At 64.0% G+C, this 55,552-nt stretch carries 49 protein-coding genes (1 of these 49 only partly in view); 31 read left to right on the top strand and 18 right to left on the bottom strand.

Translation table 11 applies throughout. The features are described 5' to 3' along the window. A partial coding sequence (locus tag HMPREF9710_RS15075) for a hypothetical protein (RefSeq protein ID WP_005667679.1) occupies positions 1–638 on the top strand: 638 nt, incomplete at its 5' end. A 9-nt stretch (positions 639–647) separates the two neighbouring features. Next, the gene (locus HMPREF9710_RS15070) at positions 648–1,274 is read left to right on the top strand and encodes an ABC transporter ATP-binding protein (RefSeq protein ID WP_005667677.1); all 627 of its coding nucleotides are present in this window, start codon (positions 648–650) and stop codon (positions 1,272–1,274) included. Here HMPREF9710_RS15070 and smpB read toward each other — a convergent pair whose 3' ends face one another. Further along, the gene (gene smpB, locus HMPREF9710_RS15065; RefSeq protein ID WP_005667675.1) at positions 1,275–1,724 is read right to left on the bottom strand and encodes an SsrA-binding protein SmpB; all 450 of its coding nucleotides are present in this window, start codon (positions 1,722–1,724) and stop codon (positions 1,275–1,277) included. It abuts the gene before it with no gap. A gap of 94 nt (positions 1,725–1,818) precedes the next feature. On the opposite strand from smpB, the gene HMPREF9710_RS15060 reads away from it, so the two are divergent. Beyond that, a complete protein-coding gene (locus HMPREF9710_RS15060; RefSeq protein WP_005667673.1) occupies positions 1,819–2,250 on the top strand; it encodes a type II toxin-antitoxin system RatA family toxin in 432 nt (143 codons plus the stop codon). Continuing rightward, positions 2,243–2,554 (top strand): RnfH family protein, encoded by a 312-nt coding sequence (locus tag HMPREF9710_RS15055; protein ID WP_005667670.1) that lies wholly within the window; start codon positions 2,243–2,245, stop codon positions 2,552–2,554. The genes HMPREF9710_RS15060 and HMPREF9710_RS15055 overlap by 8 nt, the downstream gene beginning before the upstream one ends. Positions 2,555–2,578: 24 nt before the next feature. On the opposite strand, the gene HMPREF9710_RS27955 is transcribed toward HMPREF9710_RS15055, so the two are convergent. Next, the gene (locus HMPREF9710_RS27955; RefSeq protein ID WP_157225580.1) at positions 2,579–2,839 is read right to left on the bottom strand and encodes a hypothetical protein; all 261 of its coding nucleotides are present in this window, start codon (positions 2,837–2,839) and stop codon (positions 2,579–2,581) included. Here HMPREF9710_RS27955 and HMPREF9710_RS15050 point away from each other — a divergent pair. Next, positions 2,838–3,968 (top strand): GGDEF domain-containing protein, encoded by a 1,131-nt coding sequence (locus tag HMPREF9710_RS15050; RefSeq protein WP_157225579.1) that lies wholly within the window; start codon positions 2,838–2,840, stop codon positions 3,966–3,968. The two genes, HMPREF9710_RS27955 and HMPREF9710_RS15050, sit on opposite strands and share 2 nt — an antisense overlap. Here HMPREF9710_RS15050 and HMPREF9710_RS15045 read toward each other — a convergent pair. Next, positions 3,940–4,452 (bottom strand): DUF4124 domain-containing protein, encoded by a 513-nt coding sequence (locus tag HMPREF9710_RS15045; RefSeq protein WP_005667667.1) that lies wholly within the window; start codon positions 4,450–4,452, stop codon positions 3,940–3,942. The two genes, HMPREF9710_RS15050 and HMPREF9710_RS15045, sit on opposite strands and share 29 nt — an antisense overlap. Before the next feature lie 151 nt (positions 4,453–4,603). Between HMPREF9710_RS15045 and guaB the strand changes: the two genes are divergently transcribed. From guaB to HMPREF9710_RS15010, 7 genes are all read left to right on the top strand, one after another. Continuing rightward, entirely contained in the window at positions 4,604–6,064 is a 1,461-nt protein-coding gene (gene guaB, locus HMPREF9710_RS15040; protein ID WP_005667665.1) for an IMP dehydrogenase, read from the top strand. A 154-nt stretch (positions 6,065–6,218) separates the two neighbouring features. Then, positions 6,219–7,829 carry a glutamine-hydrolyzing GMP synthase gene (gene guaA / locus HMPREF9710_RS15035; protein ID WP_005667663.1) on the top strand — a complete coding sequence of 537 codons (1,611 nt, stop codon included), beginning with the start codon at positions 6,219–6,221 and terminating at the stop codon, positions 7,827–7,829. A 394-nt stretch (positions 7,830–8,223) separates the two neighbouring features. Next, on the top strand, positions 8,224–9,618 hold the full coding sequence (locus HMPREF9710_RS15030) for a PDDEXK-like family protein (protein WP_005667660.1): 1,395 nt from the start codon (positions 8,224–8,226) through the stop codon (positions 9,616–9,618). Between the two features lie 89 nt (positions 9,619–9,707). Beyond that, positions 9,708–10,304, top strand: a complete 597-nt coding sequence (locus tag HMPREF9710_RS15025) for a hypothetical protein (protein ID WP_005667658.1) — start codon at positions 9,708–9,710, stop codon at positions 10,302–10,304. A 31-nt stretch (positions 10,305–10,335) separates the two neighbouring features. Continuing rightward, a complete protein-coding gene (locus HMPREF9710_RS15020) occupies positions 10,336–11,730 on the top strand; it encodes a DUF262 domain-containing protein (RefSeq protein ID WP_005667656.1) in 1,395 nt (464 codons plus the stop codon). After that, positions 11,727–13,787: a DUF262 domain-containing protein gene (locus tag HMPREF9710_RS15015; protein ID WP_005667655.1), complete on the top strand. Its 2,061-nt coding sequence runs from the start codon at positions 11,727–11,729 to the stop codon at positions 13,785–13,787. Before HMPREF9710_RS15020 ends, HMPREF9710_RS15015 begins: the two co-directional genes overlap by 4 nt. Before the next feature lie 9 nt (positions 13,788–13,796). Further along, positions 13,797–14,390 (top strand): hypothetical protein, encoded by a 594-nt coding sequence (locus tag HMPREF9710_RS15010; RefSeq protein WP_005667653.1) that lies wholly within the window; start codon positions 13,797–13,799, stop codon positions 14,388–14,390. Positions 14,391–14,608: 218 nt separating this feature from the next. Here the strand turns inward: HMPREF9710_RS15010 and HMPREF9710_RS15005 are convergent, their stop codons facing one another. The 7 genes from HMPREF9710_RS15005 to HMPREF9710_RS14980 all read right to left on the bottom strand — a co-directional run bounded on the left by HMPREF9710_RS15005 (position 14,609) and on the right by HMPREF9710_RS14980 (position 20,455). After that, positions 14,609–15,463, bottom strand: a complete 855-nt coding sequence (locus HMPREF9710_RS15005; RefSeq protein ID WP_005667651.1) for an SIR2 family NAD-dependent protein deacylase — start codon at positions 15,461–15,463, stop codon at positions 14,609–14,611. After that, entirely contained in the window at positions 15,460–15,729 is a 270-nt protein-coding gene (locus HMPREF9710_RS15000) for a hypothetical protein (protein ID WP_005667649.1), read from the bottom strand. The genes HMPREF9710_RS15005 and HMPREF9710_RS15000 overlap by 4 nt, the downstream gene beginning before the upstream one ends. A gap of 91 nt (positions 15,730–15,820) precedes the next feature. Then, positions 15,821–17,455: a DUF2779 domain-containing protein gene (locus tag HMPREF9710_RS14995; RefSeq protein WP_005667647.1), complete on the bottom strand. Its 1,635-nt coding sequence runs from the start codon at positions 17,453–17,455 to the stop codon at positions 15,821–15,823. Positions 17,456–17,540: 85 nt separating this feature from the next. Then, on the bottom strand, positions 17,541–18,908 hold the full coding sequence (locus tag HMPREF9710_RS14990) for an ATP-binding protein (RefSeq protein ID WP_005667646.1): 1,368 nt from the start codon (positions 18,906–18,908) through the stop codon (positions 17,541–17,543). A gap of 63 nt (positions 18,909–18,971) precedes the next feature. Then, complete coding sequence (locus tag HMPREF9710_RS28590; protein WP_005667644.1) at positions 18,972–19,643, bottom strand: hypothetical protein; 672 nt, start codon at positions 19,641–19,643, stop codon at positions 18,972–18,974. A gap of 85 nt (positions 19,644–19,728) precedes the next feature. After that, positions 19,729–20,241: an alpha/beta hydrolase gene (locus HMPREF9710_RS14985; RefSeq protein ID WP_005667642.1), complete on the bottom strand. Its 513-nt coding sequence runs from the start codon at positions 20,239–20,241 to the stop codon at positions 19,729–19,731. 13 nt (positions 20,242–20,254) lie between these two features. Beyond that, entirely contained in the window at positions 20,255–20,455 is a 201-nt protein-coding gene (locus HMPREF9710_RS14980; RefSeq protein WP_005667640.1) for a hypothetical protein, read from the bottom strand. Positions 20,456–20,588: 133 nt separating this feature from the next. Here HMPREF9710_RS14980 and HMPREF9710_RS14975 point away from each other — a divergent pair, with 133 nt between their 5' ends. From HMPREF9710_RS14975 to HMPREF9710_RS14935, 9 genes are all read left to right on the top strand, one after another. Next, positions 20,589–21,083, top strand: coding sequence for a putative molybdenum carrier protein (locus HMPREF9710_RS14975; RefSeq protein ID WP_005667639.1), 495 nt, complete (start codon positions 20,589–20,591; stop codon positions 21,081–21,083). Between the two features lie 30 nt (positions 21,084–21,113). Continuing rightward, positions 21,114–21,764 (top strand): SGNH/GDSL hydrolase family protein, encoded by a 651-nt coding sequence (locus tag HMPREF9710_RS14970; protein ID WP_005667637.1) that lies wholly within the window; start codon positions 21,114–21,116, stop codon positions 21,762–21,764. A gap of 92 nt (positions 21,765–21,856) precedes the next feature. Then, entirely contained in the window at positions 21,857–22,270 is a 414-nt protein-coding gene (locus tag HMPREF9710_RS14965; RefSeq protein ID WP_005667634.1) for a hypothetical protein, read from the top strand. After that, positions 22,270–23,277 (top strand): helix-turn-helix transcriptional regulator, encoded by a 1,008-nt coding sequence (locus HMPREF9710_RS14960; protein ID WP_005667632.1) that lies wholly within the window; start codon positions 22,270–22,272, stop codon positions 23,275–23,277. Before HMPREF9710_RS14965 ends, HMPREF9710_RS14960 begins: the two co-directional genes overlap by 1 nt. A 157-nt stretch (positions 23,278–23,434) precedes the next feature. Then, the gene (locus tag HMPREF9710_RS14955) at positions 23,435–27,202 is read left to right on the top strand and encodes a patatin-like phospholipase family protein (RefSeq protein ID WP_005667630.1); all 3,768 of its coding nucleotides are present in this window, start codon (positions 23,435–23,437) and stop codon (positions 27,200–27,202) included. Continuing rightward, entirely contained in the window at positions 27,199–29,502 is a 2,304-nt protein-coding gene (locus HMPREF9710_RS26640; protein WP_005667628.1) for a dynamin family protein, read from the top strand. Before HMPREF9710_RS14955 ends, HMPREF9710_RS26640 begins: the two co-directional genes overlap by 4 nt. A 40-nt stretch (positions 29,503–29,542) precedes the next feature. Then, a complete protein-coding gene (locus HMPREF9710_RS14945; RefSeq protein WP_005667627.1) occupies positions 29,543–31,762 on the top strand; it encodes a dynamin family protein in 2,220 nt (739 codons plus the stop codon). A 194-nt stretch (positions 31,763–31,956) separates the two neighbouring features. Continuing rightward, positions 31,957–32,598 carry a hypothetical protein gene (locus tag HMPREF9710_RS14940; protein WP_218918202.1) on the top strand — a complete coding sequence of 214 codons (642 nt, stop codon included), beginning with the start codon at positions 31,957–31,959 and terminating at the stop codon, positions 32,596–32,598. Between the two features lie 47 nt (positions 32,599–32,645). Then, positions 32,646–33,536, top strand: a complete 891-nt coding sequence (locus HMPREF9710_RS14935) for a hypothetical protein (protein WP_005667622.1) — start codon at positions 32,646–32,648, stop codon at positions 33,534–33,536. Here HMPREF9710_RS14935 and HMPREF9710_RS14930 read toward each other — a convergent pair. Continuing rightward, entirely contained in the window at positions 33,533–35,119 is a 1,587-nt protein-coding gene (locus HMPREF9710_RS14930) for an ATP-binding domain-containing protein (RefSeq protein ID WP_005667620.1), read from the bottom strand. The genes HMPREF9710_RS14935 and HMPREF9710_RS14930 overlap by 4 nt on opposite strands. 515 nt (positions 35,120–35,634) lie before the next feature. On the opposite strand from HMPREF9710_RS14930, the gene HMPREF9710_RS14925 reads away from it, so the two are divergent. Continuing rightward, positions 35,635–36,684 (top strand): hypothetical protein, encoded by a 1,050-nt coding sequence (locus HMPREF9710_RS14925; RefSeq protein WP_005667618.1) that lies wholly within the window; start codon positions 35,635–35,637, stop codon positions 36,682–36,684. Between the two features lie 309 nt (positions 36,685–36,993). On the opposite strand, the gene HMPREF9710_RS14920 is transcribed toward HMPREF9710_RS14925, so the two are convergent. From HMPREF9710_RS14920 to HMPREF9710_RS28580, 3 genes are all read right to left on the bottom strand, one after another. Then, entirely contained in the window at positions 36,994–38,370 is a 1,377-nt protein-coding gene (locus HMPREF9710_RS14920; protein WP_040776332.1) for a hypothetical protein, read from the bottom strand. A 71-nt stretch (positions 38,371–38,441) separates the two neighbouring features. Further along, positions 38,442–39,293: an ATP-binding protein gene (locus HMPREF9710_RS28585; protein ID WP_005667614.1), complete on the bottom strand. Its 852-nt coding sequence runs from the start codon at positions 39,291–39,293 to the stop codon at positions 38,442–38,444. Between the two features lie 21 nt (positions 39,294–39,314). After that, on the bottom strand, positions 39,315–40,451 hold the full coding sequence (locus tag HMPREF9710_RS28580; RefSeq protein WP_229409809.1) for an AAA family ATPase: 1,137 nt from the start codon (positions 40,449–40,451) through the stop codon (positions 39,315–39,317). A 173-nt stretch (positions 40,452–40,624) separates the two neighbouring features. Here HMPREF9710_RS28580 and HMPREF9710_RS14910 point away from each other — a divergent pair, with 173 nt between their 5' ends. Then, positions 40,625–40,900 carry a YpsA SLOG family protein gene (locus HMPREF9710_RS14910; protein ID WP_005667611.1) on the top strand — a complete coding sequence of 92 codons (276 nt, stop codon included), beginning with the start codon at positions 40,625–40,627 and terminating at the stop codon, positions 40,898–40,900. Further along, a complete protein-coding gene (locus HMPREF9710_RS14905) occupies positions 40,900–41,376 on the top strand; it encodes a hypothetical protein (protein WP_005667609.1) in 477 nt (158 codons plus the stop codon). The genes HMPREF9710_RS14910 and HMPREF9710_RS14905 overlap by 1 nt, the downstream gene beginning before the upstream one ends. 12 nt (positions 41,377–41,388) lie before the next feature. Here the strand turns inward: HMPREF9710_RS14905 and HMPREF9710_RS14900 are convergent, their stop codons facing one another. Next, positions 41,389–42,315 carry a 5'-nucleotidase gene (locus HMPREF9710_RS14900; protein ID WP_005667606.1) on the bottom strand — a complete coding sequence of 309 codons (927 nt, stop codon included), beginning with the start codon at positions 42,313–42,315 and terminating at the stop codon, positions 41,389–41,391. A gap of 179 nt (positions 42,316–42,494) precedes the next feature. Between HMPREF9710_RS14900 and HMPREF9710_RS14890 the strand changes: the two genes are divergently transcribed. Next, positions 42,495–44,366, top strand: a complete 1,872-nt coding sequence (locus tag HMPREF9710_RS14890; protein ID WP_157225578.1) for a PcfJ domain-containing protein — start codon at positions 42,495–42,497, stop codon at positions 44,364–44,366. Here the strand turns inward: HMPREF9710_RS14890 and HMPREF9710_RS14885 are convergent. Next, positions 44,355–44,795: a hypothetical protein gene (locus HMPREF9710_RS14885; RefSeq protein WP_157225577.1), complete on the bottom strand. Its 441-nt coding sequence runs from the start codon at positions 44,793–44,795 to the stop codon at positions 44,355–44,357. The genes HMPREF9710_RS14890 and HMPREF9710_RS14885 overlap by 12 nt on opposite strands. 761 nt (positions 44,796–45,556) lie before the next feature. Here HMPREF9710_RS14885 and HMPREF9710_RS14880 point away from each other — a divergent pair. Genes HMPREF9710_RS14880 through HMPREF9710_RS28820 form a run of 3 tightly spaced genes read left to right on the top strand, consistent with a single transcriptional unit; the run spans position 45,557 to position 48,752 of the window. Then, a complete protein-coding gene (locus tag HMPREF9710_RS14880; RefSeq protein WP_051205093.1) occupies positions 45,557–46,105 on the top strand; it encodes a carboxymuconolactone decarboxylase family protein in 549 nt (182 codons plus the stop codon). 3 nt (positions 46,106–46,108) lie between these two features. Next, positions 46,109–47,272 (top strand): PAS domain-containing protein, encoded by a 1,164-nt coding sequence (locus HMPREF9710_RS26635; protein ID WP_005667598.1) that lies wholly within the window; start codon positions 46,109–46,111, stop codon positions 47,270–47,272. Then, on the top strand, positions 47,196–48,752 hold the full coding sequence (locus HMPREF9710_RS28820; RefSeq protein ID WP_051205092.1) for an ATP-binding protein: 1,557 nt from the start codon (positions 47,196–47,198) through the stop codon (positions 48,750–48,752). Before HMPREF9710_RS26635 ends, HMPREF9710_RS28820 begins: the two co-directional genes overlap by 77 nt. 151 nt (positions 48,753–48,903) lie before the next feature. Here HMPREF9710_RS28820 and HMPREF9710_RS14870 read toward each other — a convergent pair whose 3' ends face one another. Continuing rightward, the gene (locus tag HMPREF9710_RS14870; protein ID WP_005667592.1) at positions 48,904–50,997 is read right to left on the bottom strand and encodes a putative bifunctional diguanylate cyclase/phosphodiesterase; all 2,094 of its coding nucleotides are present in this window, start codon (positions 50,995–50,997) and stop codon (positions 48,904–48,906) included. 190 nt (positions 50,998–51,187) lie between these two features. On the opposite strand from HMPREF9710_RS14870, the gene HMPREF9710_RS27950 reads away from it, so the two are divergent. After that, on the top strand, positions 51,188–51,526 hold the full coding sequence (locus HMPREF9710_RS27950; RefSeq protein WP_157225576.1) for a hypothetical protein: 339 nt from the start codon (positions 51,188–51,190) through the stop codon (positions 51,524–51,526). Between the two features lie 50 nt (positions 51,527–51,576). Next, positions 51,577–53,868 (top strand): chemotaxis protein CheB, encoded by a 2,292-nt coding sequence (locus HMPREF9710_RS14865; RefSeq protein WP_005667591.1) that lies wholly within the window; start codon positions 51,577–51,579, stop codon positions 53,866–53,868. Here HMPREF9710_RS14865 and HMPREF9710_RS14860 read toward each other — a convergent pair whose 3' ends face one another. After that, positions 53,869–55,119: an IS256 family transposase gene (locus HMPREF9710_RS14860; RefSeq protein ID WP_157225494.1), complete on the bottom strand. Its 1,251-nt coding sequence runs from the start codon at positions 55,117–55,119 to the stop codon at positions 53,869–53,871. Between the two features lie 37 nt (positions 55,120–55,156). On the opposite strand from HMPREF9710_RS14860, the gene HMPREF9710_RS14855 reads away from it, so the two are divergent. Beyond that, positions 55,157–55,552, top strand: partial view of a PAS domain-containing hybrid sensor histidine kinase/response regulator gene (locus HMPREF9710_RS14855; RefSeq protein WP_005667588.1) — the 5' end (the start) only. 1,551 nt of this gene lie beyond the right edge of the window; the window shows 396 of its 1,947 coding nt (coding positions 1–396); its start codon is at positions 55,157–55,159; the stop codon falls past the right edge of the window.

Here is a 55,552-nt window from a genome sequence, read left to right as displayed (position 1 = left end):
CGCCGGGCGGCGCGTGGCGATCGGCCGCGCGGGGCCGTGGAAGCAGGGCGAGATGCTGGCCTGGCTGCTGCGCCCGGCCGGCGCGCGCGTCGACGCGGCGCGACGATGGCGCCAGCGGACGGCTGCGCGGCCCGGGCCCATGGTTCCTGTTTCAGCTGCATGGCCGCGCCCTGTGGCGCTCCCACCTGCACGTGGCCCTGCCACGCATCGGCGCGGCGTTGTTCCTGCATGCGCTGTGCTGGGCAATGATCCACCTGTTCGGCAAGGAGCAGGATGCTGCGGGCTTCGTCACGCTGGCCTGTTGCGCCAGCGCCTATCTGCTGGCGGGGCTGTACTACGCCTTCTGGCAGGCGCGCCAGCCGCTGCAGCCCTTCCTGCGCAGCCTGCCATTCGGTACTGCCAAGACCATGGTCGCGGAACACCTGGTGGTGCTGGGCGCCGGCGCCGCCGTGTTCGGCCTGGCGTGGCTGGCCCATGCCCAGGTGGCGGACAGCCTCGACGTGGCGACCGTCCTGCTGCGCCGTGCCGGCTGGTCCTTGATGCTTCTCGCGCTGCTCGGCGCGCCGATCCTGCAACGCCACCAGTACGGTGTGGCGATGAAGGTGGCGCTGTGCGCCGCGTCGCTCATATTGATGTAAGGACGATCGATGACCATCCTGCTGGCCGCCGAGGGCCTCGGCATGCGCCATGGCGCACATATACTGTTTGCACACCTTGACCTGTCGTTCGGCCCGGGCGCGGTGGCGCTGCTCGGCCGCAACGGCGCCGGCAAGTCGACCTTGTTGACCCTGCTGGCGGGGATCGAGGCGCCGCAAGAGGGGAAGGTCAGGATCTGCGGCCACGACCTCGCCACCGATGGACAGGCGGGCCGCGCGTGCCTCGCCTATGTGCCCGACGAATCGGTGGCTTATGACTTCATGACCGGCGACGAATTCCTGCGCATGGTGCAGGCCCTGCGCGGCGGCCCCGGTCCCGGGACGGCGCTGCTGACCGGGTTCGGGATCGACATCTATCTCGGCCTGCCGTTCGGCGACATGTCGCTCGGCACGCGCAAGAAGTTCATGCTGGTCAGTGGCCTGATGGGCGAGGCCCCGGTGGTGCTGATGGACGAGCCGACGAACGGCATCGATGCCGATGCCAGGGCCTTTCTCGTGGAGCAGATCCGGGCGCAGAGTGGCAGGCGCCTGGTCCTGTTCTCGACCCACGACCGGGAATTGATCGCGGCCGCCGGTGCGCGCGTGCTGGAGCTGCCGGTCCGTGCCCCGCGCGACTGATCAGCGGCGGTTGGTCTTCATCGCCTGGTTGACTTCACGCTTGGCGTCGCGGTCCTTCTCGGTCGCGCGCTTGTCGTGCTGCTTCTTGCCCTTGGCCAGGCCGATTTCGCACTTCACGCGGCCTTTCTTCATGTGCAGGTTGAGCGGCACCAGCGTGAACCCGGCGCGCTCGACCTTGCCGATCAGCTTGTCGATTTCGGCCCGGTGCAGCAGCAGCTTGCGCGAGCGCAGCGCCTCCGGGTGGCTGAAGGTGGAAGTCGTCGTCAACGCACTGACGTGCGCGCCGAACAGGTATAGCTCGCCATTGCGGACGAGCACATAGGCTTCCTTGATCTGCACCCGCCCTTCGCGGATGGCTTTTACTTCCCAACCCTCCAGCACCAGACCCGCTTCGTAGCGGTCTTCGATGAAGTAGTCAAAAAATGCTTTTTTATTGTCAGCGATGCTCATGAAAAGGCGAAAATTCGCGTGTCGGTTAAACTACTGCCATTGCGCCAACAACTGGCGCATGCAAATGACCAACATCATAACAAACGGTTGACCAATGGCAGTAGTGCACAAATCAGTTTTCCTTGGCTATAGCGCAGAACAGATGTTCGACCTGGTCGCCAAGGTCGAGGATTATCCCAAGTTCCTGCCCTGGTGTGCAGGTGTCAAGGTGGTCGAGCGGACCGACGACAAGCTGGTCGCCAGCTTGCAGATCAATTTTCATGGCGTGAAGCAAAGCTTCACGACGTCGAACCACAACCAGCGTCCGACCCAGATGAAGATGCACCTGGTCGACGGTCCTTTCAAGATGCTGGAGGCGACGTGGAGTTTCAAGGCCCTGCGTGAAGACGCCTGCAAGATCGACTTCGACATGCAGTACGAGTTCTCGAGCGTCATCCTGGCCCAGATCGTGGGGCCCGTGTTCGGCATGATCGCCAACAGCATGGTCGACTCGTTCTGCAAGCGCGCCGAGGCGCTGTATGGCTGAGATGCTGGGCATTTCGGTGTGCTATGCCAGCGCCGGGGTCGAGTGGCTGCACCCCATGCGGGTCGAGGCGGGCACGACCATTGGCGAGGCGATCGAGCGCAGCGGCGTCCTGGAAGCCTTCCCGGACATCAACCTGACGACCCAGCCGGTCGGGATCTACGCCAGGAAGAAGACGCTCGACACCGTGCTGCGCGAGCGCGACCGCATCGAGATCTACCGGCCGCTGGTGGCCGATCCCAAGGAGTCGCGCCGCAAGCGCGCGGCCAAGCGCGAGGGCGCGGACAGCGCGAGCGGCGGCGCCTGAGCGTGGCGTCGGAGGCGCAGGGTGTTATTTCTTGCGCAATTGCAACAATTGGATAGATTTCCCGGAGTTTCTTGGTATCATGGCGCCTCCCATGATGCCGGGATGCGCACGCCGTGACTGGCCGGCGCGCATCGTGTCCGGCGTCGACGTGACGCCACGCCGCCTGTGCGCCGCCGCATTTTCATGGCGGCGCTCCGCCTGTCGCACTTCCATTTGCCGTACTGCTGCTCCGATGTTGAATGCCCTGAGTTTGTTATTGGTGACCACCGGCCTGTCGGGGGTCATGTTGCTGGTCCTGTCGTCGCTCGCCAAGAGCGAGGTGGCAGGCATCCGCGAATGGCGCCAGGCGAACCTGCTGGCGGTGGTGGCCTTGCTGCTGTTCGCCGCGCGCGGCGTGGTTCCCGATGTCCTGAGCGTCGAACTGGCCAATGCGCTGTACCTCGGCACGATCACCCTGATCTTCGCCGGCTTCCGGCGTTTTCTCGGGCTGTCGGTGCCATGGCGCCTGTTGGCGGCCGGCGCGCTGGCCGCGATCTCCGGCATTGTCTTCTTTCACCATGTGATTGAATCGGCGGCGCTGCGCATCGTCTCGGTATCGCTCTACCACGGCGCCGTCTGCTTCGCGATCGGGATCACCCTGCGCGCGCCGGGCGAACCGCGGCTGCGCTATTCGTTCACCTTCACCCGTTGCGCCGCCCTGGTGCTGGGCGTGGGCCATGCCTGGCGCGCAGGCTTCTATCTCATCGATTTCTACCGGCCTTATTCGCTGCTCGAAGGAAGCGCCTACAACCTGGCGTTCTTCGCGATCGGCACCCTGGCGCTGCCGGCGTTGACGCTGGGCGCGGTGATGATGGCCAATGCGCGCCTGATCGCCGCCAGCGCCCATGCCGCCGACCACGATCACCTGACCGGGGCCGCCTCGCGTCGCGCCTTCTTCGCCTTCGCCGAGCGCGAGCTGGCGCGCGCCGAGCGCCACGGCAGCGCTCTGGGCCTGCTGCTGGTGGACGCCGACCACTTCAAGCACATCAACGATACCCATGGCCACGGGGTTGGCGACCTGGTGCTGCGCGACCTCGTCGAGCGCACCCAGCAGACGATCCGCAAGATCGATTACTGTGCCCGCCTGGGTGGCGAAGAGTTCGCCGTGCTGTTGCCCGACGCCGACGGCCGCACGGTGCTCTCGGTGGCGCAGCGGCTGCGCGCCGCGCTCGAGCGCGCGCCGCAGGTGGAGGCGGGCGCGGCCGGCGTGTCGTATACGGTCAGCATCGGCGTGGCCATGCTGCGGCCGGGCGAAGGCATCACCAGCCTGATGGCGCGCGCCGATACGGCCCTGTATGCAGCCAAGGCGGGCGGACGCAACCGCGTCGAGGCGGCGCCCGAGCCGGTCAGCGGCAATCTTGCAGAGCCCGCTTAACCTGTTCGCTGCGCGCGGCTTTTTCTTCGTCGCTCATATAGGTTTTCTCACCATCGGGTCCGACCCGCGCGACGCGGATGCCCGAGGCAAGACTGGCCTGCGTCTCGCGCGCCGCGGCGCAATGCTCGGCCAGGCGCCGGCGGCGCTCGGCTTCTTGCTGCGTCTTCTGTTCCTGGTCGGCGCGCGCCTTGCTGCGTTCACGGAAGGCGGCTTCCTGCTCGGCCAGGCTCGGCGGCCTGGCGGCGTCCTTGGTCGCGGCCGGCGTCGCGGCGGCAGTTTCCGATGAGGTCGACGGTTCCAGCGGCGGGCGGCCGGGCGCCTTGAGGATTTTGCTGGCCGGCGTGCCGGGTGGGGGCGGGCGGTCGGCATACTGGCGCGTGCCGTTGGGGCCGATCCAGACGTACTGGGCATGGGCGGCGCTCGCGGCGCACAAGAGCAGGGCGCCGAGGGCGTGTCTGGAAAGGGCGTGGCAAGAAAGCGGCATGACATGGTTCCTGATTGAATCGCGTCGATTTCGCCATGTCCTGGCTCGGCTGTCAATTGGCGGGCGCACCGTGCGAAAGAAATTTTGTCCTGCCCGGCGACGGAAATGGAGAGTTTCTGTATAATTTGCTTTTGCGCCTATAGGAAATACTATGCGTCTCCTCCAAAAAGCACTCACCTTCGATGACGTGCTGCTCGTCCCGGCCTACTCCAACGTCCTCCCGGCCCAAACCTCCCTGCGTACCAAGCTGACCCGGAACATCACGCTGAACATTCCGCTGCTGTCGGCGGCCATGGACACCGTCACCGAATCGCGCCTGGCGATCGCCATGGCGCAAGAGGGCGGCATCGGCATCATCCACAAGAACCTGCGCCCGGCCGACCAGGCGCGCGAAGTGGCGCGAGTAAAACGTTTCGAAGCCGGCGTGCTGCGCGACCCGATCACGATCCCGCCGACCATGAAGATCCGTGAAGTGCTGGCGCTCTCGCAGCAGCACGGCATCAGCGGCTTCCCGGTGGTCGAGGGCAGTCAGGTGGTGGGCATCATCACCAACCGCGACCTGCGTTTCGAGGAAGACCTGGAGGCCGAGGCGCGCGCCAAGATGACGCCGCGCGACAAGCTGGTGACCGTGAAGGAGGACGCGGACACGGCCGAAGCCAAGCGCCTGATGAACAAGCACCGCCTGGAGCGCGTGCTGGTGGTCAACGACGACTTCGAGCTGCGCGGCCTGATCACCGTGAAAGACATTCAAAAGTCGCACGAGCACCCGCTGGCCTCGAAGGATTCGCAGGGCAAGCTGCTGGTCGGCGCCGCCACCGGCGTGGGCCCGCGCGACGAGGAGCGCATCGAACTGCTGGTCGCCGCCGGCGTGGACGTGCTGGTGGTCGACACCGCCCACGGTCATTCGCAGGGCATCCTGGACCGCGTGAAATGGATCAAGGAGCGCTTCCCGCACGTGGACGTCATCGGCGGCAACATCGCCACCGCCGCCGCCGCGCTGGCGCTGGTGGAAGCGGGCGCCGACGCGGTCAAGGTCGGCATCGGCCCCGGCTCGATCTGCACTACCCGTATCGTCGCCGGCGTCGGCGTGCCGCAGATCACCGCGATCTCCAATGTGGCCAAGGCCCTGGAAGGCACTGGCGTGCCGTGCATCGCCGACGGCGGCATCCGCTTCTCGGGCGACATCTCGAAGGCGCTGGCAGCCGGCGCCCACACGGTCATGATGGGCTCGATGTTCGCCGGCACCGAAGAAGCGCCGGGCGAAGTGATCCTGTATCAGGGCCGCAGCTACAAATCCTACCGTGGCATGGGCAGCCTGGGCGCGATGGCCGACGGTTCGGCCGACCGCTACTTCCAGGAAGCCTCGAGCAAGGCCGACAAGTTCGTCCCGGAAGGCATCGAAGGCCGCGTTGCCTACAAGGGCAGCGTGCTGGCGATCATCTTCCAGCTGATCGGCGGCGTGCGCCAGTCGATGGGCTACTGCGGCTGCGCCACCATCGAAGAGCTGCGCGAAAAGGCGGAGTTCGTCGAGATCACCTCGGCCGGCATGCGCGAATCGCATGTGCACGACGTGCAGATCACCAAGGAAGCGCCGAACTACCGTTCGGAATAAGCCATACCGGGCGGTCGCCTGGCGGCCGCTGTGGGGTGGACGGCGTTGCCGTCCACGCGTTCAACCATCGCTCGCGTTGCCTGGACGCGTGGAAGGCGAAGCCATCCACCCCACCGAATTCCTCTCCACGAATTCCTCACCATAGACGCATCCCATGCATTCCAAAATCCTCATCCTCGATTTCGGTTCCCAGGTTACCCAGCTGATCGCGCGCCGCGTGCGCGACGCCGGCGTGTTCTCCGAAGTCTTCCCCTATGACGTCAGCGACGAGTTCGTCCGCGAATACGGCGCCTCGGGCATCATCCTCTCGGGCAGCCACAACTCGACGCTCGAAGGCGACTCGCCGCGCGCGCCGCAGGCGGTGTTCGAAGCCGGCGTCCCGGTGCTGGGCATCTGCTACGGCATGCAGACCATGGCGGCCCAGCTGGGCGGCAAGGTCGAGAACGGCCTGAAGCGCGAATTCGGCTACGCCGAAGTGCGCGCCCGCGGCCATACGGCGCTGTTGAACGGCATCAACGACTTCGTGACCGATGAAGGCCACGGCATGCTGAAGGTCTGGATGAGCCACGGCGACAAGGTGCTGGACATGCCGGAAGGCTTCAAGCTGATGGGTTCGACCGACAGCTGCCCGATCGCCGCGATGGCCGACGAAGAGCGCCGCTTCTACGCGCTGCAGTTCCACCCGGAAGTCACGCACACGACCCAGGGCGAAGCCATCATCGGCCGCTTCGTGCACGAGATCTGCGGCTGCAAGTCGGACTGGAACATGCCGGATTACATCGGCGAAGCCGTCGCCAAGATCCGCGAACAGGTGGGCACCGACGAGGTGATCCTGGGCCTGTCGGGCGGCGTCGACTCGAGCGTGGCTGCCGCGCTGATCCACCGCGCAATCGGCGACCAGCTGACCTGCGTGTTCGTCGACCACGGCCTGCTGCGCAAGGACGAAGGCAAGATGGTCATGGACATGTTCTCCAAGAACCTGGGCGTGAAAGTCGTGCGTATCGATGCCGAGGCGCAGTTCATGGGCCACCTGGCCGGCGTGACCGACCCCGAGCAGAAGCGCAAGATCATCGGCCGTGAGTTCGTCGAAGTGTTCCAGGTCGAGGCGGGCAAGCTGACCAATGCCAAGTGGCTGGCGCAGGGCACCATTTATCCGGACGTGATCGAATCGGCCGGCAAGGGTAAAAAGGGCCAGACCATCAAGAGCCACCACAATGTGGGTGGGCTGCCTGAGACCTTGAATCTGAAGCTGCTCGAGCCGCTGCGCGAGCTGTTCAAGGATGAGGTGCGCAAGTTGGGTGTCGCGCTGGGTCTGCCGCATGACATGGTGTATCGTCATCCGTTCCCTGGTCCTGGCCTGGGCGTGCGTATCCTGGGCGAGGTGAAGAAGGAGTATGCCGACCTGCTGCGCGAGGCGGATGCGATCTTCATCGAAGAGCTGCGCAATACCCCGTTCGAAGTGCCGCACGTGCCGGGCATCGATGCGGGCAAGGCGCCGGTGAACTGGTATGAGGCGACCAGCCAGGCGTTTGCGGTGTTCTTGCCGGTGAAGTCGGTCGGCGTGATGGGCGATGGCCGTACTTATGAGTATGTGGTGGCGCTGCGCGCGGTGCAGACGCTGGACTTCATGACGGCGCAGTGGGCGCATTTGCCGCATTCGTTGCTGGGCAAGGTGTCGAACCGGATCATCAATGAGGTGCGTGGGCTGAACCGTGTCGTGTACGACATTTCGGGCAAGCCGCCGGCAACGATCGAGTGGGAGTGAGTGGAGTCTATAAGTAGCTGATTTTGAAGGGAAAACTGAAGAGCCGTTGATCATTCGTACGAATAGTCAACGGCTTTTTTCATTGCCTGAAGGGGCAAGTTCGCGCATGTCCAGATGGTGCTAAGCGAAGGATTTCAATGGTATTGGACATGGTGCTGGCTTAGGGCGCTAAGCCTTGAAGCGTTCTCATACCATTCTGAAGCTCTCTCCCAATCATGGTATCGAAGAACACTTCGGTGTGAATACAGCCGGCTGCGTGATGACTGCAAGCAGGGCGTATGCTCTGCTGACAGATAGTTTCCTCCTGGAATCATTTGGGTATCTTCTGTTATGCTGTTGACCCGACAACCCGACATGTCATCGATGGACGAAGCAACAGGACAAACGAACGCCCATGATTGAAGCAATTTCCACCCACCCTGGATTCGCCAAGCTGTGCGAAGCCCTGTCAGTGTTTAATCCATTTGAGGTCCTGGGCCTCGAAACCTACGAACTGCGCCACACCAAGACCTTGGCGTGGCTGCTCGATCCCAAGGGCAGCCATAACCTGGGCACGGCCTTCGTTGAACGCTTCCTCGCCGGGTTGCCCGCTCGGCTGTCCACGCAGGTGCCCGCCAATCTCGATGCGGCGCGCGTCTTTTCCGAGCTTCCGGTCAAGGACAAGACCCTCAGGCTCGGCGATGCCGTACCGTCCGAGGCAATCGAAGCGACAGGAAAGGACAGCAGCAAGCGCATCGACGTCTACATGCAGGTCGAACCGACCTTCTTCCTCGCGATCGAAGCCAAGATCGGGGCCGATGAGCACGGCGACCAGCTGGAACACTACCGCGAGGCGGTGCAAAAGCAGGCGGCAGGACGGGCTGTGCCCGCGCTGTTGTACCTGACGCTCGACGGCGCAGAGCCGGCACAGCAGCGCGAAAGGGAATACTGGACAGCCATCAACTGGCATGACCATGTTCTCGTGCCCTTGCAGGCGACGCTGCAGGACGCGCAGCGCGGACAGGCCGGCGCCGGGCAGGCCGGTTCCAGCGTCGTGCATTTCCTGTCCGACTATGTGACGACCCTCCAGAAAGTGACCGGGTCGCGTGAGTATGCGCCGCGCGTGCTCGCCGAGGAGATCCTGACCGAAGAGACCTACGACGGTCCGCTCGGGGAAATGATCGACATGTTGCATAGTCAGGATTCCGCAGCAAAAGCCCGGCTTCGCCTGCAGCTCAAAGGGATCAAGGGTGGGCAGGAGGCTGCCAATCTGTTGCAGTCGGTCGAGGCCGATCTGCGCGCCAAAGCATGCAACACGCTCGCAAGCGGTCTCGTGCGTGATGATTGGGTGCGCATCGGAACCGGCACCAAGCGGCAAAAACAATCCGTCGACTCGACGAAGATCGACTTCATGACGAAAAAAATGGCGGCGCTGATGGGTACGGCGAAGCCACCCTTTTTCTTCAGGCTCGATATCCGGCGAACGAATACGATCGAACTGAAGCTGTTCTTCGAGAAACCCGAGCTTTTTGAACCGGGCAAGCCCCTGTCTTCGCTACAGCAAGCGTTGATGGAGTGGTCTGGCGACGAATGGGCCGGCTTGACGGCAACAACTTGGAACCTCGGCCAGGCGGTTGGAAAGGGCGGGATTGGCCAGAAAATGGCCGTGAGGACGTTCGGTGATACCTCGACGACGATCGTCAGGAGAATGCCCGACGCCGAAGCCATCAAGCCGGTGCAGGAGTGGCTTGCGAAGGTGGCCTGCTTCGTGGACCGCAAGATGGACGAGATGCTGGACGCAACTGCGTAGTTCCCATCCCGCTGCTGCCATCCGACATTGTTCGTCGCAGCAAGCCCTATCATTTGCCACTCTCCATCACGAGCGAGCCTGACGACACGATGACGACTGCTTCCAACACCCCTTTGCCGCGTCCTTTCACCCTCAACGACATCAACGTCGGCAGCAAGCTGTACGCGGTGCTTGTGCAACACGCGGCGTCCCATCCGGGAAAGTCGATTTTCTACGGCGACCTGCTCGATCGAGCCCGCACGATGTTCCACGAGGATGCGGAGGTCCAACGTGCCGTACCGGTCGGCATCGGCATGAAGCTCCTGTTCGTCCAGGTCTTCTGCAACGAGAATGGCTATCCGAACCTGGCCTGCCTAGCGGTGAACAGGCTTCGCCGAATTCCCGGCGGCGGTTTTCCGGGCGATTGGGAGCAGCAGATGCGCGAAGTCGCGGTCTTTGACTGGTCGGCAGCGCAACCCGTGCTGGATGCCTACGTGAGCGGTTCGATCAAAGCCGCGACACCGCTCGTGCCCCGCAAGGAGAAGGCGGCACGTGATTTGCTGTTCGCGCATTATCGCGAGAACCGCGATGCCTACAAGGATTTCGATCAGGACGACAAGGAGGAGATGGTCAGCCTGCTGATGGAAGGGTTCGACGTCGACATCGCCCTGCGCATGGTCCTAGACGCAAACGCGGCGCTCGCCTGAGCGAACGCCCGGCAACGAAGAAGGTGAGACGATGAAGAACGAAACCGAGCACGTCGCGCAGCCGGCCTCGCTGGGCAAGCGCATCATGAGCGTCACACAGCTGCTGTCCGAGGCCACGCTGAAGATCCCGGCGTACCAGCGCCCCTACAAATGGACCGGCAAGAACGTCCAGCAACTGTTTGGCGATATCGCGACCCACAAGGACAAGCCGTCCTACCGGCTCGGCACCATCGTCCTGCATCAGGAGAGCGGCAGCCTGAACATCGTCGACGGCCAGCAGCGCACCATCACGCTGCTGCTGACGATCCGGGCCTTGATCAAGTTGCGCATGGCGGCACTGGTGCGCACCGACCTGAAGGACCAATTGCGCAGCCTCGGTGCGAGCATGATCCAGCCGAGCTTCGAGAACGAGATATCGCAGGCGAACATCCGCAACAACTACCTTGCGATCTCGCGCGCCGTCGAACGGGCCGACTTCACGGAAGAACTGATCGACTTCCTGCTGAACCGCTGCCACGTCGTCGTGTTCGAGCTGGCCGACATTTCCGAGGCCTTCCAGTTCTTCGACTCGCAGAACGCGCGCGGGCGCGATCTCGAACCCCACGACCTGCTCAAGGCCTATCACCTGCGCGAGTTCGTCGACGACGAGCAGGTCAAGGCGAACACGGTGGCGCGCTGGGAGAACACGGAAAGCGAAGAGCTCGCCGAGCTGTTCGCCCGCTACCTGTACCGCATGCGCAACTGGTCGAAAGGGCGCTCTGCCCGCTACTTCGGCAAGGACGATACCCACCTGTTCAAGGGAGTCAACCTCGACACGACGGCGGCCTATCCGCATGCCGAGCAGCTGCGCATCGTCCACCACTTCGTCGACGCCTACAACCGGCAGTTCGAACGGAAGATCGACGGCCGCGGCATGGCCTTCCCGTTCCGCCTCGACCAGACGATCATCAACGGCCGCCGGTTCTTCGAGATGACGGCGCACTATCAGGAACGGATCGCAGCGGTCGGCGGACAAGTCGGTGAGCTCCGCAGGCTCATCGAGACCCAGTCGCTCGACGGCTTCGCGGCACGTATCGTCGAGAGCATCGACAGTTATCGCGGCAGGCACCGCACGGGCGACGGCTTCGTGCGCACGATGTTCGATTGCCTCCTGATCTGCTACATCGACAAGTTCGGGTTCGCCGACATCTCGCGTGCGATCGAGAAGATCTTCATCTGGGCCTATACGGTGCGCCTGAAAATGGAATCGGTGCAGGTCGCCACCGTGGATAACTACGTGCTCGACAATAACCTGTTCAGGGTCCTGGGCGAGGCCATTACGCCCGCGGATTTCATCAACCGCAACCTGCCCATGGTCGAGCATATCCGCTCGAGCAACACCACCGAAATCGACAAACTGTTCAAGGACATGAAGTACGCGGCATGAGTGACCAGATCTCCCAACTTTCGATCCAGGGCCTGTTGGCCGAGAACGTCGACTACGTGATCCCCATGTACCAGCGCAATTACGCCTGGGGCGAAGGCGAGATCACCCAGCTGATCCAGGACGTGATCGACTACATGCTGAAAGAGCAGTCCGCGCCGCAGAATTACTATATCGGTACGCTGGTCGTGTTCGCCCGCCAGTCTTCCGGCAAGACCGTCTACGAGACCATCGACGGCCAGCAGCGGCTGACGACCTTGTCCCTGCTGGCTTCGTACCTGAAGAACCGCGGCGAGCCTGCGCTCGCCTGGTACGACGTCCTGCGCATCCGCTTCGAAAGCCGCGAGCGCTCCCAAAAGACCTTTGCGGCAATCTTCGGCGGCGCCCTGGAGCCCGACCCGACGGGATTCCTCGCGCCGCAGGACGCGAACGAGGCCATCGTCGAAGGCTACCGGCAGATCCAGAAGATCCTGCCGCGCAAACTGAAAGACAACAAGATCACGCCCTCGGACTTTGCACGCTATCTGCTCGGGCACGTCGTCCTGATGCGCGTGTGCGTGCCGCCGCAAACCGACTTGAACCATTATTTCGAGATCATGAACAGCCGCGGCGAGCAGCTGGAAAAGCACGAGGTCCTCAAGGCACGCATGATGGAGGCCTTGCGCAAGGACCCCGACCCGGAGCGAAGCCGGCGCTGCCTGCATCTCGTCTGGGAAGCCTGCGCCAACATGGAACGCTATGTGGAAATGGGTTTTACGCCGGCGCAGCGCGACGCCGTGTTCGGGCAGGGCGATTGGGGGCGCTTCGTACCGGGCGACTTTGCCCAGTTGTGCGACGCCCTGGTCCTGCCGGCGACCGGCAAGGCCGCGCCTGGCGTAGCGCTGACCCTCGACGAGCTCATCGAGCCCGTAAAAGCGGCGAACAACGCCGGAGGCACGGCGAAAGAGAAGGGCGAAGAGGCGCCTGAGCGTTTCCACGCGGTGATCAACTTCCCCAACTTCCTGCTGCACGTATTGCGCGTCATGATCGACGACAATGTCCCGCTCGACGACAAAGCCCTGATCGCGGCATTCGACACGCACGTGTTCAAGGCCGACGACCCTGTCGCGACCATCAAGCAGTTCGTGTTCACCCTGCTGCGCTGTAAATATTTGTTCGATCACTATGTGATCAAGCGTGAATTCGCGAAAGGGACGGATGGCTGGAGCCTGAAGCGTTTCAAATGGAATGCCGCGGGCGAGTCCCGCGGTAGCGGGCGGCCGAGCTACGTGAACACATTCGGGACCGACGACAACGCGGAAGGCGAGGTCAAGGGCGAGAACCGCCGCATCCTGATGCTGCTGTTGGCGTTCCACGTGTCCACCCCGACGCGCGTGTACAAGTACTGGCTCAACGCCGCACTCAAGTACCTGCATGACGCACACCGCGTGCAAGAGGTCCAGGAAGGGGCATACCTGCGCTACTTGGAGTCGGTGGCCAGGGCTTTCGTGTTCGACCGTTACCTTGCCGGCGACGACCAGGCTGACTATTTCGAGATCATCCACGTGCGGGGCGGCCAGTGCCGGCGCCGCCGCGACGAGATTGCCGGGATCGCCGGCAGCGGGGAGGGCGGCATCGCATCGCGCCTCATGTACGGCCATATCGAGAACAACCTGGTCTTCAATTACCTGGACTATCTGCTGTGGCTGAAGCATGCCGGCGATCCCCAGGTCGCGAACTTCGAGTTCACGTTCCGCAGTTCGGTCGAGCACTACTATCCGCAAAACCCGATGGAAGGGCAGGTGCGGCTGCCTTCCCACGTGGTGGACGCGTTCGGCAACCTCTGCCTGATCAGCCACAGCAAGAATTCGCGGCTGAGCAACTTCATGCCCGCGGCAAAGAAGGAGTATTACCGCAACAACCGCATCGACAGCATCAAGCAATACCTCATGATGAAGAGTGCAGAGTGGGATGCGGACGCGATTCGCGCGCATGGCCAGGAGATGACCCGGGTCCTGGTCGGCAGCCTGGAGCAACAGGTGGACGCCCATGCTGCCGCTGCAGAAGACCCGAGCATGTAAAGGATCCCGATGAAATTCTTCCGCGCCATCCCGATCGCACAGTACACGCCGGGCGAGGAACTGCGGCGCCATCCCGGCCGGCGCTTGCCCAGCAATATTCCTTACATGGTCGACAACCTGTGGGAGTTCACGCGTCCCTCGGGGCGGCCATCGCGCCGGCATGCGGTCTATGCCAGTCCGTCGCCGGAACTTGCCTTGTCCTATGCCATTGTCGGTGGCGCAGCGCGTACCGGCTATATCGCCTGCGAGATCAGGTTTCGGAAGGACCCGGCGTTCATGCAACTGCCGGTCGAGGATGCCAAGCTGCACCCCGATATCCTCGTGCACCAGCAGTTCGTCAACCGCAAGCTCGGCAGCTGGAGCGCGCTGGCGCTCGACCGCAAAGTCGAGCTGGCGCCCTTGTTCCTGCCCGGGATCACGCGCGCGGAACTGCTAGGCGCGATGGGTACCAGCACCCTGCTCGACGAGGTCGTGCGGGAAGCGTCCGCACTCGTCACCTTCTGGTGGCTGGAAGGACGCATGCAGGAGACGGGAGAGCTGTTCTTCGAGATCGACGACGATAATGTGTACACGCTGGATCCGGTCGAGGCGCTCGCGTCCTAGCCGCCCCGCAGCCGGTACTCGCCCGGGCACGATCTCGAGCACGATTTCGTCATCGTGAAAGCTGCGTGGCCGGTACCCAGTACGGCGCCGGCTGCCGCGCCAGCCGCCCGCAGGGGCGCCGCGGCAGCGACGCCAAGCACGGATCGAGGGGATGACAGTCGATCGTGAAGACCTGGCCGCCGACGTACAGGCGATCGCCGAATACCGTGGGCATGCGATCAAGCCTGCTTTCGCCCGAGCAGGGCGTCGATCGCCGTGAGCGTCTCCAGGGCGCCGGCGGGAATGCCAATGCCGGGCATGCTGCCGGGGTCGGCCTCGCGCGGATTGATCCGGATGAGCGACCCGCCATGCCGCAATACGACCCGGTGGGCGAAATGGCGCACGGTCGGGATGTTCAGTCCGGCTCCGATCTCGATCACCACCGGACGGCGTACCTGATCCAGCCAGCCCCGGCAGCGTGCCGCCTGCAGCGCGCGCCGTTCCTCGACCCAGCCGTAATCGTCGAACATCAGAATATTCGGGCGTGCGACGGCGCCGCAGTGCGGGCAGGCAGGCAGGGGGCCGAGCAGCTCGCAGCGCGTCTCGTCGACCGCCGGCTGCAGGCCGGAGGCCGGCCACAGGGCGGGCGAGCACGGCACCAGGCATTGCAGCCGATGGATCGAACCGTGGCACTCGTCGATACGCAGCGGATCGAATCCCGCATTCTGGAAGTGGCCGTCGACATTACTCGTGAACACGAAATAGCCGTGGCGCTTCGTTTCGCCCCAGCGCCGCAGGAGCCGGTAGCCATCATGCGGCAGGCTGCGGCGGTACAGGTCCAGCCGGTGCCCGTAGAAGCCCCAGGCGCGGCGCGCATCGGCGAAGAACGCGGCCGGACTGGCGATGTCCATGAAGGCGGTCCCTTCGGCGGCCAGCACCGGGTAGGCCTTCCAGAAGCCGGCGTTGCCGCGAAAGTCGGGCAGGCCGGAATCGACGCCCATCCCTGCGCCGGCAGCGATGACCAGGGCATCGGCGGCCGCGATCAGCGCGGCGGCGCGCTCGATGGCCTGCGCGGTATCCGGCGCCGCGCTCATGCCGGCAGCTCCTGCGCCGGGCGTGCCAGGCGGGCATAGAGGGTCCCGTTCTCGGTGAAGCCGATCGTCCATTCGCCGCGTTGCGCCAAGGCCTGCGCCAGCGCGCAGCTGCGCGAGTAGCCGAGCCTGAACTGGCGCTGCAGCCGCGACACGGGGTAGAGCAGGATTTCCTCGCCGGCGCCGCGAAGCCGGCCGATCCAGGCGCCGGCCTGCGCCAGCAAGGGGTCCGCCGCGCCGATGCCGGCGCTGGACGATTCGGTATGCATGGTGTTTCCTTTCACGACAATACGCGCGGGGTGCCCTGCGCGTTGGGGTCATGATAGGTGGCGCGGCGACAAGCGGCGTCGCAGGCGGCGCTCAGTCCCCGGGCGCGGCCTCGCCATCGGCCTGGTCGAGACGGGCGATGAACTCCTCGGCCGACATCGGCTCGCCCAGGTCCCGGGCCGACGCGAGGATGGCCTGCACCAGTTCGTCGTTCTGCAGGATACGCCGTTCCAGGTCGCTTGGCTCCTCCCTCCACGAGAAGAATTCCCACAGCCGCACCATGGCCAGCGTATCGAGGTGGCAGTAGTCGCGCAGCTGGCGTTCGATCTGCCGCTTGCGCGCCGGATCGGTATCCGGGGCGATCGCTTCCAGGAAGGCGTGCATGGCGGCGGCGCCGTCCTGGACGCCGTCGAGCGCGTCGTAGCGCAAGTCGGGTGCGATCGCCGGCAGCACCCGCTTGATGCTCCAGCTGCCCTGCTGTCCGGGATGGTAATAGCGTTCCCGCGCCACCGGCAGCAGGTCCACCACGCGCTCGTTGATCGCCAGCAGGGCCGGGGCCAGGTCGGCGAAGCGTGCCGCCAGTTCGGCGATGCGGGCGGTCTCGAAACCGGCGTTGTAGACGAAGACCGGCCCCGGCCCCTGGCAGGCGTCGACCAGCGCTTCGGCGAAGGGGCGCGAGGGATCGTCGCCGGACAGGTCGAGGAAGTCGCGGTGCGCCAGCTTGCCCGCCGCGTCCAGGCGGTGCACGCTGAACTGGAACGGGATCATCTGGAACGGACGGGTGCCCGCCCAGACCGGCACCGCGAAAGCGATGGTCTCGAAGTCGATGAAACAGGCCGGCGGCGGGTAGGGCGCTAGGTCAGCCGCGGCGCCGCCGGCATCGAAATAGATCGCGCCGGTGAGGGTATGGCGCTTGACGCGCAACTGGGTGTCGTTCAGGAGTTCGTCCGGCACGTCGCGCATGTCGGCGGCGCCTTCGCCGATGCACTGCTTGAGCGCGCGGCCGGTCCTTCTCGGCAGCCAACTCACCGGATACTCCGCCGCCGGCATGGCGGCGTTGCAGTGCGCCTTGAAGCCGCAGGCATGGGGACTGTCGCAGTGTTCGCCGGGCCGCACGTCCGGCTCGTCCTTCAGCGTCGCCACTTCCTGGGCGCGGGCGATCCAGGACGAGACCTCGCCATGCCGTCCGAAGGCGTCGGCGCTCAGGTCTTCTTCGACCAGCAGGCCGCGATAATGGCCGTTCCCGGGGTACACCCAGGCGCTGTCGATGCGGGCCAACGCGATCCGATCGAGCGCGACGCCGGCGGCGCGCGCGACGAAGGCCTGGATGGCCGCGTCCTCGCGGTGGTAGTCCTTGAGCCTGGTGGCCGATTTCACTTCGACCATGCTCCAGCGCCGCGCATCGGGGTCGACCGGCAGCAGGATGTCGGCGAAGGCCAGGGCGCCGCCGGCTTCGAAGCCCGCCTCGAAGACCGGTTGGGCGGTGGCGAGCAGGCTACGGCTGCGCGCCAGCGTTGCCTCGATGCCGTCGCCGATGGGATCGAGCAGGACCCCATAACGGTCGGGGTCGTACAGCTGGCGCGCCAGGAGGCCGACCTGGTGCCCGGCCGAAAAGGCAGCCAGGCTGGCATCGTCATCCTGGCGCAGGCCGGGTCGGTGCAGTTCGAGCCAGAGGCGGCGTTCGCACTGGCGGAAGGCCAGCAGCTTGGACTTGGACAGGCGGGGCATGGTCACGAGCTCAACAATGGGAAAGATTATTTCAATATTATTGCCTTTCTGAAATAAAATGTCATCATGTTAATTCGCCAGCCGCTCAGACCAGGAAACCGATCGCGGCCTGCCTGCCGTGCTTGAGCGCGCATTCCTGGTCGAGGGCCGCCACCAGCCCGGCGGCGTCGGTGAAAGGGGTGAAGCGGTGCCGGCGCGCCAGCGCGGCGAAGTCACCCGGCGTCAGTCTGGCAAGCCGCCGCACCCGGCCCAGGTCCGCCGGCAGCGGCGGAGCGACGCCCAGGCCCGCGCACTGGCGGGCGAGCAGCAGCGCGGCCTGGTCCGGTTCCAGGTAGTCGAAGCGGATCTTCAGGTCGAAGCGCCGCAGCGCGGCCGGATCGATGTCGCCCATCAGGTTGGTCGAGGCGATGAAGACCCCACCGAAGCTCTCCATTCGGGTCAGCATTTCGTTGACCCGGGTAACTTCCCAGGAATGGCGCGCGCCGTCGCGGTCGCGCAGGAAGCTGTCCACCTCGTCGATCATCAAGAGGGCGCCTTCGCGCTCGGCCTGGCGGAAGGCCGCGGCGATCGCCTTTTCGCTTTCGCCGACCCATTTCGACATCAGCTCAGAGGCGCCTTTCGGGAGCAGCGGCATTCCGAGGCGGTCGGCAAGCCAGCGTCCGAACGCGGTCTTGCCGGTGCCGGGCGGGCCGTACAGGCACAGGCGTGCCGAGCGGCTGGAGGCCAAGCCGGCGGCCAACGCCGCCAGGTCGGCGTCGGCATTCAGGATCGCGGGGTCGTAGTGGTCGGGCAGCCCGGCCGCGGCCCCGGCGTCCAGCGCCGGATGCCCCTGGGCCTCGAGCGTGCGGCTGGCCAGCCACTCGAGGGCGCGGGCGGCGCCGGCATCGTCGAACTGGCTGCGGATGGCGCGCACCACCGTCGCCGCGCGCTCTGCCACCGCAGGGGCCAGCGCCTCGGCCCTTGCCATGCGCGCCAGGGTCGGCGCGTCGGCCAGGTCGCCGCAGGCGGCAAGCAGGATCCGCTCGCGCTGGGCGCGCGGCGGCACCGGCACCTCGACCACCATGTCGAAACGGCGCATGAAGGCCGGATCGATGTCCTCGATCGTGTTCGACAGCCACAGCGTTGGGACACGGTTCTGTTCGAGCATGCGGTTCAGCCATGCCTTGCGCCGCTGGGCGGTGCTGCGCGAGCCGAACGGACTGCCGCTGTCGCCGAAGATGTCTTCCACCTCGTCGAACAGCAGCAGCGCATGGCGGCGGTCGAAGAAGCTCTGGGCGGCGCGGTAGCCGCGCAGGCGGCGCTCGCCGGTGACCGGGTCGCCGTCCTCGTCCTCGCTGGCCACCTCGAACAGTTCGCACCCGAGCGCGGCCGCAAGCGCGCGCGCCAGTTCGCTTTTTCCGGTGCCGGGCGCACCGTGCACGAAGACGTTGACGCCGTGGCGGTTGCCGGCCACCGCCTGTGCCAGGTAGGGACGCAGGATTGCAAGGGCCTCGTCCAGGTGCGAGAAGTCGCCCAGCTAAAGGCGCGGCGGCGTGCTCGGGGCGACGGTATCGCGCAGCAGCGCGATCGGGTCGGTCTCGGAACCAAGAATCGACTCGGCGAACTGCCTGGACAGCAGGTCGAGCTTGGCGGCCAGCAGCGCGGTGCCGCTGCGGTCCACGTTCAATAGGCCCGAGCGCGCCAGCACACCGTGCCCGAGGAGGGCGCGGCGGATCTCGGACACAGGAAGCTCGAGCAGCAGCGCCAGCACGTCCGCAATCGCTCCCGACGACAGCACGCCGAGGGTGTCGGCCGCCTTGTCCAGCGCGCGCTCGTGGTGCAGCAGGGGCGCGAAGCCGAGGATCGCGCACTCGGTCGCCGAGAGTCCCACCAGCTCGGCCAGGCGCGCGATGTTCGCATCGAGGACGGGCGGTAGTGCACGGTCGGCGCAGCGCTCGGCCTGGCGGTGCAGTTCGCGCAGGCGCGTCCGGACCGCGGCCGGGTCGAAATCCCGGTCTTCGGGGTCGATCCACTCGTCGAGCCCGAGGACGCGGGCCACCGCGTCGTCCATGAATCCGCGCGAACCGACCAGCTCGCGATGCCCTGCAAGCGGCACCAGCATGCGCAGCATCCACAGCCGGATGACCGGGGCGATGGGGCGTTCGGGGGCGGGTGCGTTGCGGCGGCGCTGTCTCGTTCGTTCTTTCATCTGCTTCCTACTTCGGCTGCTCGGATGCCGCCATTGTCGCGGGCGGCGCGACAGGACATGTCGCAGCCGATCCCGGGGCAGCGGTTCAGGAGGCTTGCGCGCAGCGCGACAGGAAGGCGCCGAACAGCTCGCACAGCAGGGGAATGCGGGCGTTCAGGCGGTGGTCGCCCGGCACCAGGTGCAGAGTGCAGCCGCGCAGTCGCGCGAAGCGGATCGAATGTTCGCAAGGGATGACCTCGTCGTCCCAGCCGTGCACGATCTCCGCCTGGTAAGCCAGGATCGCCGGGGCCGGGACCGGATAATCCGGCATGTACAGGGCGGGCGCGAGCAGGAACACGCCGTAGGCGTCGAGCCTGACCGACGCTTCCGCCGCGACCCAGCCGCCCATGCTCGACCCCACCAGCAGCAGGGTCTGGTCCAGGACCTTGCAGGCCTTCCTCAACTGTTCCAGGCGGATCGCCGGATCGGTGGTATGCGAGTAGTCGAGGCTGGCGACGTCCCAGCCGTGCTGCCGCGCCACCTTCGCCAGAGCGACGATCTTGCTGCCGTTCGGGCCGCTCTCTTTGCCGTGCACGAAATGCACCAGTCCTTTGCTCATTGCCGCGCTCCTTTCAGGACGAGGCGACCAGCGAGGCCAGCAGGTTGCCGCGGCCGACCGTCCGGAGGCGGGCATCGCACGTCGTGTCGGCCTGCGGGTCGTAGTAGCCGACGACATGCAGGCGCGCGTCGCGCGCAGTCTGCTTGCCGTCGGCGGCGGTGTCGATGTAGCCGATGGTATGGTAGCGTGCATCGGTGAGTAGCTGTCTTTTCATGCGGCCTTCCCGGCAATGGTCGAGCAGCCAGTGTAGGGACGCGGGCGACAGGCGGTGTCGCAGCGGACCTGCGACAGCGTTTGTCGCGGCGCATCGCTAGACTGGCGCTTCGTCGAATCGATACGGAGGATGGATGGATGATGTGTTCGTGCCCGGCCCCGGCTTCAAGCTGGTGGCCGGCGGGCAGACCGGGGCCGACCGGGCAGCGCTCGACTGGGCGATCGGGCAAGGTGTGCCCCACGGCGGCTGGTGCCCGCGCGGGCGCAAGACCGAGGACGGCGTGCTGCCGGACCGCTACCTGCTGCAGGAAACCCCGACCGCGGCCTACCTGCAGCGCACCGAGTGGAACGTGCGCGACAGCGACGCGACCCTGATCTTCACCCTCGACGACCGGCTCGACGGGGGATCGAAACGCACCGGCGCGTTCGCGGACAGCCTGGGCAAGCCCTGGCTCCATGTGCGTCCCGGCGTGCACCCGAAATACGTGGCGCGTTTTCTCGCGCGCCACGGCGTCGGGACCCTGAACGTTGCCGGCAAACGCGAATCCTCGGCGCCCGGCATCGGCGAGCTGGTCCGGCAGGTGCTGTCGCAGGCGCTGCGGCCGGGGCCTGGCGCCGGCCAGTCATGAATCTTTGAATGTTGAATGAAGGAGGCGCAGATGGCGCACATCGTATTGCTCGGGGATTCGATCTTCGATAATGCCCCGTATGTCCCGGCCGGGACCGAAGTCCAGGCCCGCCTGCAATCGCTGTCGGGCCGGCCGCACCGCGTGTCGCTGCTGGCGCGCGACGGCAGCGTGCTGGCGGACATGGCGGCGCAGGTGGCGCGCCTGCGCGAGCTGCCGGAGCCGGCCGACTGGCTGGTGGCGAGCTGCGGCGGCAACGACGTGCTGGGCCTGGTCGGGGCGATGCATTCGCCGGTCAGCACGGTACTCGAGGCAGCCGAACTGCTGGCGGCGTGGCAGGCCGGCTTCCGGTGCGCCTACCGCGACATGCTCGACCTGCTGCTGGCGCAGGGCAGTCCGGTGGCCGTGGCGACGATCTACGACGCCGTACCCGGCCTCTCGCCCGGCCTGCGCACCGCGCTGGCGCCGTTCAACGACGTGATCCTGCGCGAGGCGGTGCTGCGGCGCGTGCCGGTGATCGACCTGCGGGTGGTGTGCGCCGATGCGGGCGACTACGCGTCCTCGTCGCCGATCGAGCCGTCCGCCCAGGGCGGACAGAAGATCGCCGCTGCGATCGGGGAACTGGTGCATGCGCAGTCCCCCGAGGCGGCGCACACGCTCGTCTACGGCAGCGCAGCGCCCTAAGCAGATCGGCGGTATTTCTTATTGGCAATTTCTTTGCTAAGATGACATTTTGAACCACTACTCGTGGCCGCCGGCCGGCGGCCCGCACGTACATGCCTGCACTGATCCAGCACATCGACGCGATCGCGCGCAAGAAGGGACGCGACGCCCTCTACCTCGAGTTCCATCCGCAGCCCTTCAGCGAGTGGCGCGAATACCGGTTCGAGGACGATCCGGTACGCGCGGAGGTGCTGGCCTGGTTCGACGCGCACGGCATGCCCTGGACCCGCTGCGGTCCGTTCGCGAATCCTTCGCGGATGGTCTCCTATCTCGGCCAGGTCTACCTGGACGTTCCCTACGACGAGTCCTTGCCCGGGTACTGCGCCTTGCGCGATTACCTCGAGCATCCGGACGGGACGATGCGGCATGCAGGCGTACGCTTCTATGTCCTCTCGCTCGACCATGCGATGGAAAATGCCGCGCACGACGAGCCCGGTTTCTGGGAACGCTGGGCGGAGGACTTCTGATGGCGACCAACCAGCAATCCCTGCTGCGCCAGTGGCACATGCTGCGCATGGTGCCGCGCGCCCCGCTCAAGGTATCGGCCAGGGACCTGTGCGAGCGCCTGTGCGCCGCCGGATTCGACGTGGCCAAGCGGACGGTCGAGCGCGACCTGAAGGAGTTGTCGACGGTGTTCCCGATCGTGGTCGACAGCCGCGACAAGCCGTTCGGATGGAGCTGGCTGCGCGATGCATCGAGCTTCGACCTGCCCGGGCTGACCCTGCCCGAGGCCTTGACGCTGACGCTGGTCGAGCAGCACCTGCACCACCACCTGCCGCCGAACGCAGTCGATGCCCTGCGCCCGCACTTCCAGTCGGCGGCCCGCACCCTGTCGGCGGTGGACGACACGGCGCCGCCGCGGGCCTGGCTGGACAAGGTGCGCAGCGTGCCGCCCCAGCAGCCGCTGCTGCCGCCGCGCATGGACGACGAATGCCAGCGCATCGTCTACATGGCGCTGATGCAGGACCGCCAGCTCAGGCTCCACTACCGCAAGCGCGACGCGGACGTCCCCACGGTCTACGCCGCGGTCCATCCGCTGGCCGTGGTGCAGCGCGGCGGCCTGGTCTACCTGGTGTGCATGTTCGGCTGCTACGACGATGTCCGCACCATCGCCTTGCACCGGGTGCAGCAGGCCGAGGCGCTGTACGAACCGGCGCGCCGCAAGCCCGGTTTCGACGTCGACGCCTATATCGCTTCCGGACAGTTCGGCGTGATCGCGGGCGCGCCGATCACCCTGCGCGCCGTGTTCACCCGCGCTGCCGGCGAACACCTGTTCGAGACGCCGTTGAGTGGCGACCAGGTGCTGACGCCGGACGACGCCGGACGCCTGCATCTGGCCGCCACCGTCCCGAACACACGCTCGCTGGTGTGGTGGCTGCTCGGCTTCGGGGACGGGGTCGTGGTCCGGGAGCCGACAAACCTGCGCGACGAACTGGCGGGCATCGCGCAGCGCATGAGCAGGGCCTATGCATAAGGCGAGCAGCGCGTGTTTAAGACAATACTTGATGCCTTAGTGCAATATAGTCTACAGTTGTACCCATTATTAGAACAAATCCGCGTACCGGCAAGCGTTGTAGAACCCAGCCCGCGATTATCCATCACTGACCAGGGCTGAACGGCCCGCATAACCCATGAATTTCAAAAAACTCGGCATCGTCCTCGCGGGAGGCGGTGGCAAAGGTGCGTACCAGATCGGCGTATGGAATGCGTTGCGGGAAACTGGCATCGACAGGCATATCGCGGCGGTCGCCGGCACCTCGGTCGGCGGGCTGAACGGCGCGATGATGGCGCAGGGGAAGTACGACCTTGCCGAAAAGATGTGGCTCAATGTTGAGCGCCACAACCTGCTTACGCTGGAAGGCGTCGCGGGACTCGCCGAAGCGCTGGCGCAAAAATCGCCGCCGGGCCGCCTGCTGAACCGCATGCTCAATTCCGCGGCCAGCAAGGGCCTGTTCAAGCGCGAAGGCTTGCAATCGATGATCGCCGAAGGCGTGGATACGGCGCTGCTGGCCGGCTCGGCGATACCGCTGACGGTCGCCTGGCACCATGACGACGACAACCGTGTGGTTTACCGGGCCCTGCGCGACCCCGCCATCGTCGCGGACGGCCTGCTGGCAACGGCTGCGCTGCCCCTAATCTTCGACGCCGTGCGCATCGAGGACGAGCTTTACAGCGATGGGGGGTTCTATTGGGAGCTCCCGGGACGCCGGCTGGACAACGTGCCGGTGCGCGCGCTGCAGGAAGCCGGCTGCGACACCGTGATCGTGGTCTGCCTGTCGCAGACCGACCTGACCATCAGTCCGCAGCAATTCCCGGGCATGCGCGTGATCCCGATCGTGCCGCGCCACGCACTGGGGAGCGTGATGGCGACGCTCGACTTCTCGAACAAGGGGGCGGCAGGGCGCATGGAACAGGGTTATGCCGACGCCAAGGCCATCCTGCGCCATCTCGAGAAGTACCTCGACACCGGCGAGCGCTACCAGCAGTTGTGGGACGAGGTGGCGCGCAATGCCGCACGCGACGCGGAAAACCACAGCGCCATCGGGGGCGTCGACACAGCGCACGGCGCGACCATTGGCAAGATCGCCGATTTCGACAGGATCGTCGCGGACGACCGTTTCGACCGTCCGCTCGGCGTCGCGGACGAAGCGACAGATGCGGACACTGCGCTAGACGGTGCGCCACGGTCGGCCTTCGCGCTCGCCGGCGAAGCCCTGCTGTCCCAGCTCGACCGCGAGCGCATCCACACCGGCGTCGACCAGTTCCTGGCCCGCTGCGGAAAGGACCGCAAGGCCGTGGAAGAGGGCGTGCTGGACGCCATTGCGGCGCTCGCTCCGGTCGCCGGCCGCGCCGGCGCCCTGCGCGACGAAGGCATGCTGTCGCGCCTGGTCGGGGCCCTGACCGGGCGTACCCAGAAGCTCTCGGCCGACAACGAGCTGGCCCTGGCGGAGGGGCAGTATGCACTCTTGCGCCTGGTGAACGCGGTGCAGAAGCAGGGCGCCTTGAGCCTGGAGTTCAGCTGCGTGTTGAAGAACCGGGTGCAGGACGCGCTGCAGGAGATGGCCCGGCAGGGCCAGCGCCACAACGAGGACCTGGAACGGGTCTATCGTTCGATGGCGCAGGTGTACGGAAAACTGCGCGACCGCCTGATGCAGGTGGACGAGCGCGTGGAGCGCCTGGAACGCCAGGGACGCCTGCTGAGCTGGCTGGCGCATACCAGCGTGCCGCGCTACCGCGGACGCCGCCTTGCCCAGCTTCCCGTGACGCTGCGGCTGGTCACGCTGGCGAACGACTTCTTCCATCGTACGGAAGGCGCGTGGAGCCTGGACGAGCTCATGAGCGCACACGAGATGTGCTATCGCGCCGAACTGGGCGAAGCGACGCTGAGGGTTGGCAGCTTCTTCCAAGACCTGCTGGAAGACCGCGAGAGCGCAGGCACCTTGACGACCGGCCTGGTGACCGGGCCGTCGGCCGCGCACCCGCGCGGCGCAGCCGCCTGGCTGCTCGACCTGCGCAACCAGCGCACGGCCGGCGGCGTGGAGCATGCCGTGGCAAGCTGGGACTATGGTCCCGATACCGAACTGAAGGCGTGGGACCTCCTGGTCGAAATGCTGTATCACATGCGCGCGGCAGGACTGGCTCCGGTCAAGCATGGCAGCGAGATGACGGCACTGAAGGCGGCATGGGCCGGCCAGCTCGACGTCCTGGAAGACCTGGTCAAGGACGGCCTGTTGCCGCCGGCCTTCCGGCGCGAGATGGCGCCGGTACGTTCGGCGATCGAGGGTTTCCGCCTGAAGGTGCCCCTGGTCGGCAAGTTCAGTGCCGGCAAATCCACCCTCATCAACAGCTGGCTCGACCGCGAAGTGCAGGAGATCGACCTCGGCGCATGCACCTCGGCGCCGGTCGAATTCCACCGCGCGGCGCCGAACCAGGAAAAGCTGGTCGTCTGCTGGGCAGCGGTGGCGCCGGAATCGGTGCCGGCGCGCGAGGAATTTCCCGAACCCTACATGACCGAAAGCCGTCTCGCCGCATTCGCGCACGGTCGCCGCATCTTGCATGTCGAACGCCACCTGGACATGCCGGCACTGGAGCGTTATCCCGACCTAGTCGTGGTCGACACGCCCGGCATCGGATCGGTCAACATCGACCACGACACGGCCCTGGCCCATTACCTTGGCGACGGCGTGCTGTTCATCCTGTGCGCCAACCGCGGGCAGGTCGGCAACGAAGAGCGCGCGTTCGTGCAGCGCCAGAAGCAGCTGGGACAGGCGTTTTCCCTGCTGGTCTGTCAGGAAGACCTGAACAACGCGAGCGAGCGTGAAGCGCTGCAGCGCAGCCTGGCCGAGCAGGCTGGGCTGGCGAAGGACCAGCTGGTGCGCGGGTGTTCGGCAAAGGAGCGCAACCTGGCCGGCTTCGACGACCTCCTGGCCCACGTCGACCGCAGCAAGACAGGACTGTTCGTGCGCCGTCACGGCCCGCTGGTCGAGGCGCTGGTGCAGCGCGCCCGGCAACTGCTGGCCCAGACCCTCGGCGCGCCGGACGACGCCGCGCTGCGCGAGCGCATGGCGCAGATCGGGGCCGCCATGGAAAGCCTAGATGACCGTTTCCGCCGCGAGGAACAGGCGTTCCTGGCGGACTGCACCGGTATCGTCGCACGCGCCGTCGTGGCCGACGTGCGCAGTTTCATGCGCAATCGCCGATCGGCCTACGCGGAGCGTATCGCCGCCGAGCAGGAGTTCCGCAGCCTGGTGCTGGCCGATGCGCAGAATGCCTTCGAGCTTGCCACGCGCACCCATTTCACGGTGCGCCTCGAACGCCTGGCCCGCGTGCTCGCGCATGACGTCGACATCGGCCAGATCGGTACGCTCGACCTCGGCGCCGGCGCCGGCGCGGAAGGCGGGCACAAGTCCGGATTGTCGGACCTGGCCGCGGGCGCCGCCAGGGCGGGCGCCGGTGCGACCGCCGGGGCCTTGCTGGGCGCGGCGGCGCCGGTCGCCGGCATCGGCGGTTCGGCCGCACTGTTCGGCGCGGCGGCAGGATCGGTGTTGCCGGGCCTCGGTACCCTGATCGGTGCAGCGCTCGGTGGCCTGCTTGGTCACTTTCTGATCGGCAAGGGACAACGCGTGTCGGCCGAGGACCATGCGGCCGAAGCGATCGAGCTGATCTGCGGGCAGGTCGAGATGCAGGCTGGCGCCCTGCTGGAGGCACAGGGGCGCGCCGCGCTCGATGGCCTGGACGCGCCGCTCCGGGCGCGGCTCGATTCGGAGCGCGAGCAAATGGGGCGCATCGAAGCCTTGCTGCAGGAACATGTGGCAAAGAAGGCCGACCTGCAGGCCCGTGCTACGGCGGCGCTCGACCGCTTGCGCGACGTCGCCGCCAGTGAGGGCGCCGAGGCATGATGAACCTGCACGACATCGTCATCCCCGACGACCTGCTCGACGAAGTGGAAGCCGAGGACGCCAATCCCTATCTTGCCGATCCGGCCGCTGCGATGGGCCTGATCGCGCGCCTGCTGGCCGCGCCCCTCACCGTCTCGGCGGCGGCGGACGCATTGGCGCAATTGCGCAAGCTGGTGCAGGAGGACTTCGCCTCCGTGGCTCCGGACCGCGGCCCGGCGGCGATGGCGGGGGAACGCGAACTGGCGGCGATCGTCGACTCGGTCGAGGAACTGGTGCTGTTTCCCGACCTGGCCAACAAGATCACGGTAGGCATCGGCGGCGGCTTCAGCGCGGGCAAGTCGCGTTTCCTGAATACCCTGCTGGGCATGTCAATGCTCCCTGAGGGCCTTGGGCCGACCACCGCGATTCCGACCTGCCTGTCCGACGGCGGCCCGGCGGTGCGGGCGCGCAACATGATGAACCGGATGGTGCCGGTCAACGAGGAGGAGCTGCAGGCGCTGGCACACGGCTTCGACCGCCAGTACAGGGCAGGCGATGGTGACACCTTTGGACTGGCGCACCTGATCAAGCTCCTCGTCATTCAGCAACCCGCGATGCGCTGGAATAACCTGGTGCTGATGGATACGCCAGGCTACGACAAACCCGAGGGCGAAACGCATTCCTTGACCGACGAGGAGATCGCGCGCCAGCACTTGCGCCAGGCCGACCATGTTGTCTGGCTGGTCAATGCCGGCAACGGCACGCTGCGCAGCGATGACATCCGCTTCCTGCGTTCGCTGCAGCACCCGCGCCCGGTGTACTTCGTTCTCACCCAGGCCGACCTGCAGGCGGCGTCCGCACTGCCGGGCCTGATGCGCGCCGTGGAAAGCGCGGCCGCCAATGCCTGCATCGCTTGTGCCGGGGTAATGGCATGGGCGGCGCCGCAGGGATATATTCAAGGCCGGATGGCGGGCGGCTCGGATATCAGTCATTGGCTCGATGCGCTCGACCTGCAGCCGCGCCTGACGAACAAGCGGCGCACTGCCGCCCGGGTCATGGACAGGCTGCGCGAGGACCTGCAGGAACAGGTGGCGGCGGGACGCGAGGAGCTGGTACTGCTCAACGCGTTCTGGCTCGTGGCCGAGCAGCTGTCCGCGGACACCAATGCCGGTATCGGGCGCCTGCTCGGCGCGCGCCGCGCAGGCCAGCGCGCACTAGCCGCCCGCATCGACAGCCTGGACGAATTCGCGCGTTCGCTCGACACCGCCCTGGCGGCGGCGATGGATGCCATCTCGTTGGCCGACGCCCGTTCCGAGGCCGCGATCGAGCAGCAGTACCAGGACGCCGTGCAGGCGCTGCGTGCCCGCCAGGGTCGCGGCCAGCATGCCGCCGCCTTCTCGCTACTGCTTGATGCCGCCTGCCATGAGCACGTGCAGGCGCAGCTCGCGGTCGCCGAATGCTACCGGCTGGGGACGGGAACCGCTCCCAGCGCGGTGCTGGCTTTCAGCTGGTGCCGCAAGGCAGCCGGCCATGGCCTGGCCGAGGCCCAGTATGTGCTCGGCAACAGCTACCTGGCGGGCCACGGGGTAGCCGCCGATCCGGATGCAGCGCTGCGCTGGTACCAGGCCGCTGCCGAACAGGAGCACGTGGGTGCGCAGATGAAGCTGTACGCCTGCCATGCGGCGGAGCTGGCGGGACGGCTCGACCTGGCGCAGGCGATCGCCTGGCTCAAGCGGGCGGCCCAGGCGGGCGATCCCGAGGCGCAGTACGAACTGGGCGTATGCCATATCGAAGGACGCGGGGTCGCGAAGAACCGCCGCACCGCCAGCGAGTGGCAGGTGAGGGCGGCCGAGCAGGGCTATGCGGCGGCCCAGCATGCCATCGGCCTGGCATACCTGCACGGGTCGGAGGGCGCGGAAGACGACGCGCTGGCGGTGCAGTGGTTCCGGCTGGCGGCACAGCAGGACTATCCCGAGGCGCAGACCGACCTCGGCCACTGCTACCTGAACGGGCGGGGCGTAGCGGTGAACCGCGCGCACGCGGCGAGCTGGTTCCGCAAGGCCGAGCGGCTCGGCCACGTGCCGGCCATCACCGGCCTCGGATATTGCCACTACCAGGCCGACGAACCCGAGCTGGCTGTACAGTGCTTCCGGAAGGCTGCCGAGGCGGGCGACGCCGAGGCCCGCTACCGCCTGGGCGAGTGCTACCTGTCCGGCGATGGGGTGCGCAAGAACCGTAACCTCGCGCAGCACATGATGGAGCTGGCGGAAGAGCAGGGCTTCGTCGCCGAGTGCGATCTTGGCGACCGCGTGTTTGCATGAACTTCGTCATTTACCAATACAACAATTACACCGCAAGCCAATGAAAGAACTCCAGCAGATCCTCAAACTGCTCGACCCGCATGTCCACGCCCTCGAAGCCGAACCACTCGCCCAGCTCCAGGGCATGGAAGAGAAATTCGGCAAGGACCTGGCATCGGTCCGGGACGAAGGGCGCAACCTCAGGATCGCAGTGATCGGACAGATGAAGTCCGGTAAGTCGTCCTTCCTCAATGCCGCCCTGTTCAACCAGGTCGTGCTGCCCAAGGCCGAGACCCCGATGACGGCCGCGCTGACCAGCATCGTCTATGGCAGCCAGTCGCGCGCCGAAGTGCGGTTCTACAGCCGCGAGGACTGGGCCGGGATCCAGGCCAGGGCCGACGAATACGCGGCGCGCTACGTCCAGGAAGAAGAACGCTTGCTCAGTGCGCAAGGCCCGTTCGCAGCGCCGGTCGCGCCCACGCCCGCCGAAATCGAGAGCCACATCGATCCGGCCTTGAGCGCCTGTGCGGAGCTGGTGCGCAAGGCGCGCGAGAAAGGGCTCGACCCCGGCGCCTATTTCGACCAGACCAGGATCATCGACAGCATGCAGGACGTCGGCGAGCTGGCGCATGCGCTGCAGGACTACGTCGGCGCCGGCGGGCGCTACACCCCGATCACCAAGATGACCACGTTGCACCTGAACGACGAGCGGCTCAGAGGGCTGGAAGTGATCGACACGCCGGGTTTCAACGACCCGGTGGTATCGCGCGGGGCCATCACGCGCTCCCACCTGGCCCGTTGCGACGTGATTTTCCTGTTGTCCCCGCTCGGCCAGTTCCTCGGCGCCAGCGACATGCAAGTGTTCCGGGAGCAGCTCCCTGAAGCGGGGCTGGGGGAAAAGGCGGTATTCCTGGTCGGTACCCAGCGCGACCTGACCTTGCGCCAGGACGGCAAGCTGCCGGGACAGGCGGCGCGCGTCGCCGAGCGTTATCCGCCGAACGAGCGCGAGAATGTCACACTCCAGGCCATGCTGCAGTTGCTGGACCGGAAAATGTCGGGGCTGGCCAAAGAGGCGTTCGCACGCCAGGTGCAGGGCTTACGCGGCGAGCCACGCAGCCTGCGCCTGCTGGAAGAGCTCAAGAGCAGGAGCCCACGCTTCGTCTCCTCGTGGGCGTGGCTGGTGGCCCAGGACCCCAACAAGCTGTCCCCGGACGACTGCAACCACTACGCGGACTTGTGCCGCTCGACCGGCATCAGCTTCGACGTCGAGCGCTTGAAAGCCTTGTCCAACATCCCCTTGCTGGCGCATGAGATCGTGGCCCAGGGAGAGCGCAAGCGCGAGCTGCTGGCAGCCAAGGAACGGCAGCTGGCCGACAGCCTGCGCACGACGGTGAAGCGCTGCCTGGAAGACGCACGGCGCGCCCTGGCAGAACAGCGCCGCCAGATCCAGGGCGGGACCATGGCCGAACTCGAACGCCTCGAGCAGCAGGCGGTGTCGCGCCTGGAAAAGGGCAGGCTGAAGCTGGAGGACGTATTCGACGAACAGGCTGCCGCGGCCGAGGAAAAGTTCGCCATGCTCAAGAACGAGCTGGCTGGCCTGTCGCGCGATTACGCCCGGATCGAATCGGTGAAGGGCACCAAACGCGAATCCTACAAGGTAGACGTTTCGATCTTCGGCGGGTTTTTCGGGCACACATGGGAAACACGCTACCGCGACGTCGACACCGTGTATGCCAGCGTGCAGGACGCGATCGAGAAGATCGACCACTATGCCCACGAATGCATGGCCCGCTTCCAGGAGCGGATCCGTGGCTCTTTCGACTTGGACCAGTTGCGCCGCAACCTCAGCGCGGCGGCGATGGCTCTGTTCGACACCGGCAGCCCCGACTTCGATGGCGAGCTGATGCTCAGCGGGATCAACAAGAGTCTGCGTCGGATCACGATTCCCTTGGTCGATTTCGGCAAAACCGATTTCACCGCTGACATCGTCAAGCAATTCGGGACCGGACAGGTGTCCGATGACGCGATCGAGGGCCTCAGGCAGGCACACCGGGCCGCCATCATGAGCGTGGCGAAGGAAATCGGCCGGCAGGTCGATGACAAGATCAAGCAGATCGAGACCAGCCTGCAGCGCTCGGCGGAACGCTTCGTGACCGACATGAGCCGCGACATCCAGGTCGGCCTACAGAACCTGCGCGAGCAGCGGGCGGACCGGGAGGCAGCCCTCAAGCGCATCGACGCGGCTGCGCAGGCCGTCGAGCGCGCTCTGGTCCTGGCGTAGGCTAGTTCGCCACGCGATCCGCAATGCAAGACGCATGGCTTGGTGCATAGTATTTCCTAACGGAAATTGCTTTGGTAAGATGCCATGTTGAGCTGATACGGCGTTCGCCACTCAGAACCTGCAACACTCCATCGAACTTGCTATTATCGAAAGAGCAGCACATGACCAAACGACACGCCCATCGCGCCATCCTGGTGCTCGAGTCCCCCTGGGGGCTGGACGACGCCGACGCCAACCGCAGCAGTGTGCTGCCCTTCGTGGATGGCGTCGCAAAATTCGCCGGGGACACGGAAGTGTTCCATGCGAATTTCTATGACAAGAAGAGTTTCGGGCAGGCGCTCGAATGCCTGTGCAAGACCCAGTACAGTAACACCATCGTCTACATTGCGGCCCATGGCAGCAAACGCAAGATCGGCGGCGTCGACCTGCTGGAAGCGCTGTCCCACATCAATGTCATTTCGCGCGACTACAACATCACCGGCGTACTGCTTGGTGCCTGCTATACCGGCTCGGATACGGTCACGATAGAAGTCTGCATCGAAGGCGGCGCCATCCGCTGGTGCGCCGGCTATGCGTCGGCCGCCACATGGCTCGAGGGTACGCTGGTAGATTGCGCGATCCTCTCGGCCATGAGCGACCTGGACGAAGAAGATTATCGCGACCCGGACTGCCTGACCGCGACGCTGAAGGATGCGCTCTCGCTGTTCGACGGCAATTTCACGATCGGCCACGATGTTAAAAAAAATCCGGTGGCGCTGCGCCATTCGATGACCGCGGTCATCCGGCCTGCAGGCCAAGGTTACCGGCCGCGCGAGGTCAGCGACGAGCTGTTCTGAATCCGCGAGTCTAGCCTCCTCCGCTTCCTCCCGTTACGGAGCCGCCCATGCACAAACAAGAATATTTGAACGACGAGCACGTCAAACCCTTCCTCGCCTGGATGGGCCAGCAGCTACAGGCGGGTTCGCGCCGCGGGCATGGCTATGCCCGACCCCGCTCGACGCCGTTGCAGTTCACCAATCTCGGCGCGGCGTTCGAACGCTACGACTGGGCATTCAATTTTCGGCGCATCGACGGGCGTCGCTGCGCCGGAACGAGTTTTGCCGAGAACGCCGCCGTGCTGGATGACTTGCAAGAGCGCCTGCGCGATGCCGTCGCCGGCGGGGACGACGCCGCGTCGTGCGATGCGGCGGTGGAAGTAGTACGCTGGGGCGGCGTAGCGCCGCATAACGAAGCCTGGCTGCGCGCGAACTCGAATGGCCTGGCGCGGTGTCTGGCACGCGTTCGCGACCAGCTTGCGCTGGGGGACGACGACGCCGAGCTCGGCGCTGGCTTGCGCTTCAATGCGGGGATGACCAAGGTGTATTCGCTGCTGCTCGACCACTTTGTCATCTATGACAGCCGGGTAGGAGGGGCACTGGCATGGTTTGTCGCCGCCTGGGTGCGCGAGCAGGGCGGGCAACGCATTCCGGAAAGCCTGAGGTTTCCCTGCATGCCGGCCAAGGAGGATGCCAAGGCCGCGCGGCGCAAACTGCGCAACCCGTGGCTTGGGGCTGCCGGTTTCCCCACGCTGGGAAGCCGCCCCCATGTCCACGCCAGGTGGAACCTGCGGGCCAGTTGGATCGTCCGTGCAGTGCTGGAAGAGCACCCCGGCACCGTGTTCGGCTCGGGCGCCGCCGCGAGCCGCAGGCTGGAAGCGGCGCTCTTCATGTGGGGCTACGATCTGACGGCACCGGCACCCGGGGACGACGCGCCGCAGCTGTCGCAGGCGGCCTAGCCGAGGACGTCAGCCAGGCAGCGCTCCGCCCGGGCCGAGAGGACCAGTTCTATCGCCATCTGGGCCCGGGTCAGGGCGACGAACAGGCGGCGCCGCGCTGCGTCGTCGAGTTCGACGAAGTCCATCTCGGTCACGACCACGGCCGGGGCGCTCTGGCCCTTGTAGCGGTATACCGATTCGAGCAGCAGTTCGCCCTTGCTCCAGCGCGGCTCGCCGGCGGCATCGTATTCGCCGGCAAAGCGGCAGGTCGTATGGGACCCGATCGTGACCCGGTTCAACAATGCCGACTTTTCACGGCCGCGTCCGCTGACGACGGCGATATCGGCGATGGCGAAGCCGCGTGCGCGCAGCGCCGCTACTGCGCTCTCGGTCTGTGCCAGCAGTTCCTGCTCGGATGTGTAGGTGCGGATGCCGGGCAGTTCGCCGCGGTAGGGGTTAAGGGCCCGCACTGGCGGCCGCACCAGAGCGAGCGCATTAATCAGGTCGCAGATCACGCGGGGGCTGCGGAAATTGTCGCTGCACTGCACGGTCACCGCGTCGCCCAGCTCGAAGCCGTCTTGCTGGTACAGGCGTTGTGCATCGTCCTCGAGCACGTACAGCCTGCCGTGGGGCTTGAGACGGTTGCACAGGCTTTCCACCCAGGTTGCGTCGAAATCCTGCGCTTCGTCGATGACCAGCAGGTCGAGGTTCTGCACGAATTCCGTGCTGGCGGCCACGTAGGCATCGGCCATGTGCTCGAATGCCTGCGGCGAGAACGCCGGGTCGCCATGCCTGCGCCGGTGATGCTCGACGCAGAGTTCATGGAAGTTGACCACATCCACCTTCGGCGAGGCCAGCCGGCGGACATGATCCGCCAGGCTGCGGTTGAAGCAGACGTAGTAAGCGTTTAAGCCCTCGTCAGCGGCCGTGTCGAGCAATTGCAGGGCCAGCTGGGTCTTGCCCGAGCCGGCAGTGGCCTGGATGCGGTAGACGCCGGTCGGGGATCCCATGCGCGGAACCCAGGTGGCCAATCCATCCGCCAGGCGCCGCACCGCGCCAAACAACTGGTCTCGCATCACTTCCAGGTTCGGCGTGACTTCGAACTGGTTGAGCAGCAGGCGGCGCAGGGCAGTGTGGTCTGCCTTGCCATGCAGATCGCGCAACCACTCCTGGACGGTCGACACCATGTTGCCATAGCGGGTCGCATCGATGATGCGCTCGCGCGGGATCGAGATCACTTGACTGTCGCCAAGTTCGTAATCGGGCAGGACCAGGCAGCTCAACACGACCGTCTCGAGGCCCGCTTCCTGCAGGCGATTCTGCATCGCCACGCGTTGCAGGCGGCCTTGGCGCGCTACGTCGCATTCGCCGTCGCCGTAGACCTTGAAGATATCGCCATTGCGCAGCAGGACCGGGCCAGCCTTCACTTCAATCAACAGCACGCAGCCCTCGGGCGACAGTACCGCAACATCGATTTCGCCGTAGCGGTCGCGGTCGCCCTGGAGGGTATGGAGCGGAATGTTGTGGAAGACTTCAAAGCGCTCGGGCAGGTAGTCGCGCAGGCGCTCGAGGACTTCGAGTTCGCGGTAGCGGCCCGCATCCATTCGTAGCGGGGGAAGGAGTTGTGGAGAGAGGCTGGCCATGGGAACGGAATGATAGTTTGAGCAAGGCGCGAGATTTCCTATTATCAACAATTGTGGCCGTTCCGTACAGGTCCATCATTTCCGGATGGCAACCTGTTAGCGCTGTATGGTGGTCGGCATTGAGCGCCAAACCCTGCTTGCGCTGGCAGTTTGGCACAGTTCGATTGCTTGCTGTCTCAATGTCGACCGGACTGTCGTAAGCGGTTATACGGTTCGAGGACGCTTATAAATAATGATGACAGCACATGCGCACAGCTTGCGCGTCCTATGAGCAAATCCTTGACGAGGTAGCGACGCTACTTACCGAACTGTATGACTTGTGTGACGAAGCCGATGATCGCTAGCTTTGGGATAGTTGTCGTTTGGTGGGCTCTCAAGGCTTAATGTGCGACGTATTTTGTCGCGATGCCGTTGCACTATATGGGTACTGTCCGGGGGAGCAAGTCGCGGAGACCGTATAGTTGAAGGAGAACGTATTGAAACAGACCACGATAATCGAGGCCACAAATTCGCCATATCTGCTACGCGAACTGACAGAGCTGGGCAATTTGGTGTTCGGCCTGTTTGCCGGGCCAAACGTGACCGTCCGACACTGGCCAGTGTATTACCGTGTGTACGTCGAAGTCGATGGCCTCTGCCGTGAGGTCATCCGGCTAACTGCGCTTCTCACGCGCGGATTCGAAGACACCGATGGCACCGTCGACGCGAACCGCGCTGGCGATGCGAATGCGTGTTTTGCTCGCGTCGACGGACACGCACGCGCGATAGCGGCGCTAATCGCAGACATCGTGCGCGACCGGTTGGTCATACCGGGCAATCCTACGCTCGTGGAAATAATGGACCTCCATTTCGTGCCAGAGAGCGATTGGTATCGTGGCGTTCAGGCGCACTACCGGTCAGGATGCATCACGCCGGATGGGCGCACGTTGGAGCGTGCCGTTCTGCCGTTCGATCCCCATCAGAACCGTTTGCGTGGGGACGAAGTGATCGTCGACCACCAGCGATTCGATTTAGTGTCGGATCGCGCCCGCACGCAAAATGGGCGAACAACCCGCCAGGTGCAGACGGCCCTGAACCAAGTGTACGCGGCGCTCGGCGATTATCTCGTCCGGAACTGTCCTTCAGTCAGCGCTTTGCTGCATCCGCATTCGACGCCCCGCCGGGCGAACATGGGCACATTCTGCAGCGCCAGAACGCTGCAGGAGATGCACGAACCGGTCAAAGATCTGCCTGGTGGTCTGGCCGTATACATCAACCAGGATCGTACGTCTGCGAGCATTGGCACGCGTGGGATCCGGCCGACCGACGGGATGCCCGGGCTGATTATGCACCTCATCATTGACATCACGGAAGACGATCCGGTGAAGCATTCGCAGCGTTTCATCCCGGCGCAACCGCTTCATAACAGCGAGTACACCGGAGCTAGGGCGGATGAACTTAAAGCTGTGCTCCTGCGCGTGTTGATTGACGCCGGCCTTGCGACCAACGATGCCAGGTTCGATGTCGAGCCCTGGCGTTATCGTTGAAGGACGCAATTGTCCGCGATTGCAGAGTTTCAATGGTACTCACCATGGTAATGATGAGTTTTTCGGGAGAGAAGGCTTGTTAAATCAGGGGCTTATCTCTCAAATTGATGATTGAGTGGGAGTGAGGTTTTCCAATGGAAACTCCGCTCTTGTAGCGTAAAAAAGCTCGCTTCGGCGAGCTTTTTTTATGGGCTGAGTTTTCATTCGACTAGGATATGCGGGATTGCGCGAATGGTGCATGTCATTTCACCAAGCGTTGTAATCTCCGGACGGCAAAGTTTTATTGGAAAAATACAGCAAGGAGCGACGTCAGTCGGCGACCACAAAAGCCGCTCGATCGGTCAACACGCCCAGGAAAGCCTGATGTCCGTTGGCGTTGTATTCGCCTTTTAGCGCGGCTGCGATCATCCTGCTGATCTGGCCGAGGCTGACTACAGGATCGAGCCTGAGACGGTAATCCGCATGCCCGAAATTAATGCTGTTGGTATAGCCGGTCAGCTTGAATCCGCTCTGGTCTTTCGGAGTGCTGAGTGCCGGCAATCCGCTTTGAAAAATGAGCACGCCGCGATGGCTATTCCAGAAATCGCGCGTGTCCGGGACGGCGGCGCCCCCGGCTTGCGCTTGCCGCAGCATGTACAGGGCATGCAGGCGCTGGTACAGGCCGTGGCTGGACGCCTGCGACATCAACACCGCCTCGACGATGCTGCGCGCAGTCCCGCCCCCTGTTCCAACGTTGAGTGCGTTGAGCATGAAGCGCAACGTGTCGCCTTCGATCTGTACGCCAACTTTGGCGATCACGTCGGTCGCGCTGTTTCCGCGCTTCTTTGCGGTACCGGGATGATCCCGCCTGCACCAGAGCAAATCCGCACTCCAGTTGGCGTTCGAGAAGCCGGGTACCGTCCTCAATTCAAGACCGTCCGGCACGTCAAATCCTTCCATCTCTTGTTTCACCAGTTCGCACACATAGGCGGCGCACAGTTTCGACCAGATGGGATTCAGCCGCCGGTAGGTCGAACGCATCCCGATGACGTCCCGGAGCGTGGTTTCTGGCCCCAGCTGATCCTTCCAGCACTGGCTCAGCCGGTACAGCGCGTCGCAGCATCGTACGTATTCCGCGATCGCCGGCGCCAGCGTGCCGCTGGATGAAGCAAGCCCCTGAAGGCCGCGTGCCAGCTGAGCGAAATCCATGGTTGTGAGCCCGGGCAGTGCATCCAGGTCCTCCAACGGGGTAATCAGCGACAGCAAGACCAGCTGCGGTTCAAAGCTCCACTTGTCCCCGCTGTGCGTTTTCATCACATCCAGATAGCCTTCGAGTTGGGTGCGTGAGGGATAGGACTTGATTTTCAGCTCGAGGGCGAACAACACGACTTCGCTCCCTTGTTTTGCCCCTTCCGGAACGCGAACGACGACGGCCAAGTCAAGCTGTTTCCACTCCCGGTATACAGCGACAGGGTAGCTGCCGAATTTCTTCTGGATGTCCGCGATCCAGGCAGGATCCAGCCTCGCCCAGGTAGCCAATGCCATGACCCGCTCCCAGGAGCTCAGACAGGTCTTGTCGTCTTCCTCGTCCGACTCCTGTTCGCCAAGAACCGTTTGCAGGAAATTCGAATGGAAAAGTTCGTTCGACGACAAACTGATGCGGAACATCCAGTTACGCCACAGATCATCAAGAATAGTTTGAAGCATATCGGTTCTCATTTTCCAAAACTCAATTATTGCACCATTATTGCCTAAAAGAAATAACCTGGCCGTGCACTTCACGCCAGGAAACCGATCCCTGCAGACTTGCCGCGCTTGAGCGCGCATTCCTGCTCCAGTCCGTCGACGAACTGAGCGCAACCGGTAAATGGCGTGAAGCGATGGCGGCGGGCGAGGGCGGCAAAGTCGCCTGGCGTCAACAGTGCGAGGCGGCGTACCCGTGCCAGCTCGGCTTTTTCCGGCGGCGCCAGCTCCAGAAGCGTGGATTGGCGCGCCAGCATCAGCGCTGCCTGGTCCGGTCCCAGGTAGTCGAACCGAATCTTCAAGTCGAAGCGCCGCAGCGCTGCCGCATCGATAGCCTCCATCAGGTTCGTCGATGCGATGAACACCCCACCGAAGCCTTCCATGCGGGTCAGCATTTCGTTGACGCCGGTGACTTCCCAGGAGTGCTGTGCACCCTCGCGCTTGCGCAGGAAGCTGTCGATCTCGTCGAGCATCAGGAGCGCGCCTTCGCGTTCGGCCTGGCGGAAGGCGGCCGCGATCGCTTTTTCGCTGTCGCCCACCCATTTCGACATCAGGTCCGACGCGCTTTTCAGCAGCAGTGGCATGCCGAGCCGGTCCGCCAGCCAGCGGCCGAACGCGCTCTTTCCCGTGCCGGGCGGACCGTACAGGCACAGCCGCGCGCTGCGATTCCGTGCGAGCCCGGCCGCCAGCCGGGAGAGGTCGGCATCGGCGTTCAGGATGGCGGGATCGTAGTGGCTGGGCAGTTGGCATGCTGCGCCCGCATCCAGTCCCGGATGGCCTTGCGCTTCCAGCGTGCGGCTGGTGAGCCATTCGAGCGCACGTGCGCTCCCTGCCGCGTCGAACTGGCCGCGGATCGCACGCACCACCGAGGCGGCGCGGTCGACCACGGCTGGCGCGAGCGCCTCGGCCTACGCCATGCGCGCGAGCGTCGGGGCGCCGGCCAGGTCGCCACAGGTCGCCTGCAGGATCCGCTCGCGCTGGGCACGTGGCGGCACCTGCACCTCGACCAGCACGTCGAAGCGCCGCATGAAGGCTGGATCGATGCCGTCGATCGAGTTCGACAGCCACAGGGTCGGCACACGGTTTTGCTCGAGTGTGCGGTTCAGCCAGGCTTTGCGGCGCTGCGCAGTGCTGTGAAGGCCAAATCGATTGCCGCTGTCGCCAAAGACATCTTCGACCTCGTCGAACAGCAGCATGGCGCGGCGCCGATCAAAAAAGCTTTGGGCTGCACGATAGGCGCGCAGCCGGCGCTCGCCGGTGACCGGGTCGCCGTCCTCGTCCTCGCTTGCGACCTCGAACAGCTCGCACTCGAGCACCGCGGCCAGCGCCCGCGCCAGCTCGCTCTTGCCGGTCCCCGGCGCGCCATAAACGAAGATGTTGACGCCTTGCTGGCTGCCGGCGACGGCTTGTGCAAGGTAGGGCTTCAGGATGGCCAGCGCTTCGTCGAGGTGGCTGAAGTCAGCCAGCGACAGGCGCGCCGGCGTGCTTGGCGCGACCATGTCGCGCAGCAGGACGACCGGGTCCGATTCTGATTTCAGGATCGAATCGGCGAACTGGTCGGACAGCAGGTCAAGTTTGCCACGCAACAGCTTGGTGCCGGAGCGGTCCACGCTGAGCAGGCCGGAACGCGCCAGCACGCCCTGGATCGACAGTGCGCCGCGCACCTCATGCTCCGGCAAGTCGAGCAACGCGGCCAGCACGTCGACGATCGCGGAGGACGACAGGGCTCCCAGCGTGTCCGCCGCGCTGTCGAGATCGCGCTCATGGTGCAGCATGGTGGCGAAACCGAGGATCCGGCACTCGGTATCGGACATGCCGACCAGGGCAGCCAGGCGCTTCAGGTTGGCTTCCAGGACCGCGGGCAGCGCGCGCTCCGCCGTACGCTCGGCCTGGCGGTGAAGCTCGCGCAGGCGGGTGCGGACAACCGCGGGATCGAAGTCGAAGTCTTCCGGATCGATCCATTTCTCCAGTCCCAGCACGCGAGCAACACCTTCCTCCTTGAAGCCGCGCGGCCTGACCAGTTCGCGATGGCCACCAAGCGGCATGAGGATGCGAAGGATCCAGAGGTGGACAATCGGGGCAATGGCGGGGGTGGTAGTGCGGCGGCGTTGTTCATTCAGTTCCTCCATGTGATGAAGTCATTGTCCATACCCCTGCGACACGCTGTGTCGCAGGGTGCGGCCAGAATGGGATCCGTTGAATGCCTATGGGAGGATGAATGGAAGACGTATTCATGGCCGGCGACGGCTTCATGCGGGTCTCGGGCGGTCAGACTGCGGCGTTCGCTGATCGCATGGGCAAGCCCTGGCTGCACGTACGCCCCGGAGTGCATCCGGCATACGTGGCGCGCTTCCTGGCCCGGCATCGGGCAAGGACGCTGAACGTGGCCGGCACGCGCGCATCGGCGGCACCCGCTATCGGCGCGCTGGTGCGGCTGGTGCTGTCTCAGGCAGTGGACACCGGCCGGGCCGGGCCCCTGCAGGAGGGCGGCTGATGACGATGGATTTCGCAGAAACCCTTCAGGTCGGCGATGCGGCATACGAGACCTGGGAGTTTCCCCTGAATGCCTGCCTCGCACTGCTTTCGCCACGGCCGCGCCTGAGTCCTTGGCCGGGCTGCTCGAACGGCTACTACGCCGCCTGGGAAGTCCGGGACCGGCCCGAGGGCCGCTTTCTGTGCATGGTGGAGCTCAGGCCGCGCGCCCACGCATTGCTGGCGCTTCTTTTCCCGCGCAGCGAATTTCCGATGCCGGCGACCTGGTTCAGCGGCGTGATTCGTGCGGTCAGGGGCGAGCGGCGAAGGACGGGCTATCCGCCCAGGACCTTCTGGAACGACGAGCTGATTCTCGAGGTCGTGGCCGGCGAAGTGATGCGCGAATGGGTGCTCGACCTCCGGATGGTTCCCGATCAGACGCGGGAGGAATTCCGCGCATCCTTGCCGGCTTTCCTGCTCAAGCCGCTATCGGAATAGCGATACGCAGTCTCAGGCCACCCGCAGGAGAGTCGGGCGCACAGGGCGGTTCTTGATCCCGTACGGCACGTGGGCGCAGGGTACGTAAGCAACCGCCTGGTCGCAATTGCGTTTCTGGTCATCGAAGAAGAGGTCTGCGCCGAAGCAGCGCAACATCGGTCCCTTGTCCATCCCGGCCAGGAACATGGCTTCGTCGACTTCGATGCGCCAGGCATCCAGCGTACGCAGTGCGCGTTCGTGGGCAGAAACGCTGCGCGCGGTGACCAGCGCCGTGCGGATCGGGCAGGCCTCGCGTTCATACAAGGCCTGGAGACGGTGCAAATGGAACAGGAACGGCCGAAGAGGACCTGGCTCGAGCGGCACGTGGCGTGCTTCATGTTCGCTGCGGGTGAACGCGTCGAGTCCCGCGTGCACGTAGACCTGCTCGGCTTCGTCCGAAAACAGCACGGCGTCCCCATCGAAGGCGATTCGCAGGATCTCATCTCCGGTTTCGCTTGCCGCGCCTTCGATCACGGTCGCGGCGGCCATTCCCTGGCCGAGCGCGAGATGGACATCGTCGGCGTCGGTCGAGAGGAACAGATCCGCACCAAAGCTTGCGGCATAGCGGTGGCATGGCGCGTCGCGCGTGAACGCGGCGCGCGCGATCGGCAACTGGTAGTGGCCGATCGACCGAAGGACCCGCCGCCCTGTATCGGCACTATCCGCCGACACCAGGACGACCTCTACCTGCCGGCGCCCACCGGTATTCAACGCCAGTAGCTTGCGGATGAAAGAAAACGCGCTGCCCGGGGGCAGCGGAACCGCTTCATGCATGTGTCTACAGGCTGCAACTGCTGCCAGTCCGTCGAGCTCAACCGGCTGGTCGTCTTCACGCAGGTCGAACAGGGCACGAGGGGTTACGGCAATCACAAGAGGACAACAGGATGCGGGAACGGTCATTGGGCTCCTTGCTGGCGAATGGAAATGGCGTCCGATAAGTTGCATTGTCCGGGCCCCGGCGACAAGCCATGTCGCACGCCGTAACTTTCGGCGTGCCTTGGGGCGCCGTCGCCAGCAGGTGCGACGTTCGTTGTCGCAGCTGCCCTCACACTAAGGGCTCAGTCGTCTTCCGCGCCCACATGATGCATCTTCCTGTTACCGATCCATCTTTCCTTTCCGCGTCGCTCGCCCAGTGCATGCAATGGGTGACATGTGATGCCGGGCAGGGACCGCTCCGGTTCCTGCTCATGCATGTGACGGCCGATCCGCTGGGCGCTCTCGCGGGTTCGCCCGGCTGCCGCGCCCTTGCATCCGCACGCTGCGTGCTGCGCAGCGGGATAGTGTACGGAATTGGCATACAGGGACCACGAGATGCACTGGTCGACGCGTGCCGGGTGCTGGCCCAAGTACTGCCGCAGCATGGTTATGACGAAAGCTTCTTCGCCGACGTCGATCGTGAGATTGCGGGCGCACTTCAGGCAGCCGGATATGGCGCAATTCGGGCAAGCCTGGAGCGAAATGCCGCGCACCTCCCGCGCCCGGTCATGGCAGCGTCGCAGGTCGAGAAACTCATGCTGTGCGTCGTCAATCGACAGCGGACGGGACGCGGCCTGGGAGCGCTGGAAAGACTGCCGGACGCGCTGCCCGATCGGAGCGGCTGCGGCCCGGTAGACGGCCATGGCGAGCCCGCGATGGCGGCGTACGTGAACGTCCTGGATGTTCAGGCCCGGACGTACGTGGCGAACGCACGCAGCGTGTACGGACATCCGCTCGATCGCCTGGCCGTGTACAACTTCATTGTCGGCGATGGTGGACAGAGCCGCTACCGGGTCCAGGCCTTGCGCGCACTGCCCTGGTTATCGCGGCTCCTTACAGCACCGGAACGGGGCCGGATCTTGCGCGAAGTGGCGACCATACGCGCAGCGATCGATTGCGCCGAGCCTTTGCACGATGCCGTCGCCCGCGCCTTTGACGTGCCGCGCGAGGTGGTCCGATGGTTGAACGGCAGGACGCTGCCGGGGAACTGGCAGTTGGACGATGTCCGGCTGCGCAGGCTGCTGGCAGCCTTGTCCTGGCTCCCTTCCGAGCGGCGCCCGCAGTCGCCGGCGCAGTTCGACGGTCTCATGCAGCTTTGTGGCGTGCTTGCCCGGGTCTTCAGCTTCCGCGACGATCGTGGCGATCTCCGGATGAGCGCATGGTCGGTGCAGCACGGCCCGTGCATGCAGCGCTGGCTGGCCGAATGCCGGCAGCCCGGATGGGCCCTGGATGCCATGCGGCGCGATCAGCAGGGTTTTGCTGCCGAATGTGCGGATGCGTCCGACTTCCTGGGTACGCTGGTCGAGGCTGTACAGGACAGGGACGATGCCAGTGCCGAGGGCGCGCTGGACGCTGTCCTGCGCTGGGCTGCAGGGATTGGCCTGCGGCGATTGCTGGCCCTGTCGCGCCAATGGCATGCGGATGCTTTCGTAGCGCCAGGCACGCCGGCGCACGAGCCCGACGTCGCCGCCTGGCCCGCCATTCTTCCGCAGCCGATGCGCTTCGGCGAGGTGACTGTCGCCGAACTGACCAACGCCGGACAACTCCATGCGGAGGGCATGCTCATGCGGCACTGTGTCGCCACCTACGATCGCGCCTGTTACAGCGGCCATAGCGTCATCGTGTCCCTGCGGGCGGCGTCGGGCGTCGTCCTGTCGACCGCCGAGCTCCGGCTGGTCGAGGACGATGGGGTGCGTGTGGCCGTCGAACAGCATCGGTCCGCCCGCAACGGCGCACCGGGGGCCGCGTCCGAACATGCGCTCCAGGCCCTCGTACGTCGCCTGAACGACGGCGCGGCGGAGCCGCTCCTGCGCGCACGGACCCGTTTCCAGCAGGCTCATCGCACAAGGGCGCGCCTGCGGCAACATGTGCGTGAAGCGCACGCCCACCAGGTCGCGTTGCAGCTCGCGGGATTCACCCTGTCCCCCAACGCGCGCTGCACTGGACGGCGCGAACCTGCCGCTTTAGCTTGCTGATGCGCACCAGCGGCGCATTGATACGGCTGGAATATTGCCGAGCCCAAGCAGCGCCCTGGTATGTCGCTCGACAGCATCCTTGGAGCGCTTCTTGACGTCGTCCAGCTGGTTGACCGACAGGCTGCCATCCTGCTGTTCTTCCCATGCGACGAATTGCCTGTAGAGCTTGAAGGACTCACCCGAGCCCAGACGAAATTCTTCAGCCTGTCGGATCCGGTTCCAGCATGTCGGCAGGGCGTAACTGCAGTTTTTCACCGAAGAGACGCTGCAGTAGCGCTCTCTGCACCGCAGGGGCGCCGGCGGCGCAACGTACAGCTTGATTTCGATGTCGCCTTGTTTCTTGCGGAATTCGGCCTGATAGAACAGGTTCCATTGTTCACCGGCCTTGAGCCCGTCCACAGCAGACCGGCTGCGCGGTACGAAGCGCACCCTGAATGTTTTGCTGCGTGCGCCAGTCAGATGTTGCCATTCCGCCGCGTCCAGGATCCAGGGTCAGATTCTCGATCACAGTTGAATCGCCACGCGTCCGCTGAGTTGGGGCGCATGTAAGCCATGTCTTAACCGCTCTGAACCGCCCGGGCTTTCGCGGACGCAGGTTTGTTTGGGGCCGGCCGGCGCAGATCGTTCGCGATACCATGAACGTAGGGCTCAACGGTGGGGATGGTGGTTGCGGTCGGGGTAAAATCAAGGTAATGCACCTTGTTGCCGGGTCAAGGATCGATGACCTTGCCATGGTATCGTGAATGGTACTGGGCCAGAAGTGCCATTAAAATGCCAAGCAATTCATAGGCTTATCTCAGCCATTGATCATCGAGTGGGAGTGAGTTTCTCGCTGGAAACTTCTTTTTCGCAGTTCAAGAGGCTCGCTTCGGCGAGCTTTTTACTTGCTTAAGCAATCAGTTGAGCTCACCCTGAACCTGTTCAAGGCGGTGTTCAGTTTTTCCGTGACCTGCTGGTCCCTATCAGGCGGCTCGCGGCGAGATGCGTCCGATTGAACCTGCTGCCATCGGCGAGGACGCCCAGCTGGTCGCACTGGTTGCGGGACAGGTCAATGCCACGGCAACATCTCATACGGGCATGCGATCAAATATCAACTGGTAGGAAACGTCCCGATGCCGTGGCCGTGCTAGCATTCGGCACCGTCACCTGACCGCATGAGAGTCGTTCTGACATCTCATATCCCCTGAGACATGCCGAACATTCACAATCTGGAACCTGGCGATGCAAGTGCCGAAGTCAGGGCGCTGTACACGGACTTTCAGCGCCGTATGGGTTTCCCTGCCCCGCCCAACTTCATCAAGGTCCAGGGCCATTCGGTTGCGGCCGCAAGCGGAAGCTGGGGACTCGTCCAGAACACCTTGGTCGGAGGCGTCCTTCCTCGAACGCTGAAAGAGATGCTGTTCTCCGCAATTTCCGCCGACAGGAATTGCCAGTACTGCGAAGCTGCGCATCTTGCCTGCTGTCGCATGCTTGGCGTAAGCGAAGAAGATCTGGCACAGCTGTCCGAGAATATCGATTCGCTCGATCCGCCCAAGACACGCGCAATCATCCGGTTCGGGCTGAAATGCGCACGTGATCCGCAAAGCCTGACTTCCGAGGACTTCAGCAACCTGCGGGGGCTTGGCCTGACGGAGTCGGAAATCATGGAACTCATCTCGATGTCGGCATTGGCGGTCTACGCCAACATCGTTGCCGATGCCACCAAGGTGGAAAACGACGAGATGTTCAGCCAGCTTTGACGCATGGAGAAGGGCCGTGACATTGCGCAGCTGAACCTGGTACTCGAGCTGGTATCCGAGTTTGCGTCGGTGACCACGCTGAAGGAGCTCGAGCGTACGATCGATTCGCGGCTACGCTGGATTCTCGATTTCGAGGAGTGCGAGCTGAGGATGATACATGGTAGTGACGCGTCCGATGATTCGGATGTGGAATCCGCGCTGCCCGGTCCCTTGGCGGGCAGCGTCGCTATATCAAAAGAAGCGCTTGTACGACAGGCGCTGGCGACCGGCGTACCTGCCTCAGTCGGGATGCCCATCACCGCTATCGTCTACCCGCTCGGACTGAGCGACAAACCGCTCGGCGTTCTCTACCTGTCCGCCGAAACAGCGGGCTTTTCGTACCGGGACCTGCGTCTGCTTCACCATGTTTGTTCGAGTCTTGGCGCGGTGCTGGCGCGCATTCACCAAGCCTCGATCGAGTCGGAATTTCGCGCAAACGAAACCCGCCTGCAAAGCATGAACATGCGTCTCGAGCAGCGTGTCATGGAACGCACCAGCGAACGTGACGTTCTCATTGCAATGTTCCAGGCAACCGATATGTCCATTCAGGTACTGGATATGGATTGCCGGCTCCTGGCCATCAACGACGCGGGTATCGCCCAATACAAGCGCATGTACGGCGCGAACGTCATGATTGGCGACAGTCTGCCGGAACTGTTGAAGGGCGCGCCAGCACAGATGGCAGCGATTGTTGGGCTGTGGCGCCGGGCGCTCGGCGGCGAGGCGTTCACGGTACAGCAGGAATTCGACGCAAGCGCGTCCCAACCGTGTAGCTATGAAATGCGGTTCGAGGTCTTGCGTGGATCCGACGACATGCAGATCGGCGCGTTCATGACTGCGGTCGATATCACGGACTCCGTGAGACAGCAGCGCGCACTGGCCGATACGCAGGAGGCGCTTCGACAGTCGCAAAAGCTGGAAGCGATCGGTCAGCTGACCGGTGGCGTGGCTCACGACTTCAACAATGTGCTTGCCGTGATCAAGGCAGGCACCGAGCTTTTACGCAAGACGAGCTTGAACGACGAGCGACGTCAGCGGTTTATCGAATCGATTGGAAACGCCGTCACACGAGGCCCGGCTAACCGGCCAACTACTCGCGTTCGCCCGCAGGCAGGCCCTGCAGCCTGAAGTGTTCGACGCCGGGGAGAATGCGCGCGCGGTTGCCGAGATGATCGGCAGCCTCACCGGCGCCGGGGTCGAGGTCAACATCCACGTTTCGGATCAGGAATGCCTGATCGACGCCGACCCAAGCCAGTTCGACACGGCCCTGGTGAACCTGGCGGTCAATGCGCGCGATGCCATGCGTGCGCGGGGAACCCTGACCGTGAGGGTTGAGGTCGTCGAAGCCATCCCGGCCACCAAGACGCGCGGCGCGGTGGAAGGCGAATTTGTCGCCGTCTCGCTTGCCGATACCGGAACCGGCATCGCGCCGGAACACCTGGAAAAAATCTTCGAGCCATTCTTCACAACGAAAGGCGTGGGGCATGGGACCGGGTCGGGATTGTCGCAGGTATTCGGTTTCGCCCATCAATCGGGAGGAGATGTCCGCGTACAGAGCGCACCGGGCGCTGGCAGTACGTTCACACTCTACTTGCCGCGCGCTCGCGCTGCAAGGGTGGCGCCGGCAGCCACGCGCAAGGCTGCCGATCTTCCCTCAGGGGATGGCGTCAGTGTCCTGGCCGTGGAGGACAATCCTGAATTGGCTGCCGTGGTCGACACCATGCTGCAGGAACTCGGCTACGCCAGTGTCGTGGTGCCCAGCGCCGAACGTGCGCTGGAATTGCTGCGCGAGGAACCCGACCGCTTCGCTGCGGTGTTTTCGGATGTGATGTTGCCTGGAATGAATGGGATCGATCTGGCCAATGCCATCGCCGAGTCGGGAATCGGGGCGGCGGTCGTGCTCAGCAGCGGTTACAGCCAGGCGCTGGTCGAGAATCCCGACCACGGGTTCGTCTTGCTTGCCAAGCCTTATGCACTCGCCGATCTGGCGCGGGCGCTTCACGCTGCCGTGCACAGGCTCGATCCACCGGCAGGGCAGGAGCAGCCGGACATGGCGACCGTATACGACGGACGCCGGCTGGACGCCGAGGCGCGGGCGGAGCAGGCTCGGCTTGCCGAGCTGGCCGCGCTGCACATCATGGATAGCGAAGAAGACGAAGCCTACGATGAGCTCACGCGCATGGCAGCTTCCTTCTGCGAAGCGCCGATCGCGCTCATTTCGCTGGTCGACGAACAGCGACAATGGTTCAAGGGGCGCGTGGGTCTTCAGGCACGTGAGACACCGCGCGAGCATGCATTCTGTGCACACGCGATCAAGCAGCCTGAACAAATAATGCAAGTACCGGACGCGACGCTCGATGCGCGATTTGCCGTGAACCCTTTGGTAACTGGTGAGCCCGGCATTCGTTTCTATGCAGGTGCTCCACTGCGGAGCGCTTCGGGCCATGCGCTTGGCACCTTATGCGTGATCGACAGGAAGCCCCGGCACTTGACACAAGACCAGCTCGATGCGCTCAGGACGCTCGCGGCGAGCGTGGTGGAGCGCCTCGAAGCGCGCAGGCTGGAACTAGGCCTGGCTGTAGACCCGAGCGAGAACCCAGCCCGGTAAGCGAGAGTCGGGCCGGGCGCGCTTGGCAAGCGTGAGCTGCGTTGCTCGTCGTGCATGGCCGGCCATGCGGCCGCCTTGCGCCTTGCTCATGAAAGCCGTAATGACCCCGGCTAAGCACCCCGGCATCGGGACATCGCGCAGCGCAGGCCGGTCATCCGCGCCTGTCACTGCCGAGCATTGCCTGTATCTGCGCCGCATCGACCGGTTGGCTGAACAGGAAGCCCTGGCCTTCGTTGCATTTGTGATTCTTGAGAAAAGCAAGCTGCACCTCGTCCTCGACACCCTCGGCGATGACACGTTGGTGCAGGTTCCTGCCCATGTCGATGACCGCGCTGACGATTGCGCCGTTGCGTCCAGCCCCTTTTTCGGATTCGATCGCCTTGACGAAGGATTGGTCGATCTTGAGCACATCGATCGGGAATTCGTTCAGGTAACTAAGGCTTGAGTAGCCGGTGCCGAAGTCATCGACCGCGATCTGTACTCCCATCGCCTTGAACTTCGCCAGGAGCAGGGCGCTGGCGGCGACATCGTGCATCAGAACGCTTTCAGTCAGCTCAAGCTGAATACGTGCCCGGTCCACGCCGGTGGCGTCGAAGATCGCCAGCGCGTTAGCCAAGAAATCCCGGTGCCGGAACTCCAGGGTCGAAATGTTTACGGCAACCGACACTTCCAAAATGTCAATTTCGCTCCAGCGTACCAGTTGCGCGCACGCTTCGCTCAATACCCAGCGCCCGATCGGGATGATCAGGCCGCACTCTTCTGCGACCGATATGAACCGCTCCGGCATGACCACGCCCCACTCGGGATGCATCCAGCGCAGCAGCGCTTCGACACCGGTAATGCGATCGGTTTGCAGGTCGACCTTGGGCTGGTAATGCAGCGCGAATTCGCCGTGTTCCAGCGCCCGCCGCAGGTTGGTTTCGATTAGCTGCCGCTCGACAGCACGCGTGTTCATGTCCTGGCGGAAGAATTGGTAGTTATTGCGTCCGCGTTCCTTGGCGTGGTACATGGCGGTGTCGGCGTTCTTGATCAGGGTGGCGGCATCGATCCCGTCGAGGGGAAAGGCGCTGATGCCGATACTGGTCGACGTATGCAGTTCGTGCGTCCCGATGACGAATGGCTCCGACAGCGCCAGCAGAATCTTGTCGGCCGCCAATGCGGCATCCCGCGCACGACGTTCGTTTGCCAGCAGAATCACGAACTCGTCACCCCCGTGCCTGCTTACAGTATCGGAGGTGCGAACGCAGGCCAGCAGCCGTTGGGACACCGCTTGCAGCAGCCGGTCGCCGACCGCGTGGCCCAGGGAGTCGTTGATGTTCTTGAATTTGTCCAGGTCGAGGAATAGCAGCACCGGAGAGGTGTCGTTGCGCCTGGACATGGCAATTGCCTGGGTGACGCGATCGTGAAGAAAAGCGCGATTGGGCAGGTTGGTGAGAAAATCGTGTTGCGCCAGATGCCGCATCTTGGTGGTCAGCGCCACAGTGTCGGAAATATCCCGAAACACCATTACGGCGCCAACGAGCTGTCGGTCCCAGTCGCGAATGGGGGCGGCGGAGTCTTCGATCGGGATGCGCTGGCCGTGACGTGAAACGAGGACCGCGTTCCCGCTCAGGCTCGAGGCCTGATCCGTATGCAGGATATCGTCCACAGGACTGGCGGTGGTGCGGCCGCTGCGCTCGTCGACGAGTTCGATCACTTCGGCAATGGGCCGTCCGCGCGCCTCTTCCCGCGTCCAGCCGCAGGCCTGCTCAGCAGCGATATTCAGATAGTCCACGCGCCCGTTCATGTCGACGGAGACGACCGCATCGCCGATCGAGTTGAGCGTGATTTCCGCACGCGCCTGGGCAACGTATAATCCTCGCTCAACCTTCATGCGCTCGATGATGTTGCGCAGGGACTGCGGCACCAGATAATTATTGAAGAAGCCCTTCGTCAGCCAGCCCTGCGCACCTCGCTGGACCGCTTCGATGGCATCGGCTTCGTTGTCGAGCCGGGATAGGGTCAGGATCGGGATATGGCGTGCGGCTGCATGCACGCGATCGAAGCAATCCAGCCCTTGGCAATCGGGGAGCAGCAGATCCAGCAGGATCGCATCGATCGGTCCACTGTGGATTCGAAGTAGTCCGTCGGCCAGGCAAGCGACATCCTCCACATCGAACGGGCCATCGTGCGCGTTGCCGAGAGCCTCGTGCAGGATGCGGACATCATCCACGTCGGAAGAGAGGATAAGCACTCGGTGAGGCATGGCGTCTCCCGCTGGTATTGCTGGTGGACTGGCGGGCATCGACTACGCCGCAACCGTTGACTGATGGAATAAACCCAGTATAACAACGCCTCATTAATTGTCAAATTAATAATAATCAACTGACTGACGGTATGATGCTGGCGCCGTGCCGACCGTGACGCCCAATCGGGCGTTCAGAATCCGATGGCTGTTGCCGCAGATCGAGCGCCTTCATTCTGCATGGTCGGAAACGGATGTTCGCCTGGATACGAGTCTGAACCCGATCTATATCGTAGCGCAGCATATCGACCTTGGCGGCCTTGTGGCGCAGGCATATGGACAGGACTTGTGGCAACAACATGCGTACAGGTTCGGCATCCATTTGAGATCTTCGTCGAGAACGTATCCGGCGTGCCAAGGCACTCGCATCTTTGACTGCGCGCGCACGGAAAAATTGGGGATCTCGATGGAACCAGGTACATGGTCAAGTGAAGGCAAAGCACCGCCCGCCACCAAATATTTAATCGGCGCCCGCACGGATTTCACATAAAAAACGCGTTATGCTCGTTCCTTGACCCAAAGGCCAATGTGAGTATTTCCATGAACGATAACGAACGTAAAGTGTTGGAATTCCCTCCACCTGATCGCGATTTCATCCCGAGCACGCTGGAGTTTCCCGTTGTCGGCATTGGCGCCTCCGCGGGGGGGATCGAGGCGCTGAGCCGCTTTCTTGAGGCAATGCCAGCCGAAAACGGCATGGCATTCGTCGTCGTCCTCCACCTTTCGCCAAAGCACGAAAGCAATCTCGACAAGATCCTGCAAGCGAAAACCAGGATGCCGGTCACTCAGGTCACGGAAGTCACGCCCATCGAGGCTGGCCATGTCTATCTCATCTCGCCGGCGCTGGATTTATTGATGAACGACGGCTCGCTGCAGGTCGTCTCGGCCGCGCGTCCTCGCGGCCGCCATGTTGCCATCGACATGTTCTTTCGCACCCTTGCCGAAGTACATCGGGAACGGGCAATCGGCGTCATTCTGTCGGGGGCAGGCTCCGATGGTGCAGTCGGCATTGCAAGAATCAAGGAAAAGGGGGGCATGACATTCGTCCAGTCACCCGACGATGCCGAATACGACAGCATGCCGCGCAGTGCGCTGGAAAGGGGGACGGTCGACGTGGTATTGCCGGCAAGCGAGATGCCGCAGAAGTTGCTCGAATTAGGCCGTAACGCACGCGTACTGCAGCTGCCTACGGCAGGACATCTGGAGCGGAGCGTTTACATCGATAGTGCCGAAGCACACGCACAGCAAGCAGAACTTGCACTGCGCGACATTCTGCAGCTGCTGCACCAGCGAACGGGCCACGATTTCAAACACTATAAACGTGCAACCGTCCTGCGCAGGATCGAAAGGCGGCTCCAGGTTCGCGGCCTGGCCGATGTCGTCGCCTACCGGCGTTACCTCGAAGAGCACAGCGAGGAAGCGGCAGCATTACTCCAAGACATGCTCATCAGCGTCACGAATTTCTTTCGCGACCGCATCGCTTTTGACGCGTTGGAGCGCGATGTCATTCCACATATTTTCGAGGAGGTGAAGGAGACGGAACAAGTCCGTGCCTGGTCGGTGGGATGCGCTACCGGCGAAGAGGCCTACTCGATCGCCATGCTTTTCGCCGACCAGAACAGCTTGTTGGCCACACCCAGGCCAGTACAGGTATTTGCGTCCGACATCGACGAGCGCGCTATTGCCGCGGCACGCACCGGCAGGTATCCCGGATCGATCGTTACCGATGTCACCCCTTCCCGGCTGCGGCAATATTTCGACCGACAGGATGAGCATTTGTGCGTGAAACGGGAGATACGGGAAAAGGTGCTGTTTGCGATCCACAACATCTTGCGGGATCCCCCATTTTCGCAGTTGCACCTGATATCTTGTCGCAACCTGCTGATCTATCTCGATCGGGATATCCAGACCAAGGTGATGGAAATTCTGCATTACGCCTTGCGTCCGAACGGCTATCTGTTTCTGGGTACGGCCGAGTCGGCAGAGGCCGTCGCACGTTATTTCACTCCAGTCGACAAGAAAAACCGTATTTATCGGCCCGTAAACGCTCGGCCGGAACGGGCGTTTCACGTGCCGCTCCTCGTCGGTAGACCCGAAGGCGTACCCGCCAAGGCGACGACAAACAGCACGGACCAGCAGCGCGTCTCTCCGCAAGACTTATACCGTAAGCTCGTGGAAATCTCTGGCCCTCCCGGCGTACTCCTCGACCGGAGCCACCAGATCATCTATGCCACGAAACAAGCCTGGAGATTCCTTCGCCATTCAGGCGGCGAGCCCTCGCACGACATCATGGCGACCCTGCATCCAGATCTGCAGCTGGAATTTCGCGCCGCCTTGTTCCAGGCGACACAGAATCACGTGGATGTGCAGACGCGCTTCATGTCGATACGTGATGGGAATGCTGAAATTTTCGTCCGCATCAACATCCATCCCGCTCGCGACCGCGATGCCGCTACAGGCGTCATGCTGCTGGTATTCGAGGAACGCGAGAGTTCGATCGACACCAGTCCATCCGGTCTACAGAATGGCGACAACGTCGTTGCATTGCACCTTGAACAGGAATTAAAGCAGACGAAGGAACACTTGCATTCCGCGATCGAACAATATGAAACGACACTGGAGGATCTGAAAGGATCGAATGAGGAGTTGCAGGCGAGCAATGAGGAGTTGCGTTCGACTGCTGAGGAACTCGAAACCAGCAAGGAAGAATTGCAGTCGATTAACGAGGAACTCATTACCGTCAACACCGAATTGAAGATGAAGGTCGACGAGACGGCGAAATCCAACGACGGGACCTGTCAGAAATTCTGTGTGCGGGGCCAGAATTCGTAGTTAGATAATCGCGTTCGTGAAGCGCTCGCCGAACATGATGGCGAACTGGTTGGCAGCCTGCTTCCAGGTACGCTGTGGCATCTTCCAATCTTTCTCGATATTGCGCAAGGCCAGGAACAATAACTTGGTCGCGGCTTCGTCGCTGGGGAAGTGACCACGGTTCTTGACGATCTTCCGCAGACGCATATGCAGGCTTTCAATAGCGTTGGTCGTGTAGATGATCGTGCGCACTTCAGGTGGGTAGGCAAAGAACGGAATCACCTGCTGCCACTGGCGCCGCCACATCGCGGCCACGGTCGGAAACTTGGTGCCCCATGGGCCTTCTGCAAAGGCATCCAGCGCCGCTTCGGCCAGCTCGGCGTTGGCAGCGTGGTAGATCGGCTTGAGCGCCGCTGCCAGTTCCTTCCGGTCCTTCCAGGCCGCAAGCGTCGTCGAATTGCGGATCAGGTGCACGATGCACGTCTGGATCTGCGCTTGCGGATAAACGGCCTCGATGGCCTCCGGGAAGCCGCGCAGGCCATCGACGACGGCGATCAGGATATCGTCCAGTCCGCGGTTCTTGAGTTCGTTGAAAACCTTCAGCCAGAATTTGGCGCCTTCGGTCTGTTCGATCCACAGACCCAGCACTTCCTTGCGGCCGTCGGCACGAATGCCCAAGGCCAGATATACGGCCTTGTTCTTGACCGTGCCTTCGTCCCGGATCTTCAGGCGCAACGCGTCGAAATACACGATCGGATACATCGCCTCGAGCGGCCGCTGCTGCCACTGCGCGACCTCCTCGAGCACTTCGTCGGTGATGGTCGAAATCAGGTCTGGCGACACCTCGGTGCCGTACAACTCCAGCAAATGCGCCTGAATCTCGCGCACGCTCATACCACGAGCGTACATGCTGATAACGTGATCGTCGAAGCCCGACATCCGGCGCTGATGTTTGGCCACCAGTTTGGGCTCGAAGCTCGACAGACGATCGCGCGGAATGTCCAGGTGGAGCTCCCCGCCTGGCGTCAAGACCTTCTTCGGGCTGCTACCGTTGCGGTGGTTTCTGCTGCCGTCTTCCTCGTTGGCCAGGTGGTGGTTCAACTCGGCCGACAACATACGCTCGGCCAGCATTTTTTTGAGCTGCCCGGCGAGGCCCGATTCGCCAAGGATCGACTCGGCGTCCTTGTTCTCAACCTGGGCCAGCAACTGGTCGATCAGCTCAACGGGAAACGGGTACGCTGCTTTCTGTTTTTTGGGCTTCTTGGTGGTCATCACTTCGGTCATGGAACAGTCCTTTCGGGATTATTTCATGACCCCGTTCCACACAGAAATTCTGACAGGCTCCAACGACGACCTGCAGAACTTTCTTTCGGCAACCGAAATCGCGATCCTTTTTATCGGCCGCAACCTTAACATCAAGCGTTATTCGAAGCCCTGCACGCGACTGTTCAACCTGATCAGCGCCGATATCGAACGTTCTATCCTCGATATAAATTGTCGGCTGGATTATCCCTCAATGGAAAGCGACATAGAACAAGTGTTCTCCACGCTGCAGCCGGTCGAGCGTGAAGTGCGCGGCACGACCGATGGCACGTGGTACATCGCCCGCCTTTTGCCTTACCGCACGGCGGAAGACAGGATCGAGGGGCTGGTGTTGTCGTTCATCGATATTTCCCGTCGCAAGCTGGCCGAAGAAAGGCTGCTT

Origin of the sequence: Massilia timonae CCUG 45783, assembly GCF_000315425.1 — a bacterium.
Classification (GTDB): domain Bacteria; phylum Pseudomonadota; class Gammaproteobacteria; order Burkholderiales; family Burkholderiaceae_D; genus Telluria; species Telluria timonae.
Note: the sequence above shows the minus strand (reverse complement) of the source record. Positions and strands in the feature narration are given on the sequence as shown.

Excerpts from the sequence above, each read along its gene's own strand:
- HMPREF9710_RS15055 (WP_005667670.1), top strand. The coding sequence starts at position 2,243 with ATGGCTGAGATGCTGGGCATTTCGGTGTGCTATGCCAGCGCCGGGGTC.
- HMPREF9710_RS14965 (WP_005667634.1), top strand. The coding sequence starts at position 21,857 with ATGCCTGCACTGATCCAGCACATCGACGCGATCGCGCGCAAGAAGGGA.
- HMPREF9710_RS14905 (WP_005667609.1), top strand. The coding sequence starts at position 40,900 with ATGACGATGGATTTCGCAGAAACCCTTCAGGTCGGCGATGCGGCATAC.
- HMPREF9710_RS28580 (WP_229409809.1), bottom strand. The coding sequence starts at position 40,451 with ATGCCGCTTGGTGGCCATCGCGAACTGGTCAGGCCGCGCGGCTTCAAG.
- HMPREF9710_RS14960 (WP_005667632.1), top strand. The coding sequence starts at position 22,270 with ATGGCGACCAACCAGCAATCCCTGCTGCGCCAGTGGCACATGCTGCGC.
- HMPREF9710_RS14865 (WP_005667591.1), top strand. The coding sequence starts at position 51,577 with ATGAACGATAACGAACGTAAAGTGTTGGAATTCCCTCCACCTGATCGC.
- HMPREF9710_RS28590 (WP_005667644.1), bottom strand. The coding sequence starts at position 19,643 with ATGAAAGAACGAACGAGACAGCGCCGCCGCAACGCACCCGCCCCCGAA.
- HMPREF9710_RS14935 (WP_005667622.1), top strand. The coding sequence starts at position 32,646 with ATGCACAAACAAGAATATTTGAACGACGAGCACGTCAAACCCTTCCTC.
- HMPREF9710_RS15020 (WP_005667656.1), top strand. The coding sequence starts at position 10,336 with ATGAAGAACGAAACCGAGCACGTCGCGCAGCCGGCCTCGCTGGGCAAG.
- HMPREF9710_RS14970 (WP_005667637.1), top strand. The coding sequence starts at position 21,114 with ATGGCGCACATCGTATTGCTCGGGGATTCGATCTTCGATAATGCCCCG.
- HMPREF9710_RS15060 (WP_005667673.1), top strand. The coding sequence starts at position 1,819 with ATGGCAGTAGTGCACAAATCAGTTTTCCTTGGCTATAGCGCAGAACAG.
- guaA (WP_005667663.1), top strand. The coding sequence starts at position 6,219 with ATGCATTCCAAAATCCTCATCCTCGATTTCGGTTCCCAGGTTACCCAG.
- HMPREF9710_RS15015 (WP_005667655.1), top strand. The coding sequence starts at position 11,727 with ATGAGTGACCAGATCTCCCAACTTTCGATCCAGGGCCTGTTGGCCGAG.
- HMPREF9710_RS14995 (WP_005667647.1), bottom strand. The coding sequence starts at position 17,455 with ATGCCCCGCCTGTCCAAGTCCAAGCTGCTGGCCTTCCGCCAGTGCGAA.
- HMPREF9710_RS26635 (WP_005667598.1), top strand. The coding sequence starts at position 46,109 with ATGGAGAAGGGCCGTGACATTGCGCAGCTGAACCTGGTACTCGAGCTG.
- HMPREF9710_RS14955 (WP_005667630.1), top strand. The coding sequence starts at position 23,435 with ATGAATTTCAAAAAACTCGGCATCGTCCTCGCGGGAGGCGGTGGCAAA.
- HMPREF9710_RS14880 (WP_051205093.1), top strand. The coding sequence starts at position 45,557 with ATGCCGAACATTCACAATCTGGAACCTGGCGATGCAAGTGCCGAAGTC.
- HMPREF9710_RS14980 (WP_005667640.1), bottom strand. The coding sequence starts at position 20,455 with ATGAAAAGACAGCTACTCACCGATGCACGCTACCATACCATCGGCTAC.
- HMPREF9710_RS15010 (WP_005667653.1), top strand. The coding sequence starts at position 13,797 with ATGAAATTCTTCCGCGCCATCCCGATCGCACAGTACACGCCGGGCGAG.
- HMPREF9710_RS14910 (WP_005667611.1), top strand. The coding sequence starts at position 40,625 with ATGGAAGACGTATTCATGGCCGGCGACGGCTTCATGCGGGTCTCGGGC.
- HMPREF9710_RS14890 (WP_157225578.1), top strand. The coding sequence starts at position 42,495 with ATGATGCATCTTCCTGTTACCGATCCATCTTTCCTTTCCGCGTCGCTC.
- HMPREF9710_RS15000 (WP_005667649.1), bottom strand. The coding sequence starts at position 15,729 with ATGCATACCGAATCGTCCAGCGCCGGCATCGGCGCGGCGGACCCCTTG.
- HMPREF9710_RS15050 (WP_157225579.1), top strand. The coding sequence starts at position 2,838 with ATGTTGCTGGTCCTGTCGTCGCTCGCCAAGAGCGAGGTGGCAGGCATC.
- HMPREF9710_RS15030 (WP_005667660.1), top strand. The coding sequence starts at position 8,224 with ATGATTGAAGCAATTTCCACCCACCCTGGATTCGCCAAGCTGTGCGAA.
- HMPREF9710_RS15025 (WP_005667658.1), top strand. The coding sequence starts at position 9,708 with ATGACGACTGCTTCCAACACCCCTTTGCCGCGTCCTTTCACCCTCAAC.
- HMPREF9710_RS14920 (WP_040776332.1), bottom strand. The coding sequence starts at position 38,370 with ATGCTTCAAACTATTCTTGATGATCTGTGGCGTAACTGGATGTTCCGC.
- HMPREF9710_RS14975 (WP_005667639.1), top strand. The coding sequence starts at position 20,589 with ATGGATGATGTGTTCGTGCCCGGCCCCGGCTTCAAGCTGGTGGCCGGC.
- HMPREF9710_RS26640 (WP_005667628.1), top strand. The coding sequence starts at position 27,199 with ATGATGAACCTGCACGACATCGTCATCCCCGACGACCTGCTCGACGAA.
- HMPREF9710_RS14930 (WP_005667620.1), bottom strand. The coding sequence starts at position 35,119 with ATGGATGCGGGCCGCTACCGCGAACTCGAAGTCCTCGAGCGCCTGCGC.
- HMPREF9710_RS15070 (WP_005667677.1), top strand. The coding sequence starts at position 648 with ATGACCATCCTGCTGGCCGCCGAGGGCCTCGGCATGCGCCATGGCGCA.
- HMPREF9710_RS14985 (WP_005667642.1), bottom strand. The coding sequence starts at position 20,241 with ATGAGCAAAGGACTGGTGCATTTCGTGCACGGCAAAGAGAGCGGCCCG.
- HMPREF9710_RS14870 (WP_005667592.1), bottom strand. The coding sequence starts at position 50,997 with ATGCCTCACCGAGTGCTTATCCTCTCTTCCGACGTGGATGATGTCCGC.
- smpB (WP_005667675.1), bottom strand. The coding sequence starts at position 1,724 with ATGAGCATCGCTGACAATAAAAAAGCATTTTTTGACTACTTCATCGAA.
- HMPREF9710_RS14860 (WP_157225494.1), bottom strand. The coding sequence starts at position 55,119 with ATGACCACCAAGAAGCCCAAAAAACAGAAAGCAGCGTACCCGTTTCCC.
- guaB (WP_005667665.1), top strand. The coding sequence starts at position 4,604 with ATGCGTCTCCTCCAAAAAGCACTCACCTTCGATGACGTGCTGCTCGTC.
- HMPREF9710_RS27955 (WP_157225580.1), bottom strand. The coding sequence starts at position 2,839 with ATGACCCCCGACAGGCCGGTGGTCACCAATAACAAACTCAGGGCATTC.
- HMPREF9710_RS15045 (WP_005667667.1), bottom strand. The coding sequence starts at position 4,452 with ATGCCGCTTTCTTGCCACGCCCTTTCCAGACACGCCCTCGGCGCCCTG.
- HMPREF9710_RS15005 (WP_005667651.1), bottom strand. The coding sequence starts at position 15,463 with ATGAGCGCGGCGCCGGATACCGCGCAGGCCATCGAGCGCGCCGCCGCG.
- HMPREF9710_RS14945 (WP_005667627.1), top strand. The coding sequence starts at position 29,543 with ATGAAAGAACTCCAGCAGATCCTCAAACTGCTCGACCCGCATGTCCAC.
- HMPREF9710_RS14900 (WP_005667606.1), bottom strand. The coding sequence starts at position 42,315 with ATGACCGTTCCCGCATCCTGTTGTCCTCTTGTGATTGCCGTAACCCCT.